Below are 57,671 nucleotides of genomic sequence, written 5' to 3'. Positions count from 1 at the left end.
TTTCTATTCGCCAGATCCGTTCGAACGCAACCTCTCCGTCGGGCGCAATATCCCTAATGAAGGGACGCTGTTCTACGGCCCGATTCAACAGGGCAATGACAACTGGAACGCCACGTTCTTCTGCGGCTCCTGTGCGGTTATCCGCCGTAGCGCATTGGAAGAGATTGGCGGCTTCGCCGTGGAAACCGTCACCGAAGATGCACACACCGCGTTGAAAATGCAGCGCCTCGGCTGGAAATCTGCCTTCCTCGATATGCCCCTGGCCGCCGGTCTTGCCACCGAACGCCTGGTTCTGCACGTCATCCAGCGTACCCGCTGGGCGCGCGGCATGACGCAAATTTTCCGCCTGGATAACCCGCTGTTAGGACGTGGGCTAACGATTCAGCAGCGTCTGTGCTACCTCAGCGCCATGCTCTATTATCAGTTCGCACTGCCGCGCATCGCGTTCTTAACCGCGCCGCTGGCCTATCTGTTGTTCAACCTCAACATCATTCACTCGTCGGCGGGCCTGGTGTTTGCCTATGCGCTGCCGCACCTGTTCCTGGCGATTTACCTCAACTCGCGAATGAACGGCCGCTATCGCTACAGCTTCTGGGGTGAAATCTACGATCTGGTGCTGGCATTCCACCTGGTATTGCCAACCGCCGTGACCATGATTTTCCCGAAGCGCGGCAAGTTCAACGTGACGGATAAAGGGGCGCTGCTTAACGTCGGCTACTTCGATTTCCGGGTTGTACGCCCGCATCTGGTGATTGCCATTCTGCTGGCCATCGGCGTTATCGCTGGTATTGTTCGCGCATGTGCCCACGACTACTACGGCGTCGATCCCAGCGTTATCGCGCTCAATGTCGGTTGGGGGCTTTACAGCCTGATCTTCCTGCTGGCGGCGATTGCCGTCGCCCGTGAAACGCGCCAGACGCGCAAAACTATTCGTATCGACGTCAAAATCCCGGTGCTGATCCATTACGCCAGCGGGATCTCTTCCCGCAGCCAGACGGCGGATTTATCGATGGGCGGTTGCCGCATCGAATTACCGGATGAACGCCATCTGACGGATGAAATCGAAGAAGTGGAACTCCTGCTGCAATCGGGTGCGATCAGTATTCCGGTGAAAGTGGTCGCCACAGACGAAGAGTATATCCGCCTGATGTTTGAAGATATTCCGCTGGCGCGCCGCCGTGAACTGGTGCGCGTAGTGTTGGCTCGCGCTGATGCGTGGATCCAGCCGCCAAAACCGCAGGACAATCCGTTCCGTTCGTTGCTGACCATCGTGCGCTGCGTATTTGATCTCTTCTGGCTGACGTGGAAAACGCGCCGGGAGAACCGCCGTGCGCAAGCGCAGGTGCAGGAGGACGGCAACGCATGAAGCATCTGACAAAACTGACTTTGCTGGCGGCGTCGTTATTTGCGCTGCCGCTGCATGGCGAAGAAACCTCTGTTGAGGCGCTCTTGCCGGTAGAAATGCCCGCACCGACCGCGCCAGTGCTGGCGAATTTTGTGCCGTCCACGGTTAACAGTATCAGCGTGGCGCAGATGGGCCAGCCGCAGGGCCTGGTGCTCAGCGGCGGCCAGTTACAGGGCGGGATGAACTTCACTCTGCCGGTCGATCAGGTCATCACCAACGCGCAGTTGTCGCTAAACCTGAAAGTCTCTCCGGCAATGGCAACGCGCAACGCCACCATGCAGCTGATGCTCAACGGTCAGCCACTCGGTACCGTGCCGCTGGGAGCGGCGGACAGCGACGTGTCTCGCTTCCAGCTTGATATCCCCGCTGCGCTGTTGGTATCCAGCAACAGCCTGAGCTTTAAGATTAACGATGGCGATGCGATGCAGTGCCAGCGCGACCTGTCGGAAAAATACCGCGTCACCATCCTGCCTGATTCACGCTTTGATTTGGAAGGCCAGCAGCTTGATATCGGCGCGGATCTCAGCCATTTCCCGCGCCCGTTCTTTGATTCGATGCAGATGACGCCCGCCACCATTGCCTTCGCCTTTGGGCCCACGCTCAGCAGCGATACGCTCGGTGCAGCGGCATCGATCTCCTCCTGGCTCGGCATTCAGGCGGATTATCGCGGCGTCTCATTTGCCGCGCTGCACGACACGCTGCCCGAGAAAAATGGCATTCTAATCGGTCATCCGGGCGAGAAAATCGGCGGCCTGACGCTGCCGCAGTCTTCTCAGCCGATGCTGCAGATTATCGATAACCCGGCGAACCCGGTTTATAAACTGCTGCTGATCGTCGGTAATGACGAAGCCGCGCTGCGCACCGCCGCATGGCGACTGACGCGGGGCAATTTCACGCAGCAAACCGCCAGCATGGCGATCCCCACCCAGACGATCCCGGCCAGCAAACCTTACGACGCGCCGCGCTGGATCCCAACCGATCGTCCGGTGAAGCTCTCAGAGCTGATCCGCAAGGATCAAAGCCTGACCGTCACCGGGATCTGGCATGCGCCGCTGCGCGTGGCATTCCGCGCGGCCCCGGATCTATTCCTGTGGGACGGCGAAACCATTCCGCTGCATATCGGCTACCGTTTCCCGACCGAAAGTTGGATCGACGAGAACAAGTCCTGGCTTAGCATGACCCTGAACGACACATTCCTGCACAACCTGCCGGTCAACAAACAGGGCGCGCTGGAAACGCTGTGGCATAAAGTGGGTGGCGACGCGCGGCAGGAGAAATTCGACATGCCGCTGGAGCCGTACATGATTTACGGTGACAACCAGTTGTCGCTCTATTTCAACATCACAGCGAAAGAGAACGCGCCGTGTAGCGTACTGATGAATAACAACATCAAGAGCCGCATCGACGAAGATTCGTGGATCGATCTGAGCCACACGCGCCACTTCTCGCTCTTGCCGAATCTTTCCTATTTTGTCGGCGCATCCTTCCCGTTCACGCGTCTGGCCGATTATTCGCAAACCGTTCTGCTGCTGCCTGAGCAGCCGACCGAAACGCAAATCGCCACACTGCTGAATATGGCGGCGCGTTCCGGCAATGCCACCGGCACGGCGCTGTACAACAACCGCGTAGTGCTCGGCGTACCGACGGCGGGTGGCAACCTGGAACTGCTGCGCACGCGCGATGTTCTGGCGGTCAGCGGCATGGCGCAGCACGACTTCAACCAGGCGCTGTTGAGCGGTTCACCGTTTACTTCCCATGACAACACGCTGGGTGTTCGCACCCCGTCAACGTGGCAGAAACTGCAACGCTGGCTGGCGGGCGACTGGACCTCCGATGGCGTCGAAGCCGACCGTTATTTCTCCTCGAACGAAGCGTGGCGCGGGTTTGTCAGCTTCCGTTCCCCGTGGAGCAGCGATCGTCTGGTGGTGATGGCGCTCGGCAGTAACGACGAGCAGTTAGCTCGTCTGCATGACGATTTAACTTCTGCGCGCATCAACGCCGGGATTCGCGGTGACGCGGCCATTATCACCAACGAAAACGGCGTACGCAGCTTCCGCGTGGGGTCGCAGTTCCCGAGCGGCGAAATGCCGACCCAGATGATGATTGTCTGGTACGCCAACCAGCACTCGGCGCTGCTGGCGATTCTGGGGCTTATCATGAGTACGCTTTGCGGTCTGGGGCTGTATGCCTGGCTGAAAAAGCGCGCGCGTAAGCGTTTGAATCCGGAGACAGGAAAGTGAAAAAAATAACCATTAAATCGGCAATCTGTCTCTCCGGCGTGCTGGCGTTTGGATCGTCGGCTTATGCGGCGCAAAACGATGCGGCGCTGAAAGCGTTGTTCGACCAGGCTAACTACTGGCACGAAAAATCCCACGATGACCTGGCGAGCGAATCGCTCAAAAAGGTGTTGATGGTTGATGCCAACAACACCCAAGCGCTCTATCTGATGGCGCTGTGGGCGCAGCAAAACGGTGATTTGCAGGGTGCGGCGCAGTGGCGTGCGCGGCTGGCAAAAGTCTCGCCGGGCGATGCGGGGTTGCAATCGCTGGATAATGCCAAACAGATGACGCAAGTCCCGCAGGGCACGCTGACGCTGGCTCGTCAGCAGGCGCGGAGCGGCAATATTCCCGCCGCGCTGGCGACCTGGAAAACGCTGTTCAGCGGTGACACGCCGCCTGCAAGTCTGGCGCCCGAGTATTACCAGACCATGGGTAGCGATAAATCGCTCTATCCGCAGGCGCTCGCGGAATTACAGCGCTTTGCGGCGCAAAACCCGCAGGATAACGCCGCGCGCGTGGCGTTGGGCAAAATGCTGACCTGGCAGGAAAGCACGCGCCGCGACGGGATTATCCAGTTACAACAAATGGCGAGTGGCAGCAAAGATGCGGATGCCGGTTTACGTCAGGCGCTGCTGTGGCTGGGACCCAAAGCGGGTGACGAGCAGTTCTACGACACCTGGCTGCAGCGCCATCCGCAGGACAGCGAAGTGCAGGCGTACTATCGCAAAAATGTTGGCGGTGCCGCGAAAGGCGAAGGCTATACCGCGCTGAACAGCGGCAATACCGACGCGGCAAAACGTCAGTTTGAGCAGGTGCTGCAAACCAACCCGCAGGACGCCGACGCGCTGGCGGGAATGGGGTATATCGCGCAGCGCAGCGGTGACTATCAGGCAGCCGCGCAATATCTCGGTCGCGCCGCCAGTCAGGGCGGGGACGCGTCAACGGCGCGCCAAACGCAGGCCGACGACGCTGCATTTTACGGGCAACTCGCTCAGGCGCAGCAGGCACTGAAAGAGGGCAACGTCAGCCAGGCGCTGGCGCTCTCTGCACCGCTGGTGCAGCAAAGTGGCGAACGTGGAACGGCAGCCAAACTGTTCCGCGCCGACGTGCTGCGCCACAACAAAGACTATCCGCAGGCCGAACAGACGCTGCGTGAGTTGATTAACCAGCAGCCGCAAAACGGCGCGGCGCGGGAAAATCTCTATTACGTTCTGAAAGAGCAGAACAAAACGGAAGACGCACAGGCGATGCTGCGCACGTTGCCAGCGAGTTTGCAGGCGAAGCTCCAGCCGCGTGTGGTGGCGGGGTTGCCGGGCGATCCGATTCGTCGTCAGGCGCAGCAGGCGGCGGCCAACGGCAATACTGAACAGGCCATCGGCATTCTGCGTCAGGGCATTACGCGTTTACCGGATGACCCATGGTTGCGTCTCGATCTGGCGCGTTTGCTGCAAAAATCAGGCGCGGATGGCGAAGCTGCGGCGGTGATGCAGCCCGCGTCCCGGCCGGGTGCGGGCGCAAGCTCTCTGTACGCGGCAGCGTTATTCGCCAGCGAAAGCGGGGCATGGCAGCAATCTCAAACCCTGCTGTCGCGCGTTTCTCCTGCCAGCCAGACGCCGCAAATGCGCGAGCTGGCGCAGCGCGTGAACACCAATCTACAGATGGCGACAGCTGAACGCTATCTGGCGCAGGGTAACTCAGTGGCAGCGGCGAACACGCTTAAAACGCTGTCGGCGCGTCCGCCGGAAAGCCCGGCAGATGCGGGCAAACTGGCGCGAATGCTGGCGCAAAGTGGTGACCTCACGACCGCGGTGTCGGTGGTGCGCAGCAATATGCGTGAAGGCGTGAAGGGGAACGCGGGTGATTATGCCGATCAGGTGGCGGTGCTGAATCAGGCCGGGCTGAACGGCGAAGCGCAGAGTTTCCTCTCGAATCCAGAACTGTTGTCGCGCAGCACCCCAACGCAGCTTGCGGGCGTGCGAAACGGCTATGTGATCAACGAAGCGGATCAGCTCCGCGAGCAGGGCAACTATGCGGCAGCGTATGACAAGCTGATTCGCGCCCTGCAAAGCGATCCGCAAAATACCGATCTGATGTTTGCGATGGCGCGTCTGTATCAGACCGGCAAAATGAACAAAGAAGCGGGCGTGGTTTACGACTACCTGATGACCCGTGACACGCCAACTCAGGATGCTCGCGTGGGCGCAATCGACGTGGCGCTGGCAGAAGATAATGTGGTTAAAGCGAAACAGCTCGCCCACGGCCTGCAAAGCGATACTTCGCCGCAGCGTCTGATTTTGCTGGCACGCCTGGAAGAGGCGCAGGGCAATCATCAGCAGGCGATGACATATCTGCGCAGCGCGCGCGGCAAGCTACTGGGTCTGCAGTCGACCAACAGCTCTGCCACGCCGACCATGGGTGGTTTATTGCTGGCGGATAACCCGTTCATGACCACCAGTCGTTCGTCACAGGCGGTAGGCGCGACAACGTCCAGCGACAGCGCATTGCCGTGGCAACTGGCGCAAACCGCACGCGAGCCGGGCACCACGCTGCCGGGCACGATGCGTACCGATTTGCCGCAGGAGACGGCCCAAAGCCGCACGCTGCGCCAGGTTGATGACATGATGCAGCGGATGGATGAGCAGACCGGCATGTGGCTGCAGGGCGGGATCGAGGTGCGCGGTCGCGACGGTGAATCGGGCACCAGCAAACTGACCGAAGCCAAAGCGCCGCTGACCTGGTCCAGCTCGCCGTTTGGTGAATCGCGCTTCGAGTTTACCGCTACACCGGTGACGTTGAGTTCGGGTAGCGCCAGCGGTGACGCGTGGCGTCGTTCCGGATCGAACCCGCTGGCCAACGTGTCGTCAAACGTCATCTCGACGGTGACCAACGAGCAAAAAACACTGGCCGCGATGAGTGCTGCGGACAGGGCGACCTATCTGGCCACGCATCCCGAAGCACAAACCATTGCCGATCTCGGCACACTGGATGCCAGTGACTACAACCTTACCAGCTCTGACGGTCAGCTAAATCTGGCGAAATTGGGCAGTTACGATAGTGGAAAGGTCGGTGATTATCTCGAAGCATCCAATCTGAAGCCAAACGTGAATCAGCCCGGCGATGTCTCTACGGATTCCCAAAAGGCGAACGGCGTTGAACTGAACATGGCGCTCAGCGGTAAGGATTATCGTCTGGATGTCGGCAGCACGCCGTTAGGGCAGGATTTAAGTACGCTGGTGGGCGGCGTGAAATGGTCGCCAAAACTGACAAATTACCTGTCGTTGATCCTGACCGGTGAACGCCGTGCGGTGACCGATAGCCTGCTTTCGTATGTCGGACTGGAAGATAAATACTCCGGTAAGCGCTGGGGTCGCGTGACCAAAAACGGCGGAAGCCTGCAGCTGAGCTATGACGATGGCGACGCAGGTTTCTACGTGGGGGGCGGGGGCTACAGCTATCTCGGCGAAAACGTCGCGAGCAATACGAGTATGAACACCAATGCGGGCGTCTACCTGCGGCCTTATCACGACGATCTGCGTGAGGTTAAGGCCGGGCTGAGCATGAGCTGGATGGACTTCTCGAAAAACCTGAGCCAGTTTACCTTTGGCCAGGGGGGCTATTTCAGCCCACAAAACTACGTGAGCGTCGCGCTGCCGATTGATTACTCGCAAAAAATCGACAACTGGAAAGTCAAACTCGGTGGCTCCGTGGGGTATCAATCCTATACCCAGGACAGCAGCGATTACTTCCCAACGAACAATGAATGGCAGCAATTACTTGAGGGGGCCGTCGATTCTGGTTTCGCCAAGGAAGCGCATTACAAAGGCACTTCTGAGAGCGGCATAGGTTATACGATGCGCGCTGGCGTGGATTACAACCTCAACAAAGACATGACCATCGGCGGCAAAGTGGGTTATGACACCTTTGGCAGCTATAACGAAAGTACGGCGGGGCTCTATTTCCGCTACATGCTGGGAGACAAATAATGACAACGACACTGGAAAACCCCGCGCTACTGAGTTGGTTTCGCGGACAGCAAACGCCGGAAGGCTGGTTTGATCTGCTGGCGCTGATCGTGGACGGCATGGTACGCAACGTGGGCGAGCTGGAAAGCCAGCCGTTCCTGCGCCAGATGGGCATCGCGCTGGCCGATCAATATCCACTCCCGGCCTCCGAAACCGTGGGTGAACTTGAAGCGAATATCAATGCGCAACTGGCGCGTTTTGGCTGGGGATGCGTGGAGATCGACACCAGCGATACCGATCTTACGCTGCGTCATCAGGCGCTGCCGGTGAGCCGGGTTGAGGATCAGCAAAGCCGCTGGTGTCATGCCTTCTGTGCAATACTGGAAGGGCTCTATGTCCGCTGGATGCAGGGACAGGGCGGAAAATCGCACGTGACGGTGAGTCGCGAGCGCCTTTTTTCCCTTTCAGACGTGCAATTCCGTTACCACAACCCACAATGAGCTAATTATGCGTAAGCCCGCATGTGCCGCACTGGCGGTCATGATGACTGTGATGTTTTCCCCGTTCTCTCAGGCCGGTCAGGCCTGGGAGAGTTATAAAGCGCGCTTTTTGATGCCGGATGGCCGGGTTGTCGACACTGGCAACGGCAACGTTTCGCACACCGAAGGGCAAGGCTTTGCCATGCTGATGGCAGTGGCGAGCGACGACAAAACGGCGTTCGACAAGCTTTGGCACTGGACTGACAGTACGTTGAAAAACAAAAGCAACGGCCTGTTTTACTGGCGCTACAATCCGGTCCTGCCGGACCCGATTCCTGACAAAAATAATGCCTCCGATGGCGACGCGCTGATCGCCTGGGCGTTGTTAAAAGCGGACGCGCGCTGGCATGACGCGCGTTACAGCCAGGCATCCGATGCGATAACCAAATCGCTGGTGGCGCGCACGGTCATTCGCTATGCGGGTTACCGTGTGATGTTGCCGGGCGCGCAGGGGTTTAATCTCAACAGCGAAGTGATTTTGAATCCGTCGTACTTTATTTTCCCTGCCTGGCAGGCCTTTGCCGATCGCAGTCATTTGCAGGTGTGGCGCGAGCTGATTCAGGATGGGCACAAGGTGCTGGGCAAAATGGGCACGGGTACGGCGAATTTGCCGACTGACTGGATGTCACTGGCGGCGGGCGGCAAGCTGACACCTGCCAACGCCTGGCCGCCGCGCATGAGCTATGACGCGATCCGTATTCCGCTGTATATCCTCTGGTCGAGTCCGCAAAGTCCGTCACTGACGCCATGGCGCAGCTGGTTTGGACAATTCAGCCGTGAGAAAACGCCCGCCTGGGTGAACGTCACGACCAATGAATACGCGCCTTACATGATGGAAGGTGGGTTGCTGGCAGTGCGTGATTTAACGATGGGGCAATCCTCCGGCGAACCGGATATCACCGCGAAGGATGATTATTATTCGGCGAGTCTGAAGATGTTGGTGTGGTTGGCGGAGCAATGATTGATCTCCTCTCCTCGTGAGTGGAGGGATCCCCACACATTGATGATGTACTCCCTCTCCATTTAGGGAGAGGGCTGGGGTGAGAGGGAGTATGCGGCTCTGTGGATTATTCCGTTCACTTCCAGCTCGTGCTTATCTATCATTTCGGAACCGGTGAACGTGCCAGGGCGGCTCAATCGCCGCCGCCCTGGCAACCCGGGCTCCCGGCAAGAAAATCGTCGCTACGCGATACCTTCGTCTTATTCTCTACGGCTTTCGGGTCGGGCGCGATCCTGCATCCATGCAGGTCACGCCCTCTCCGCGCATCCCTGCGCGTCGCCCCGGCCTTCGGTCAACGACTCAGCGATTTACAGCCGGACCAGGTCATCGTTGAAAGCCCGATATTTTGATGGCGCAATCTCATGGCTTTGAACAAAAAAATTCCTGACGAGTCCTCTCCCCTGTCAGGATATATGGAAAACGCTTACTGCGGATACGGCACCCAATCCCCGCCATTCAACCGCACGTACGGTTTATCCTGATACTGAATCACTACCGCGTTGGCGTTCTCGGAGACTTCCGCTGTCTGCGGCAGGCCGCTGGTGAGCTGATTCCAGTTCACGCTGTCCTCCACAAACAATTTCCCGTCCACCGCACGCGCCACCAGTTCTGAAATCGCCAGATAGCTGCTTGGCTGGGTAATTTCAATTGGCGCACCCTGATGCGGCGCTTTCATGCCAAAGAATTTAATCCCGGCAGGCACGTTAGTGATCGACGGGCTTGGAATATCGCGCAGCCCGGACACCTGCATTCTGTCGCCTTTCAGCGCGCCGCCATGTTCTGGCACGACCACAACCATCACCTTACGACCAGATTTTTCCAGCTCGTTAAAGAACGCATCCAGCTCATCAAAGAGTTTCTGCGCGCGCACTTTGTAATCCGCCGTTTTGCTCACACCCGGATAGTGGTTCCCGTCATGCAGCGGCAACGTGTTGTAGAACGTGGCGCTACGCGCGTTATCGTCCTTGCCGACCGTTTGCAGCCAGCGTTGCAGCACGGCGGTGTCGTCATACACTGGCGAACCGTCAAAGCCCAGCAGTGGAACCGGCAGACCCGTTTGATCCATCAGCGGGGCATGCATGCCGCCGTTTTCGCGCACTTCTTTCAGGAAGCCGCCAAAAATACCGTTATGATCCAGCATCAGGTGCTGAGAGAAGCCCAGTTTTTCGAGGTTATCGAACAGATAACACTGGTTGCCTGCGGGCTGATACAAATTCTTATGTGATGGCTGACCGCAGCTTGCGCGCAGCAGGCGAATCGCCGCCGGACCGCTGTACGAGGTGGCCGAGTTGAAGTCTTTGAACTGAATATCGAAATGCGACCACAGCGGATGCGACATCAAACCGGCAGCTTCCACGTCCGCCCACGAAAGGGAGCAGATGTTAATCACCAGCAGTTCAAACGGCTGTGCATCGGCGGGCAACGCATCCGGGAATTTAGTCTGGCGCTTGGCTTCTGCGTTATAAAAACTGGAAAGCCAGGCGTTGAGATTGGTGTTGGTCGGTGGCGCGGTTTGTGACGGGATATCACCAATGACCGGCGTAGCGCCGGCAGTGGCGACCGTAGGCGCAGCCGTACCGCCCGTGGTGGTGACCGTGTTCGTCGGTTGACCAGCAGGCCACAAAGAGAAGCTCGGACCGGCCAGGGTTAACACATTCAGCCAGATCAGGATGGCCACCACGAACACCGTGATGCGAAGCCATTGCGACAGGAAAAGCCACGCAATGAACAGCACGAAAATCGCGCCGATCATTTGCCAGTTAATAAACCGCTCGACCAGATCCTGAATATAGCCCGCGCTAAAGCCCGCGACCTGCGAACCCTGGCTCATGATACTTTCCGGGCCGGGCAGCCAGGTGTCGTGCCAGAACAGCGCAAAACCAATCGGGATGGCTATCCAGTGACGCAGGCGGTGTAGCTTCAGGTTGGGGATTGGCATCAGCAAAAATGCCATAAACACCAGGTTTAACAGCGGATGGAAATTCAGATAGCCCGCCCACAGCAAACCAAATTTCACCAGAAAGTAGAAGTTCCAGCCGGAAAGGCCGCGCCAGTATTGCCAAAGCGGCGAAGGTGCCGAAGCAGTATAAGTAGAATTAGTCATGTTTTCGGTTTGCCTTGACGTGTGTAGCCCGTTTCAGTGTTCCTGCTGGTTTGACGTAGCGGGGTTTTGCAAACAGCAATCTTGTCGTATCACGAATACGGCGCAGCGAATGGCGTGCAAGGTAGCCAAGCGGGAAGAAAATGATCGCACAAACGATCACCAACTGAATGATATCGCTGGTATTCATGATGAAGCTCTCTCTTCCGCATCGCTCAGTAAACGAAGCGGTTCAGGGGTACGGCGCCAGGCGTGCCCGTCATGCGTAGCATTCAGAACGGGTTTCGCATCGCTCGCCATCAGCAGCGGTTTGCCCCACTGCTCAGGCTCCAGCGTTTGCATCTGTACGATTTCGGCGCTGATCAAGTTGTCTTCAAACCAAATCATGCGGTTAGAGAAGATATCGCCGGTCGGCAGCGGGAATATGTGGTTCAGCGCGGTATCCAGGTCGTTAACCCGACAGAAGGATAAAAACAGCACCAGACGATTATCGCCAATGGTCATGATATCGCCGGTACGGTTTGGACGACACAGCGTCAGCGCCTGCTCAATACGAATGCCCGGAACCGGGCGCAGCGCGACCATCACGCCTTTACCATTTTCTGGCAACAGCGTGTTGCTCATCATATTGCTGACCGCTTCGCAGAAGGTGTCCCACTTCTGATAGCCGCGCAGTTTCATCGGCTGGGTCATCGAAAGCAGCGTCGAAATATCCTCCGGGACGTAGCGATTAAACTGCTGGCCCTGAATGCTTTCGATCAATGTTAAGCACCGCGAAAGCGGCGCGTTCCACGGAATCACCATGTTTGCCCCACACCCCAGGAGCAGACGCTCATCGGTGGCGCGCAGGCTGGTGGTATTCTCACGCACGACGATTTTCAACGCGCTTCCGCGCTGACGGCGCAAGGTATGGATCTGCCGCGCAATCGCCTCAATTTGATTATTCTGGGTGAGCGAAAAAACAATCGTGGCGGCCTGAGTCGTGCGGGCCTCGTTAAACAAACCTTCGTTGGTTTCAAACAGCGACCAATATTCAGAAAGCGCAGGCGCACCTTCTAATACTGCAATGTGACTCAAAATGCGTTTTTCATCATTACGCGGCTGAACGACCGTTTCTTCCTGCCGCGCAACATGCCACTCGCCATTATTATGCATAAGGGTGAGTTGTTGCCGCGCGCTTACGCCTTTTTCATTAAACCAGAAAGCAATATCGTAAAGATGGCTGTCGGCCTGATGGCAGATGCTGGCAAGACCAAAAAGGGATCGATATTCACTCATTAAAAATGAGAACTGCTTATCATTATTACTACCTGGGCTGATTACCAGCAGCGTGCAATTTTGAACCCGCGCCCATTTATTGATCTTTTCCAGCCACAGACGCAGTTTTTCTGAAGATATATTTTGCCAAAAATTATTTGTGCATTTGAGGATCACTAAATAATGTTCAGGGTCGATACTGCATTGAATATCGCGGGGCAAAAAGTATAGACCATCTTCTTCAAGGGGCATGGAAAACAAACGCACTTTATCGGGACCGAGCGTTTCATTGAGTCTGATGATTTTTTTAGGGTCTTCACCCATAGTGACAACGGCGACTTTTGCGCCCTTATCTTGCGCTGCAATTGTTTGATTCACCAGACTTATAGCATCGTCATTGCGATCCGTGCTAATCCACCAGACTCCGCCGGCTGGCATGTGGCGCAATTCATCCCACAATGACTGGATACCAACTGAAAATATGGGGTTCACAGTGTCCCTCTTGGCGTTTAATTTACCTGTATCTCAGTTTACTAGCGAAAGCGCAGAAATAAACCTAACATTGAAATTAAAGAGCATCAGATTTAGCATGTAAATGAATTTTCGCTGGCAGGAAGCCTTTCTACGTCTGTAGTTCGTTTGGTTTTAATAAAGGGATGAAACTAAAATGCATAATAATGAGCCTGCAACGCCGGTTGATTCTAGCCTGGGGTACACATTCCAAAACGATTTTTTGGCGCTTAGCCAGGCATTTTCATTGCCAGAAATAGATTACACCGATATTTCCCAACGGGAACAGTTGGCGGCGGCGATTAAACGCTGGCCTTTATTAGCTGAATTTGCCCGTCAACAATAAGGGAGCCATTGATGGCCATACTCGGATTACAGGGCATTCGTGGCGGTGTGGGCACGACGTCTATCGCAGCGGCGCTGGGATGGTCATTACAGGTATTAGGTGAATCTGTCCTGGTTATTGATGCCTGCCCTGATAATTTGCTGCGCATGTCTTTTAACGTCGATTATGACGTCTCCGACGGCTGGGCGCGTGCGCTGCTTGATGGCCGCGACTGGCGTGATACCGCGCAACGTTATACCTCGCAGCTTGATATTTTGCCGTTTGGTCAATTGACCGTGAGCGAGATGGAATCGCTGCACACCCGTTTTGGTACGCTGGGATATTTTGCGGATGCCCTGCAATTGTTGCAGGAAAAAAGTCACTACCAGTGGATTTTGCTGGATCTGCCAAACGGCTTTTCTCCGCTGACTCGTCAGTTAATCGAACACTGCGACCACATGCTGACCATCGTCAATGCCGATGCCAATTGCCATATTCGCCTGCATCAACAGGCACTGCCCGCGGGTGCACATATTCTGATCAATGATTTACGTATCGGCAGCCAAATTCAGGATGATTTGTATCAGGTGTGGCTGCAAAGCCAGCGCCGTCTGCTGCCGATGATCGTCCATCGTGACGAAGCAATTGCAGAATGCCTGGCATCAAAACAACCGCTGGGTGAATATCGCGGCGACTCGCTGGCAGCCGAAGAGATCCTTACGCTGGCCAACTGGTGTCTGCTGCACTATACCGGACGTCCGGAACCGGGCAGGAGCCACCCATGAGCCGCGCGTCCGCCTGGTTACTCATCCCGCCGGTCAGCGCCCGTTTAAGCGAGCGTTACCGGAATTACCGCCGTCATGGCGCGTCGCCATTTAGCGCCGCGCTCGGCTGTTTCTGGATGGTCCTGGCCTGGATTTTTATCCCGCTCGAACACCCACGCTGGCAGCGTATTCGCGCACGCCATCACGAACTGTATCCGCATCTGAATCCTGACAGGCCAAGGCCGTTAGATCCTGCGCGTTACGCGATTCAGGCCCTGTGGCTGATTGCCACGTCTGCTAAGAAAGAAAAAACCGAACCGCGCTGGCGCGGCATGGGCGGCTTTAAAAACCTGCGTGGCCGCTACCATCAGTGGCTCGAAAACCTGCCCGACCGCGTCAGAAATCAGACTCGCCATCTTGAGAGCGAGAAAGAGCTGGGGCATCTGCATCCCGGATTACGCCGCTTTATTCTGGGCATTATCGTCGTTTTCTCGCTGATTCTGGCGCTGGTGTGCATTACTCAGCCCTTTAACCCGCTCGCGCAGTTTATCTTCCTGATGTTGCTCTGGGGCGTAGCGCTGCTGGTGCGCCGTATTCCGGGGCGTTTCTCGGCGATGATGCTGATTGTCCTGTCACTGACCGTCTCCTGCCGCTACATCTGGTGGCGCTACACTTCCACGCTGAACTGGGACGACCCGGTGAGTCTGGTGTGTGGCCTGGTCCTGCTGTTTGCCGAAACTTACGCGTGGATTGTCCTGATTCTGGGGTATTTCCAGGTTGTGTGGCCGCTGAATCGCCAGCCGGTTCCGCTGCCGAAAGACACGCGTGTGTGGCCGACAGTCGACATTTTTGTTCCGACGTATAACGAAGAACTGAGCGTGGTGAAAAACACCATCTATGCTTCGCTGGGCATCGACTGGCCGAAAGACAAGCTTAAGATTTGGCTCCTCGACGACGGCGGTCGCGAAGAGTTTCGCGAGTTTGCGCAGAGCGTCGGGGTGGAATATATCGCCCGTACCACGCACGAGCACGCCAAAGCCGGGAACATTAACAACGCACTGAAATACGCCACGGGCGAATTTGTTTCTATCTTCGACTGCGACCACGTCCCGACGCGCTCGTTCCTGCAAATGACGATGGGCTGGTTCCTGAAAGAGAAACAGCTGGCGATGATGCAGACGCCGCACCACTTCTTCTCGCCCGATCCGTTTGAACGCAATCTGGGTCGGTTCCGCAAAACACCGAACGAAGGGACGCTGTTCTACGGGCTGGTGCAGGACGGTAACGACATGTGGGATGCGACCTTCTTCTGCGGCTCCTGCGCGGTGATTCGACGTGCTCCGCTGGACGAAATCGGCGGCATCGCGGTCGAAACCGTCACCGAGGATGCGCACACTTCGCTGCGTCTGCACCGTCGCGGTTATACCTCCGCCTACATGCGTATTCCGCAGGCGGCGGGGCTGGCGACCGAATCGCTGTCGGCGCACATTGGTCAACGTATTCGCTGGGCGCGCGGGATGGTGCAGATTTTCCGTCTCGATAATCCGCTGTTTGGCAAAGGGCTGAAGATGGCGCAGCGCCTCTGTTATCTCAACGCCATGTTCCACTTCTTGTCCGGTATTCCGCGGCTGATCTTCCTGACCGCGCCGCTGGCTTTCCTGCTGCTGCATGCTTACATCATCTTCGCCCCGGCGTTGATGATCGCGCTGTTCGTGTTGCCGCACATGATTCACGCCAGCCTGACGAACTCAAAAATTCAGGGCAAATATCGCCATTCGTTCTGGAGTGAAATCTACGAAACGGTGCTGGCGTGGTACATCGCGCCGCCGACGCTGGTGGCGCTGATCAACCCGCACAAAGGCAAATTTAACGTTACCGCCAAAGGTGGCCTGGTGGAGGAAGAGTATGTCGACTGGGTGATTTCCCGTCCGTACATTTTCCTCGTGCTGCTGAATATTGTCGGCGTGCTGGTGGGGATCTGGCGCTACTTCTACGGGCCGGAAAGCGAAATGCTGACCGTGATCGTGAGCCTCGCGTGGGTCTTCTACAACCTGATTATCCTCGGCGGCGCAGTGGCGGTGTCGGTGGAGAGTAAACAGGTGCGCCGCGCGCATCGCGTCGAAATCTCCATGCCTGCAGCGATTGCCCGCGAAGATGGGCATCTTTTCTCCTGCACCGTTCAGGACTTCTCGGACGGCGGTCTGGGCATCAAGATCAACGGCCAGGCAAAAGTGCTGGAGGGGCAAAAAGTGAAATTGCTGCTCAAGCGCGGCCAGCAGGAGTATGTCTTCCCGACGCAGGTGGTCCGCGTTTTGGGGGATGAAGTTGGGCTGCAATTGATGCCGCTCACTAAGAAGCAACATATCGATTTTGTGCAGTGTACGTTTGCCCGCGCGGATACCTGGGCGCTCTGGCAGGACAGCTTCCCGGAAGATAAACCACTGGAAAGTCTGCTGGATATTCTGAAGTTGGGGTTCCGTGGTTATCGCCACCTTGCAGCATTTGCTCCGCCGTCAGTGAAAATAATTTTCCGGTCACTTACCTCGCTGGTTTCCTGGGTGGTGTCGTTTATCCCTCGTCGTCCTGAGCGAGATGAGGCGATACAGCAACCGGACCCGGTTATGGCTCAACAATGATGATAACGCGATGAAAAGAAAACTTTCCTGGATATGTGCTGTGGCGGTTGGGATGAGTGCGCTGCCCGCGATGATGGCTCAAGCGGCGCCTGAAAATACGGCGGCAACGCCTGCACCGACCGTGCCTGTCGTCGCGCAAGCGACCGATCCGGTGGTCACCGCAGCGCCAACGCAAACTGAAAACGTGGTGCCAAATCAGCCAACCGAGGGCAACACCCTTCCGGCGACGCCGACAGGTGCGCAGGCGGTTGGGCAGGTGATGCCGGGCGTTAACGGGGCGAATGCACCTATCGTGGCTGAAAATACGCCGTCACGTGACGTGAAGCTGACGTTTGCGCAGATCGCACCGCCGCCGGGCAGCATGATTTTGCGCGGTATCAACCCGAATGGCGGCGTTGAGTTTGGGATGCGCAGCGATGAGGTGGTGTCGAATGCCCTGCTGAATCTCGAATACACGCCATCGCCATCTCTGCTGCCGGTTCAGTCCCAGCTCAAGGTCTATCTCAATGATGAACTGATGGGCGTGTTGCCTGTCACCAAAGAGCAACTGGGCAAAAAAACGCTGGCGCAGGTGCCGATCAATCCGCTGTTTATCACCGATTTTAACCGCGTACGTCTGGAGTTTGTCGGTCACTATCGCGACGTGTGCGAAAACCCGGCCAGCAGCACGCTGTGGATGGATGTGAGCCGCAATTCCTCGCTGAGCATGACTTACCAGACGCTGGCGGTGAAAAACGATCTCTCTGCCTTCCCGGTGCCGTTCTTCGATCCGCGTGACAACCGCGAGCTGAATCTGCCGGTGGTCTTTGCCGGTTCGCCGGATATTACCCAGCAACAGGCGGCCACCATCGTCACCTCGTGGTTTGGCTCCCGTTCAGGCTGGCGCGGGCAAAGCTTCCCGGTCCTGTTCGACAAACTGCCCGACCGCAACGCCATTGTGTTTGCCACCAATGAGAAGCGTCCCTCGTTCCTGCGCGACCATCCTGATGTGAAAGGGCCAATGGTCGAAATGGTGAATCATCCGGATAAACCGTATGTGAAGCTGTTGGTGGTCTTTGGTCGCGACGATAAAGATTTGGTGCAAGCCGCGAAAGGCATTGCGCAGGGCAACGTCCTGTTCCGTGGCAATAGCGTTGCCATTGGCGAAGTCAAACCGCTGCTGGCGCGTAAACCGTACGATGCGCCGAACTGGATCCGCACCGACCGCGCGGTCACCTTTGGCGAGCTGAAAACCTATGAAGAGCAGCTTCAGTCAACGGGGCTTGAGCCGTCAGCGATTAACGTCCCGCTGAATCTGCCGCCGGATATGTACCTGCTGCGCAGTAACGGGATTGATATTGCGCTGAACTATCGTTACACCGCGCCGCCAACCAAAGACAGCTCGCGGATGGATATCAGCCTGAACAACCAGTTCCTGCAATCCTTCCCGCTCACCAGCAGCCAGGACACCAACAAGCTGCTGCTGCGTCTGCCGGTACTGCAAGGCCTGCTGGATGGTAAAACGGACGTTTCGATTCCGGCGCTGAAACTCGGCGCGGTCAACCAGTTGCGCTTCGATTTCCAGTACATGAACCCGATGCCGGGTGGCTCGGTGGATAACTGTATTACCTTCCAGCCGGTGCAGAATCATGTGGTTATCGGCGATGATTCGACTATCGACTTCTCGAAGTACTATCACTTCATTGCGCTGCCGGATCTGCGTGCGTTCGCGAACGCCAGCTTCCCGTTCAGCCGGATGGCCGATCTGTCAGAATCCATTGTGGTGATGCCTAAAACGCCAAACGAAGGGCAGATCGCTACGCTGCTGGACGCCATGGCCGCCGTGGGCGCGCAAACGGGTTTACCCGCTATTAACGTCACGTTGACCGATGATGGCAGCCAGATCCAGAACAAAGACGCCGATATTATGGTGATCGGCAACATTCCGGAAAAACTGAAAGACGACAAACGTATCGACTTGCTGGTTCAGGCGACAGAATCCTGGGTCAACACGCCGCTGCGTCAGACAACATTCCCAAGCATCATGCCGGATAACGCAGACCGTGAAGCCAGCGTGCAGACCAATGTGAGCTCGGAAGGCCCAATGGCGGCGATTGTCGGGTTCCAGTCTCCGTACAACGAACAGCGCAGCGTCATCGCCCTGCTGGCGGACAGCCCACGCGGGTATGAACTGCTGAACATGGCGATGAATGACAGCGGCAAGCGCGCGGCGATGTTCGGTTCCGTGGCGGTGATTCGTGAGTCTGGCGTCAACAGCCTGCGCGTGGGGGATGTTTACTATGTCGGCCACTTGCCGTGGTTTGAGCGCGTCTGGTATGCGCTGTCCAATCACCCGGTTCTGCTGGCGGTGTTTGCGGCCATCAGCGTGGTGTTGCTGGCGTGGGTGATGTGGCGTCTGCTGCGAATCATCAGCCGTCGTCGTCTCCATTCGGATCACGAGTAACGGACGATGAACGCGCTTCGCGGGTGGATGATGGTCGCGCTGGTTCTGGCGGCAGCGAATGCGCGTGCGGCCTGTAGCTGGCCTGCGTGGGAGCAGTTTAAACAGGACTACATCAGCGATGGCGGTCGCGTGATTGATCCCATTGACGCGCGGAAAATCAGCACTTCGGAAGGGCAAAGCTATGCGCTGTTCTTTGCCCTTGCCGCCAACGACCGCAAGGCCTTTGATTTGCTGCTGAACTGGACGAGCGATAATCTCGCCCAGGGGGCTCTCAGTCAGCATCTGCCTGCCTGGTTGTGGGGAAAAAAGGATGCGGATACCTGGGCGGTGATCGACAAAAACTCTGCCTCTGATGCGGATATCTGGATTGCCTGGACGTTGCTGGAGGCGGGGCGTTTGTGGAAAGCGCCGCAATACACCGCCACCGGCAAAGCGCTGCTAAAACGCATCGCCAGCGAAGAAGTCATTAAAGTGCCGGGTTTAGGGCTGATGCTCCTGCCCGGCAACGTCGGTTTTACCGAGGAGAAAGCCTGGCGCTTTAACCCCAGCTATCTCCCGCCGCAGCTGGCGAACTATTTCACCCGCTTTGGCGCGCCGTGGACCACGCTTCGCGAGACGAATCTGCGTTTACTGCTGGAAACCGCGCCAAAAGGATTTGTGCCCAACTGGGTGCAGTATCAGCAAAATAAAGGCTGGCAACTGCAGCCAGAAAAAACCTTTATCGGCAGTTACGACGCGATTCGCGTGTATCTCTGGACGGGCATGATGCACGACCGCGATCCGCAAAAAGCCCGACTGCTGGCACGTTTTAAACCGATGGCGACGCTCACAACAAAAAATGGCGTCCCGCCGGAGAAGGTCGATGTCGCAAGCGGTAAACCCACGGGCGATGGCCCGGTCGGTTTCTCCGCCTCGCTGCTGCCGTTTTTACAGGACCGCGATGCACAAGCGGTGCAACGCCAGCGCGTCGCCGATCATTTTCCCGGCAATGACGCCTATTACAGCTACGTGTTGACCCTGTTCGGACAAGGATGGGATCAGCATCGTTTTCGCTTCACCGCAAAGGGTGAATTACACCCTGACTGGGGCCAGGAATGCGCAAGTTCTCATTAAGTTTACTCAGTTTATCGCTTGGCTTAACGCTGATGCCGCTGGCGCAGGCCGCCAACTCTCCCCAGCAAAAACAGTTGCTGGAACAGGTTCGACTCGGTGAAGCGACGCAACGCGAAGATCTGGTCCGCCAGTCGCTCTATCGTCTGGAGCTGATCGACCCGAATAATCCTGATGTGATCGCCGCGCGATTCCGCTATCTGCTGCGTCAGGGCGATAACGCGGGCGCACAAAAAGAGCTGGATCGCCTGAAGGGTATCGCGCCGAGTTCGAGTGCTTATAAGGCTTCGCAAAACGCCATGTTGCTCTCGACGCCAGAAGGGCGTCAGGAATTACAGCAGGCGCGTTTACTGGCGACCACCGGTCATACGCAGGAAGCCATTGACGCTTATGACAAAATTTTCGCTGGTAATCCGCCAAACGATGCACTGGCGACGGAATACTGGACCGTTGTCGCTAAGAATCCTGCGCGTCGCGTGGAGGCCATCAACCAGCTCAAAAAAATTAATCTCACCAGCCCTGGCGATACGCAACTGCAAAACACGCTGGCGCAGCTTCTGTTCCAGAGCGGGCGCAGCGATGAAGGCTTTGCGGTGCTGCGGCAAATGGCGAAATCCAACGCTGGACGCGATGCGGCTTCCGACCTCTGGTATCAGCAGATCAAAGATGCGCCGGTGAGTGCCGCCAGCGTCAAAGCCTTGCAGGATTATTTGCAGGTGTTCAGCACGGGCGATAACGTCACCGCAGCCCGCTCGCAGTTGGATGACCAGCAAAAACGCTTAGCCGATCCCGCGTTCCGTGCCAAAGCCGAAGGGCTGGCAGCGGTTGAAGCAGGCCAGGGCGGCAAAGCCGTTGCCGAGCTACAGCAGGCGGTGAGCGCCAATCATGCCGACAGCGAAGCCGTGGGCGCGCTGGGGCAAGCGTATTCTCAGCGCGGCGATCGTGCGCGAGCGGTCACTCAGTTTGAAAAGGCTATCGCGCTCGATCCGCAAAGCGATAACCGCGGGAAATGGGACAGTCTGCTGAAGGTCAACCGCTACTGGCTGCTGATTCAGCAGGGCGATGCCGCGCTGAAAGCCAATAATATCAGCCAGGCTGAACGTCATTACCAGCAGGCGCGCAACATCGACAATACCGACAGCTACGCGGTGCTTGGTCTGGGTGACGCGGCGGTTGCACGCAAAGATAACGCCGCCGCCGAGCGTTTTTATCGTCAGGCGCTGCGCATGGACAGCGGCAACAGCAACGCGGTACGCGGGCTGGCCAATATTTATCGCGCACAATCACCGGAAAAAGCCGACCAGTTTATCCAGTCACTTACCGCCAGCCAGCGTCGCAGCATCGATGATATCCAGCGCAGTCTGGATAATGACCGGCTCGCGCAGCAGGCGGAACAGCTGGAAAACCAGGGCAGTTTTGCCCAGGCGGCTGAAATTCAGCGCCGTCGGCTGGCGCTCGATCCAGGCAACGTGTGGATAACCTATCGTCTGTCACGCGATCTCTACAGCGCCGGGCAGCGCAGCCAGGCGGATACGCTGATGCGTCAACTGGCGAGCCAAAAACCGGGCGATCCGGAACAGGTTTACGCCTACGGTTTGTATCTGTCGGGCAATAATCAGGATCGTGCCGCGCTGGCGCATCTCAACACGCTTTCACGCGATAAATGGAACGGCAATATTCAGGAGCTGGCTGACCGACTGCAAGGCGATCAGGTGCTGGAAACCGCCAACCGCCTGCGCGATAGCGGCCAGGAACGTGAGGCGGAAACGCTATTACGCCAGCAGCCGCAGTCCACGCGTATCGACTTAACGCTGGCGGACTGGGCGCAGCAGCGGGGCGATCGGGCTTCTGCTAAAGCCGCCTACACCACCGTTTTGCAGCGTGAGCCGCAAAACACTGATGCGATTCTTGGCCTGACGGAAGTCTATCTTTCTGAAGGCGATAAAGACGCTGCACGCGCACAGCTGGCGACACTGCCCGCCGGGCAAAATAGCGAGCCGCCGTCGGTGAATATGCAGCGCCGCGTTGCGCTGGCGCAGGCTGAGCTGGGCGATACAGCTGCCGCAGAGCAGACGTTCAGCAAACTGGTTCCGCAGGCTAAATCGCAGCCGCCGTCAATGGACAGCGCGCTGGTGCTGCGCGATGCAGCACGTTTCCAGGCCAGTAACGGCCAGCCGCAACAGGCGCTCGAAAGCTATAAAGATGCGATGGTCGCGTCCGGTATCACCCCGACGCGCCCTGAAGATAACGACAGTTTTACGCGCCTGACGCGAAATGACGAAAAAGACGATTGGCTTAAGCGCGGCGTGCGCAGCGATGCGGGCGAGCTGTATCAACAGCAGGATCTCAACGTCACGCTGCAGCATGACTACTGGGGTTCCAGCGGGACCGGCGGGTATTCCGATCTGAAAGCACACACCACCATGCTGCATGTCGATGCTCCGCTGTCCGACGGACGGATGTTCTTCCGCAGCGATCTGGTGAATATGAACGCCGGTTCGTTTGAGACCAAAGACGGTACTTACGATCCCAAATGGGGCACGTGCGCCGGTACGCCATGTCACGGCAGTACCAATCAAAGCGCAAACGGCGCGAGCGTGGCGGTGGGCTGGGAAAACAAAACCTGGGCGATGGACATCGGCACCACGCCAATGGGCTTTAACGTCGTCGACGTGGTGGGTGGCCTGAGCTACAGCAATGATTTAGGGCCGATTGGCTATACCGTTAACGCCCATCGCCGTCCGATCTCCAGCTCCATGCTGGCGTTTGCCGGACAAAAAGATCCTAACACCGGCACAACATGGGGCGGCGTGCGTGCCACCGGTGGCGGCGCGAGCATCAGTTATGACAAAGGCGAGGCCAACGGCATCTGGTCGAGTCTGAACATGGACGCGCTCGAGGGCAAAAACGTTGAGGATAACTGGCGCATCCGTTGGATGACCGGCTATTACTACAAGATTATTAACAAAAACAACGAACGCCTGACGGTGGGTCTGTCGAATATGCTCTGGCATTACGACAAAGATTTGAGCTCCTATTCGCTGGGTCAGGGCGGCTATTACAGCCCGCAGGAGTACGTTTCTTTCGCGGTGCCGGTTACCTGGCGTAAACGTACAGAAAATTGGTCCTGGGAACTGGGCGGTTCTGTCTCCTGGTCGCATTCCAAAACCAAAGACGGGATGCGCTACCCGATTCAGGGGCTGATCCCAACCAATGAACCGGGACGATACGGCGACAGAAACGAGCCGGAAGAGGGCAGCAGTTCGTCCGGAACCGGCTATACCGCGCGGGCGATTGTGGAACGTCGCGTAACGTCCAACTGGTTTGTCGGTTTGGGCGTCGATATCCAGCAAGCGAAAGACTATACCCCGAGCCATGCGCTGCTGTATGTGCGCTACTCCGCTGCGGGCTGGCAGGGCGATATGGACTTACCGCCGGAACCGCTCACACCTTACGCAGACTGGTAACCGGAATTATCCTTAATAGAAATCTTAGACTCTCTAAAATTCGTCGCAATCGGGTATACTCTGGCGGCAATAGGGTAACGTTTTGTTACGCTATGCTTCGGGTTTGTGGAGAGTCAATTTGCGTGTCAGCCGTTCTTTAACGATCAAACAAATGGCGATGGTGTCTGCCGTCACTATGGTGTTTGTTTTCATATTTTGCGTTATTTTGCTGTTTCATTCCGTACAGCAGAATCGCTACAACACGGCTTCGCAACTGGAAAGTATCGCCCGTTCGGTTCGTTTACCGCTTTCGGCCGCCATTCTGAAAGGGGATATCCCCGAGGCAGAAACCATTTTACAGCGCATTCAGCCTGCAGGAATTGTCAGCCGGGCGGATGTGGTGTTACCCAATCAATTCCAGGCGCTGCGGATGAGCTTTATTCCCGAGCGTCCGGTTCCGATGATGATCATGCGGATGTTTGAGTTGCCGGTGCAGATTTCGCTCCCGCTTTACTCCCTTGAACGCCCTGCCAATCCGCAGCCGTTAGCCTATTTGGTATTACAGGCGGATGCGTATCGGATGCACAAGTTCGTGATGAGCTGGGTCTCGACATTAGTAACTACTTACTTACTTTTAACGCTGATCCTGAGCGTGGCGCTGACCTGGTGTATCAACCGTTTGATTGTCCATCCGCTGCGCAAAATTGCCCGTGAGCTGGATAATCTCTCGCCGCAGGACCAGGTGGGACATCAGCTTTCTCTGCCGCGCCTGCATCATGACGACGAAATCGGCATGCTGGTACGCAGTTACAACATTAACCAGCAGCGCTTGCTGCGCCACCAGGATGAGCTGAACAGCAACGCCACGCGTTTCCCGGTCTCTGAGCTGCCAAACAAAGCCTTCCTGATGGCGTTACTGGAACAAACCGTCGCGCGTCAGCAGACCACGGCGCTCATGGTTATCGCCTGTGAAACCTTGCAGGATACTGCTGGTGTGCTGAAAGAGAGTCAGCGCGAAATGCTGCTCCTGACGCTGGTGGAAAAAATCAAATCGGTGCTCGCGCCACGAATGGTCCTCACTCAGGTAAGCGGCTACGATTTTGTGATTCTCGCCCACGGAGTGAAAGAACCGTGGCACGCCATTACGTTAGGTCAGCAAGTGCTCACTGTCATAAACGAACGTCTGCCGGTGCAAGGCATTCAGCTGCGTCCGAGCGCCAGTATCGGTCTGGCGATGTATTACGGCGATCTGACGGCCGAACAGCTGTATCGACGTGCGTTCTCCGCGGCCTTTACCGCCCGTCGCAAAGGCAAAAATCAGATTCAGTTCTTCGAACCGGAGCAGATGGAAAAGGCGCAGCGGCGGTTGACGGAAGAGAGCGATATTCTCACCGCGCTGGATAATAATCAGTTCGCGCTTTGGCTGCAGCCGCAGGTCAATCTTGAAACGGGCGAAGTGAAAAGCGCCGAAGCGCTGTTACGCGTGCAACAGCCGGATGGTTCGTGGGAGCTGCCCGAAGGGCTGATTGAGCGGATTGAATCCTGTGGGCTGATGGTGACAGTGGGTTATTGGGTGCTGGAAGAGTCGTGCCGTCAGCTTTCTGCCTGGCAGGAACGCGGCATCGAGATGCCGCTGTCGGTCAACCTTTCTGCTTTACAGCTGATGCACCCGACGATGGTGTCGGAGATGCTGGAGCTGATCAATCGCTACCGGATCAAGCCCGACACGTTGACCCTCGAAGTCACAGAAAGCCGTCGTATTGACGACCCAAATGAAGCGGTGGCGATTCTGAAACCGCTGCGTAATGCCGGGATTCGCATTGCGCTGGATGATTTTGGCATGGGCTACGCGGGGCTGCGCCAGCTCCAGCACATGAAAACGCTGCCCGTTGACGTACTGAAGATCGACAAGACTTTTGTTGACGGCCTGCCAGGCGACAGCAGCATGGTTGAAGCCATTATTCAGATGGCGCGCAGCCTTGATTTGCATGTGATTGCTGAAGGTGTCGAAACGGAAGCCCAGCGCGACTGGCTGGCGAAGGCGGGTGTCGAAAGTGGTCAGGGCTTCTTATTTGCTCGCGCCGTGCCGTCTGATGAATTTGAAAAACGTTATCTCACAGCCGAAAACACGCCCGCAAAAGTGTAAGTTTGTTGCTGGCTTGTTCGAGTCAGCTCTAATTTCTTAACATTTTTGTTTCAATTTTGATGTGTGTTCATTTCTGTCCTGTTTTACGGGTGTTATTTTAAAGCCGCAGGTGAGTCTTACCCATAAAAAACCTGTGGTTTTTCTTTCCAAGGACACCCTATGAAAACCTCACTCTTTAAAAGTCTCTACTTTCAGGTTCTGACAGCGATTGCCATTGGTATTCTCCTTGGCCATTTCTATCCTGAACTGGGCGCACAAATGAAACCGCTTGGCGACGCGTTCGTTAAGCTCATCAAAATGATCATCGCGCCCGTTATCTTCTGTACCGTAGTGACCGGAATCGCTGGCATGGAAAGCATGAAGGCGGTCGGTCGTACCGGTGCAGTTGCCCTACTGTATTTCGAAGTCGTTAGTACTATTGCGCTGATTATCGGCCTGATTATCGTGAACGTGATGCAGCCGGGTGCGGGGATGAACGTTGATCCTTCCACGCTGGATGCCAAAGCGGTCGCGATTTATGCCGAGCAGGCCAAAGATCAGGGTATCGTCGCGTTCCTGCTGGATGTGATTCCCGGCAGCGTGATTGGTGCCTTTGCCAGCGGCAACATTTTGCAGGTGCTGCTGTTCGCCGTGCTGTTTGGTTTTGCCCTGCATCGCCTGGGCAGCAAAGGCCAGCTGATTTTCAACGTGATTGAAAGCTTCTCGCAGGTCATTTTCGGCATCATCAATATGATCATGCGCCTGGCACCAATTGGGGCGTTCGGGGCGATGGCCTTTACGATTGGTAAATATGGCGTGGGTACGTTGATTCAGCTCGGCCAACTGATCATCTGCTTCTATATCACCTGTATTCTGTTTGTGGTGGTGGTGCTGGGTTCGATTGCACGCGCGACCGGTTTCAACATCTTCAAATTTATCCGCTACATCCGCGAAGAGCTGCTGATCGTGCTGGGTACCTCCTCTTCTGAATCGGCGCTGCCGCGCATGCTCGATAAGATGGAGAAACTAGGCTGTCGTAAATCGGTCGTGGGGCTGGTGATACCGACCGGGTACTCCTTCAACCTCGACGGTACATCGATTTATCTGACCATGGCTGCCGTGTTTATCGCCCAGGCGACAAACACCCATATGGATATTTTCCATCAGATAACCCTGCTGGTGGTGCTCCTGCTTTCATCAAAAGGGGCGGCGGGCGTTACGGGCAGTGGGTTTATCGTCCTGGCCGCCACGATTTCGGCCGTCGGACACCTGCCGATTGCGGGTCTGGCGTTGATTCTCGGTATCGACCGCTTCATGTCTGAAGCCCGCGCCCTGACCAACCTGATCGGTAACGGCGTTGCCACCGTGGTGGTAGCGAAATGGGTGAAAGAGCTGGACCATAAAAAACTCGACGATACGCTGAATAATCGCGTGCCTGATAGCAAAACCCAAGGTTTATCCTCATAAAATCAGCACTTATGCCCGCTTACCCTTGTAGGGGGGCGGGCTCCTGCGCATAATACCGACTCATATCTGTCATAATTCGACAAGATTTTTTTCAGGTATATTTCACTTCATGCCGTGACGTTTCACCCTTCACGCGGTCTAATCGAAGTGTTTGAACGTTTATTACAGAGTGCTCGAGGCAGTGAGACACTCTTTTTAACCAGGAATGTTGATCAGGGGTTTACATGCAGGGCACAAAAATTCGACTCTTAGCCGGCGGTTTGCTGATGATGGCAGCAGCCAGTTATGTGCAGGCAGATACACTCCAGCCCGACCCGGCCTGGCAACAGGGAACACTGGCGAATGGTTTTCAGTGGCAAGTTTTAGCCACGCCGCAGCGTCCCAGCGATCGCATCGAAATTCGCCTTTCTGTTAATACCGGTTCACTAACTGAAAACTCGCAGCAGAGCGGGTTTAGCCATTTTATTCCTCGACTGGCGCTGACTCAAAGCGGCAGTTTGCAAGCCGTGCAGGTGCGTTCACTGTGGCAGCAGGGCATTGACCCGAAGCGTCCACTTCCGCCTGCTGTTGTCTCTTACGACTACACCATGTTTAACCTCAGCCTGCCAAATAACCGTAACGATCTGCTGAAAGAATCGCTGACCTGGCTGGGTGATACCGCGGGTAAAGTGGCGATCACGCCGGATACGGTTAACTATGCGCTGAGCAACAGCGACATGGTGGCGACCTGGCCTGTGGACACCAAAGACAGCTGGTGGCGCTATCGCCTGAAAGGCTCCACGCTGCTGGGGCATGACCCGGCAGAGCCGGTGAAACAGCCGGTCGATATCGAGCAAGTTAAGTCGTTTTATCAGAAATGGTACACCCCGGATGCGATGACGCTGATCGTGGTGGGTAACGTAGATAGCCGTTCAGTGATCGAGCAGATCGGCAAAGCATTTGGCGATCTCAAAGGCAAACGTGATGTACCTGCACCGGTTCCGACGCTGTCGGCGCTGCGCCCAGAGCCAGTGAGCATTATGACTGACGCCGTGCGCCAGGATCGTCTGGCGTTGATGTGGGACACGCCGTGGCAGCCGATTCGTGAATCTGCGGCGCTGCTGCGTTACTGGCGCGCTGATTTAGCGCGTGAAGCACTGTTCTGGCATGTTCAGCAAACGCTCAGCAAAAACAATGCGAAAGATATCGGCATTGGATTCGACTGCCGCGTGCTTTTCCAGCGTGCCCAGTGTGCGATTAACGTTGAATCCCCGAGCGATAAGCTGAACGCCAATCTCAGCGTGGTCGCGAAAGAGCTGGCAAAAGTGCGTAAAGACGGTCTGTCGAAAGAGGAGTTTGATGCGCTGGTGGCACAGAAAGGCCTCGAGCTGCAAAAACTGTTCGCCACTTATGCCCGCACGGATACTGACGTCCTCATCAGTCAGCGTATTCGTTCCCTGCAAAACCAGGTGGTGGATATCGCGCCAGAGCAGTATCAGAAGCTTCGCCAGGATTTCCTGAATAGCCTGACCGTTGAGATGATTAATCAGGATCTTCGTCAGCAATTGTCTCAGGACATGGCGCTGGTGCTGTTACAGCCGAAAGGCGAACCGGAATTTAACATGAAGGATTTGCAGGCCACCTGGAATGAGATCATGACGCCGGAAGCCGCGCTTGCTGCACAGCCAGCGGTAGATGATTTACATCAGGATGCGTCAGATATTCCGCGCACGCAGTAATGTGCGGGCAGATGCCCTGATTCTGGCCCTCTCCTGCGGGAGGGGGCAAGGCCATCATCAAAACCCTCACAGAAAACAGGATTGTTCCGTCTACTCTCCATTTATCGGGTTTGTTGTTCCTGCTTTTTCTTCATCCATGCGTCATCATATTTAATATTGCCCCTGACATAATTCCATTCAATCGCCCGGAATCTCAGCCCCACAACCTCATGCATATTTGGCGCGGTACTGCCCGGATAATAAACATGAGTAAAATCTAAGGACGAGATAACCACGCTTTCCAGCGTGATGCGGTAGATCTCAACTTCAATTCCCGCCTCGACAATCTCATAATATTTAATGACAGCTTTCTGTAATCGTCGTGATTCACTAATTACATTAGCAAGATACGGACTGACTTTATCGAGTTGTTTATGAATAATGACGGGATCGTGCTGTCGGGTTCCTGTCAGGTTTCCGGTATGGCTATCGACACCTGTTCGTATGCCATAGCTACTGTTCATCACCTCTATGGCACCCTCTCGGCCTGGCGCCATACAATCCCCGGTGACTTGCATTCCGTTTTCATCGTATAAAAATAAATAGGCGGGCAGTGACATTCTTATTACCTCAATTCCCTTAGTTGTCCGTTGTTATTAATAAAGAACTCATGAATATAATTTTTACCATTTAAACCGTATGAAACAGCATAGCTATAACCATATTTCCATTTTATGTTAATGCAGTCATCAGGATAAGAGAGTTTTAGATTTGTATCATGTTTTATTGTTGTATATCCTTTCTCCTGATCAGATTCTATACGGTAGTAATTCAAAACGTCTTTTTTATCTACGCTGAAACAAAGTCTTTCATTACTGATGTAAGTGTATCTGTTTTCAGGAGCAGGCATCCCTCCTGGACAACCAGACAGCAGGAATATTAGAGGAATCATAACGAGTTTTTTCATCCAGGAAATCCTTTTAACACGGCTTTATATTTTTGAATCAAAGAGTAAACAGATTCACTAGAATTATAATCACGATATACATGTAGATCACAATAATCTGTTAAATTATTATTAAGTAATAGCCAGTAATCACTAGCAATGGATGCTTGTTGTTCTAATCCATAATGCAGAAAATCTGCTTTATCTAAGCTGTAACTGTAATCAGCGAAACGAGAAAATAAGCCCCGTGTTCTGACAAACATACCCTTTTGTGCTTGCCAGGCGTGAACCATCTCATGCATAAATCTGTGTTTTTTTCCTACGAGCTCTAAAGAGAAATCGTGTGAATAGGTTTCTTCTCTAAACCACAGTTCACCGTTGGGCGTCATCGCAACATCGATAGGCTGTAGGTTAAAGGGGAGATAGCTTTCTCGGTGTACCCATATTTTACTGTAAATGAGACTTCCCCCGAACAGTGTTTTAGCAAGAGCGATTTCTCCTGTAGTAAGGAGTCTCAATCCATCGGGCTTTATCCGGGTTCCTGATGTTGGATCAATATTTTCGTTAACGGGCATTCAATAACCCTCTCATCCTTGTTGGTATTGAGCACTCATCCTACAACCAGAAAATAGATGAAAGAAACGATATTTTCCGAGTTATTTATTGAACAATAATTTTCACGAATAAATTAAATCAACGCATTGCTTTAACTAATTAATGGAATTCGACACCATGCAATTACATTCGAAAATTAGATACTCCTTCCAGTAATAACCATTTTAAAAAATAACGTTCTCACCGTATTATTTTTACGCACCTGCAATAACAGGTGTCGGGATTAGCCTCCTGAAACCTTCACTGACGACACCGCTATTTTGTGTCGTTCGCACGGCTACGCTAATATGGCGGGCCGGGCGGGGGCGTCGAAAGACGCGCCGGTGTCAGTGAGGCCGGTAAGGCTAACCCCGCTCGGATCCGCCACCCGTGAGATTAGCCTCTCTCTGGCGGTCATTAAAATCTCTCACTGGAGTTTTCTCTATGACATCAATCTTTACTCCCGAGCATGACTTATTCACTGTCCCCTTCAGCGCCGCGACCGATTTCACCGATCTCGCCGACTGCTGCGATCGCTTTGCCGAAACGCTGATGGAATGCCATGAACCTGTCGAGAAAATGGCGCTGCTTGGCCGCATCGGCGCTTGTCTCGCGCTGCTACGCCCGACGCTTAGCGAGCCGATCCCGCCGCACCTGATCGGGCGTTTTACCGTCGATACGCTGCCCGAAACGGCTCCGTATTTTGAGCCGGATGCCGAAGCCCTGTGCGATTACTGCCAGTCGCTGACGCTGGTGCTCTGCGGATAATCGCTACTGCCGGAAACGGAAAAAACGCTGAAAGCGCTGCTGTGTGAGCTGATGTGGATGTTTGCAGGAGATCTCAAAGCGCCGCGCTGGTCTTGAGACCAGACCGCGAACTGATGAAGGGCGTTTAGCGCAGATTGAGCAGGCAACGGGAAAGACGGGGCAATCGCATCAGCAGATTGCCCCATAGCCTTCCCGGCTAAGACAGTTGTTTGCTACGTTTACTCAGGCATCGCATCGCGGGGAATAATCGCCCCGCGATACTGAATCACGGTGCTTGCCGTCAGATGGCCGCGTTTGGCGGCGTCTTCAGGCGTTCCGCCCGTCAAACGCACGGCCAGATAGCCCGCGCTGAATGAATCGCCTGCCGCCGTGGTATCGACCACTTTGTCTTTGGCTAATTTCACCGCCGGGACGTCAATCACGGCTTCACCCGCTACCGACACCAGACAAGAATCCGCGCCGCGCTTAATCACAACTTCAGAAACCCCCGTCGCATGCGTACGCGCAATCACCTCTTCAACCGGCTTTTCGCCCCATAACGCATCTTCGTCATCGAGGGTTAAAAACGCGATATCGGTGCATTGCAGCATCTGCGAATAAACCTGCTGCGTCTCTTCGCGGCTGGCCCACAAACGTGGACGGTAGTTGTTATCGAAAATCACTTTGCCACCATTTGCACGGCACTCGTGCATCAGGGACAGTAATTTTTCACGGCTGGACGGGCTTAAAATGGCCAGGCTAATGCCGCTCAGATAGAGATAATCAAACGTCGCCAGTTCTTCACAAATGGCTGCAGAATCTTCGCTCTCCAGCCAGAATTTGGCGGCAGCTTCGTTGCGCCAGTAATAGAAAGTACGTTCGCCAGTGCTGTCGGTTTCGATGTAATACAGCCCTGGCAGACGGTTTTCCATACGCTGAATCAGCGAGGTTTGCACGTTTTCACTCTGCCAGGCTTCCAGCATCTGCTGGCTAAAGCTGTCGGTACCCAGCGCAGTGACGTAATTGACGGCCAGCGCTTCAGGAGCGACCTGGCGTGCAATGTAAACCGAAGTATTCAACGTGTCGCCACCAAAGCCGCGGCTAACTTCTGCGCCTTTCTGTGACAACTCAATCATGCATTCGCCAATCACGGCAATTTTTTTAGACATAGTCGTGAACCTGAACAGATAAATTAAAGTGAGTGTGCGCTGTGAGGAATTTATGGTCAACTATATTAAAACGTCGTTCCATAATTTTTTTTGAGCCAGCGCGTGTTCCGGAAAGTTTCTGTCATCTTAATTTCATTTTCCCGGCCAATTGAACATAAAGTTCTCACCCCATAAGCCGATAACTCTTTGACGAGTCCAGACAGGTCATCTCTTTTCAACAGGACATCTGAAATGAAGTCAGAGCAGGTTATCCAGCGGCTATGCACCACTCCAGAAGCTAGTATCGAAAGCTTGCAGGAGCATCGCTATTGGCTGCAATGTGAGCGTGCTTATACTTATCAGCCTATCTACCGTATTAACGGCAGACTCATGGCAGTTGAGATTTTAACCGTTGTAACGCATCCATCCGATCCCACGCAACGCATCGCCCCTGACCGCTATTTTGCGGAGGTCAGCGTGCGCCAGCGTCTTGATGTTCTGGAAGAGCAGCTGGAAATGCTGGCGACGAAAGAAGCCTTTTTCATGCGCAATGACATCCTGGCTTCGGTCAACGTGGATGGCCCAACGCTTATCGCCTTGCGACAGAATCCTGGGCTGCAAAAACTCGTCGCTTCGCTGCCATGGATGCGCTTTGAACTGGTTGAACATGTGCAGTTGCCGCAGGACTCTTCGTTTGCTTCGATGTGCGAATTTGGCCCGCTGTGGCTGGATGACTTCGGCACGGGCATGGCGAACTTCTCGGCGCTGAGCGAAGTCCGTTACGACTACATCAAAGTCGCACGCGACCTGTTCATCATGCTGCGCCAAACCCCGGAAGGCCGAAACCTCTTCACTTTGCTACTGCAACTGATGAACCGCTATTGCCAGGGCGTGATTGTCGAAGGCGTAGAAACGCTCGAAGAGTGGCGCGATGTGCAGAATTCGCCAGCGGCAGCGGCTCAGGGCTATTACCTGTCTCGCCCCGTACCCATGGATACCCTCGAAAACGTGATTATCACCCTGTAAAACTTGCTGTTTCCCACAATAGCGCGTCAGTAAAACGCGCTATTCCCGGAAGCAGCAAATCCCCATTTCGCTTTGCCTGAACTATATTCATGAGAGGTAAAGTCACAATGAAAGGGGACAGTGATGACAAAAACGACCAGGATCGTCACCTGGGTGGCAGGGATTTTCTTGTTGTTGATTGTGGTAGCAATCATCATTATTGCGACGTTCGACTGGAATCGTCTCAAGCCGACCATCAACCAGAAAGTCTCAACCGAACTTAACCGACCCTTCGCCATTCGCGGCGATCTTGGCGTGGTGTGGGAGCGTCAGAAAGACGAAACCGGCTGGCGCAGCTGGGTTCCCTGGCCGCACGTACACGCCAACGATATTATTCTCGGCAACCCGCCGGACATTCCTGAAGTCACCATGGTTCATCTGCCACGCGTAGAAGCCACGCTTGCGCCATTAGCGCTGCTGACGAAAACGGTTTATCTGCCATGGATCAAACTGCAACAGCCTGATGCGCGGCTGATTCGTCTGTCCGAGAAAAACGACAACTGGACGTTTAATCTGGCCAGCAGCGATGAAAAAGATCCCAACGCACCGCCATCGGCCTGGTCATTCCGTCTGGATAATATTCTGTTCGATCGCGGTCGGATCGCGATTGATGACAAAGTCAGCAAAGCGGATGTGGAGATCTTTGTCGATCCGCTGGGCAAACCGCTGCCGTTCAGCGAAGTCACCGGTAGCAAAGGCAAAGACGATACCCAAAAAGTGGGCGATTACGTTTTTGGTCTGAAAGCAACAGGGCGCTACAACGGCCAGCCGTTAACCGGCTCAGGTAAAATTGGCGGCGTGCTGGCGCTACGCAGCGAAGGCACACCGTTCCCGGTGCAGGCGGATTTCCGCTCCGGCAACTCCCGCGTGGCGTTTGTTGGTACGGTCAACGACCCGATGAAAATGGGCGGCGTCGATGTGCAGCTTAAATTCTCCGGCGATTCGCTGGGTGAACTTTATGATTTAACGGGTGTGCTGCTCCCCGATACCCCACCGTTTGAGACGGACGGGCGTCTGGTGGCAAAAATCGATACCGAAAAATCCTCGGTGTTTGATTATCGCAATTTTAACGGGCGCATCGGCGATAGCGACATTCGCGGCTCGCTCACTTATACGACTGGAAAACCGCGCCCAAAACTGGAAGGCGATCTCGAATCCCGACAGCTGCGGCTGGCCGATCTCGGCCCGCTGATCGGCGTCGATTCCGGGAAAGGTGCGCAGAAGGCAAAAAGCGCCGAGCAGAAAAAGGGTGAGAAAGATATTCAGCCGGCGGACAAAGTGCTGCCCTACGATCGCTTTGAAACCGACAAATGGGATGTGATGGACGCCGATGTGCGCTTCAAAGGGCGCAAAATCGAGCACGGCAGCACGTTACCTATCAGCGACCTCTCAACGCACATCATCCTGAAAAATTCAGACTTACACCTGCAGCCGCTGAAATTCGGTCTGGCGGGAGGCACCATCTCGTCAAATATTCATCTCGACGGCGACAAAAAACCGATGCAGGGGCGGGCGGATATTCAGGCGCGCAGGCTGAAGCTGAAAGAGCTGATGCCAAACGTTGAGCTGATGCAGAAAACCCTCGGTGAGATGAACGGCGATGCGGAAATCCGTGGCGTGGGCAACTCGATTGCTGCGCTACTGGGCAGCAGTAACGGGAATCTTAAACTGCTGATGAATGACGGTCTGATCAGCCGTAACCTGATGGAGATTCTGGGGCTGAATGTCGGTAACTTCATCATTGGGCAGATTTTTGGTGATGACGAAGTGCGCGTGAACTGTGCGGCGGCAAATCTGGATCTGGTCAACGGTGTCGCGCGTCCGCAGATTTTTGCCTTCGATACGGAAAACGCGGTGATTAACGTGACGGGCACTGCGAGCATGGCTTCGGAACAGCTGGATTTGACGATTAATCCGGAGAGTAAGGGTTTCCGCATCATTACGCTGCGTTCCCCTCTCTACGTGCGTGGTTCGTTTAAAAATCCGCAAGCCGGTGTCAAACCCGGTCCGCTGATTGCGCGCGGTGCGGTGGCTGCGGCGCTTGCAACATTAGTGACGCCTGCGGCCGCGCTGCTGGCGCTGATTTCGCCATCAGAGGGTGACGCGAATCAGTGCCGCAATATTCTGTCGCAGATGAAGAAATAACATTGGGGGGCTGGAGGGCGTGATCTCCTCAGCGTGAGGATTTGCGCGATTTCCCCCTCTCAATTTAGGGAGAGGGGAGAGGGCCTATTATGCAAATCATCACGAAATCACAACGACTGATCGCGCGTCTCGTGCGTTAACAGCAAGGCAATCAGCGTCAGCGCGGCCATCGATGCCAGATACACGCCCACATAGAACAGGCCGTAATTTGCCTGTAACCAGGTGGCGATGTACGGCGCAACGGACGCACCCAAAATCGATGAAACGTTATAGGAGAACGACGCGCCGGTGTAGCGCACTTCCGTTGGGAACAACTCCGGGAGCAGCGCGCCCATCGGGCCAAACGTTAGCCCCATCAGGCTCAAACCAATCAGCAGATATGCCATCACCAGCGCCGGGCTGCCGGAACCCAACAGCGGCGGGAAGACGAACAGCGCGAACAGAATGATAAGCGTAGTAATCACGATCATGCTGGAGCGACGGCCAAATTTATCCGCCAGCAGGCCCGCAATTGGCACCATCACGCCAAAGCCAATCACCGCCATCATCAGCATCCAAAGCACTTCATTACGCGGCAGGCCCAGCCCAACCGGCGCAGCAGCGGTGCTGAAGGTCATGGAATACACGGTCATGATGTAAAACAGCGTGTAGGTCGCCAGCATGATGAACGTGCCCAGCACCGTTACGCGGACGTGTTTGGTCAGCAGCGTTCCCAGCGGGATTTTGACTTGTTTTTTCGCCGCTGCGACTTTGGCGAAAACTGGCGTTTCGTGCAGAGAAACGCGCACGTACAGGCCAATCAATACCAGCACAGCAGAGAAGATAAACGGAATACGCCAGCCCCAGCTCATGAACTGCTCGTCGGTCAGCAGCCACGACAGCAGCAGGAACGTGCCGTTAGCGAAGAAGAAGCCAATCGGTGCGCCTAACTGCGGGAACGAGCCGTACAGCGCGCGTTTACGCGGCGGGGCATTTTCAGTCGCCAGTAATGCGGCGCCACCCCACTCACCGCCCAGTCCCAAACCCTGACCAAAGCGCGCCAGCGCCAGCAGAATCGGGGCTAAAATGCCGATCGTTTCGTAGGTTGGCAGCAAGCCAATCGCCACGGTGGAAATCCCCATGGTCAGCAACGAAGCCACCAGGGTGACTTTGCGGCCAACGCGATCGCCAAAGTGGCCGAAGACTGCCGAACCAATCGGGCGCGCGATAAAGGCGATGGCGAACGTTGCCAGCGATTGCAGCGTTGCAGCCGTAGGATCGCCCTGCGGGAAGAAAATATGCGGAAAGACGATGACCGCAGCGGTGGCGTAAATGTAGAAATCGAAGAATTCGATGGCGGTGCCAATCAGTGAGGCAACGACGACTTTATTACGCGAGTTGACCGGTGTGCTTTCCGGTTCGGAATCGATTGTAGTGGCTGTGGCTTGCATAAAATTTTCTTATTTTTTGGCGAACGAACGGCCATATTACGCATAGCAAAAGCGACATTTCAATCTGTAACAAAGTGGTGAGGTGGTGATAAAAGCAGCAAAAAGCGGATAATATTCAGGCCAGCGAAATATCTTCTATGAAATGCTTCACAGTTTTTATATATCAGAGGATAAAACTGGTTTTTGGTTAAATAAAAGTTACAGGCTGGATTTATATGCTGAAATGCCGAATCGGGCTGAAATTATGCATGCTTATTCAGCCCGATAGCGGATTTACCGGTGCGTTTTACCCGGCATTCTTGGGTCGTCTTTGTACTGCGCGGTGGCGATCCACGCGGCGCAGAAGAGCGTCAGACGGGCAAAGAAGTAGAAGAACGCCATCAGGCCTAACACCGAGCCAAACGCTGCACCAGACGGCGATTTCACCAGCGTCGGAAGGGTGTAGGTCATGACGATTTTGATCACTTCAAAACCAATCGCCGCGATAAACGTCCCCCGAATCAACGCTTTTTTGCGCGGGCGGTGGCGCGGGAGTCGCCAGAAGATCCAGAAGAAAAGCAGATAGTTGGCAAAAATAGAAATGGCCAGGCCGATGACCCGCCAGGCCGGTTTGAGCCACTCAATGTAATCGAGATACAGCGCGGAGATAATCATCTGTTGCGCTGACCCGGCGACGGAAGTAATCGACAGCGTCACGATCAACGCAATCAGCAGGCCAATCAGCGAGACGAAATCGCGGAGATATTTAATCCAGATTTTTTCTTCGTCTTGCGGCGTGCGCTCCCATACATCACGCGACTGCGCGCGGATGGCTTCACGCAGGTTTCCCATCCAGTTAATGCCTGAATAGAGCGCAATCAGCAGCCCGACAATTCCGACGGTAGTACGTTGCTGTACCGCTGTGCTGATGGTGTTTTTGAGGGTGGCGGCGAGCGTGGGGTCGCTGACGTTGACCAGAATTTTATTGAAGATGTCCTGTAACAGCGTGGGATGCGAGGCGAGGATAAAACCGGCCGCTGCAAACGACACCATCATAATCGGGATCATGGATAAGAAAGAGAAATAGGTGATCGCCGCACCAAACTGGTTGCCCATGCGATCGTTAAAGCGCTCGGTGGCGCGTATCAGGTGCGCAATCATCGGGCGGCGCTGAATTTTCTGCGCCGTGTCGGTCACCGTTTCCAGTGCCTTATTCGCTTTACCTGGAGAGGGCTTTTTTTCTGGCTCCGTTTCCATTTTTTTAATGGGATCGTATTCCAGTTCCTGAGTCGGTCGTTGCTGGTTGTTTTCCGGCGTCACGCGTATTTTCCTTATTCGTTTGACTGGAGGTTAGTGAATTATAGCTTGCGACTAGTCAACGTAGGCTTTCATTATGCCGGTGAGCCACTCCATGAACAGGTGAACACGCCGGGAGAGGTTGCGGCGATGGGGATAAATCAGTGATACGGGCATCGGTTCGGCGCGATATTGCGGCAGGATCTCCACCATTTTTTTCGCCCGCAGCGCCTCGCGCACGCCGACGCGCGGCACCTGAATAATCCCCAGACCGGCCAGGCACGCCGCGTGATACGTCTCGGTGCTGTTGACCGTTAAAATGCCTCCGGTTTTTACCCACAGCGTTGTATCACCGTTAAAAAATTCAAAACCCTGCGGGCGCGTGCCCAGATTAACGGCGTAATGAATGACGGCGTGAGACGCGAGATCGTCCAGATTTTCCGGATAGCCAAAACGCGCCAGATAATCGGGGCTGGCGCAGTTAATAATCGACAATTTGCCCAGCGTGCGCGCGATTAAGCCAGAATCCTTGAGCGTGCCAACGCGGACCACGCAGTCGAACCCTTCACGAATCACATCCACCAGCCGATCGCTGCTGCTCAGTTCCAGCTCAATGCCGGGATATTGCTGTAAAAAGGTGGGCAGTTTCGGGATGACTAAATTTCGTGCAACGGCAACCGGCATATCGACGCGCAATCGTCCGCTGATGCTGGTGGGGTCGCTCTGGAAAAGCCCATCCAGTTCGTCGAGGTTGGCGAGCAGATCTTTTGCCCGCTCGTAATAGACCATGCCGTCTTGCGTAAGGCTGACGCGGCGCGTGGTGCGGTGTAAAAGCTGGGTGCCCAGCAGGTTTTCCAGCGCCTGAATCTGGCGCGATACGCTACCTTTAGGAAGACCTAACGTGTCCGCGGCGCGAGAAAAACTCTCCAGTTCCGCCACGCGGATAAAGAGCTGCATTGCGTGAATTTTATCCATAGGCTGCGCTCATTATTGTTGTCATTGAAACAGTGAAGCGTTTATTGCCATCTTTATTGATTTTCTATCACCTAATAAGCTCTTACTCAATCTCCATAACAGCCGAAACGAGGTTTTCCATGAGTGAACGTATTGCATTAGTGACGGGTGGGAGTCGCGGACTGGGTAAAAACGCGGCGTTGAAGCTGGCAGCAAAGGGGACGGGAATCATCCTGACTTACCACAGCAGCCAGAAAGAAGCGCGTGATGTGGCCCATCAGATTGAAGAGAAAGGCGTGAAGGCCGTGGCTTTGCCGCTCAATGTGGGTGACGTCGCGAGCTTTGAGCGTTTTGTGAGCGAGGTGCGCTCACAGTTAAAACATGTCTGGCAGCGTGATTCGTTCGATTATTTATTGAACAATGCTGGAACGGGTTTATACGCCCCGTACGCAGAGACCACGGAAGCGCAATTTGATGACGCGATGAATATCCATTTTAAAGGACCTTTCTTCCTGACGCAGGGTCTGTTGCCTGTTATTAAAGACGGTGGGCGCATTTTGAACGTCTCGAGCGGGTTGGCGCGTTTTGCCCAGCCGGGTTCCAGTGCCTATGCGGCGATGAAAGGCGCAATGGAAGTGCTCACGCGCTACCAGGCAAAAGAGCTGGGCGCACGCGGCATATCAGTCAATATCATCGCTCCAGGCGCTATCGAAACTGATTTTGGCGGCGGTCGCGTGCGGGACAACGAGCAGCTGAATCAGATGATTGCTTCGCAAACGGCGCTGGGCCGCGTCGGTCTGCCGGATGATATTGGTGACGCGATCGCGGCATTACTGAGCGATGAGTTGGGCTGGATGAATGCGCAGCGCATTGAGGTGTCAGGGGGGATGTTCCTGTAATCCTCAGCGCGTTTGAGCCACATGCTCGTGCTTGAGCAAGCCAAATACCCAGTCATTATGCCAGCCCCCAGACAGCCAGAAGCTTTCTCGCAGCTCGCCTTCCAGTACAAAGCCTGCTTTTTCCAGCAGGCGCCGGGAGGCGATGTTGCCTGCCGTGACCGTTGCGGTCAGACGACGGATCCCGCCCTGCTCAAACGCAAAATCACACAGCGCGCGTAACGACTCATATCCATAGCCTTGACCCTGAGCTTCCGGCGCGAATAAGAACCCGACTTCTGCGCAATCATTTTCTCTATGAATGTATCCAGTCGCTCCCAGCGGTTTTTGGCTGGCGGCGTCACGCACAACTAAACACAGCCAGTGATCGCTGCCAGGCGTCCAGTGTTGAAGACGCGGTTCAAATGCCGCGCGGATCACCGCAATTGGTCGCTGATTTGCAACAAATTTCATCACATCGGGATCCTGCTGGAGCGACAGATAAAACGGCCAGTCTTGCTCCTCGACAGGTGAGCAAATCAGGCGGGGCGTTGTTATCACCGGCATGCACTTTCTCCTATAACAATTTTCAATGATTATAGGATTGTCACTTTATTTCTCCATATTCTCGGTTATGTTTAACGGCATATAAATTAAAAAAAATTAGCCCTTTGCGGCCGACTTCTCCTTTTTGCTGTACTTAAGGTAAATGATGACATCAAGCACATCACATCACATTCGTGGGCAATTTGAACAATGCATCGGCATCATTCGGCTCGCCTCCGTGGAGATCTTGCTGTTACTTGATCTACGCGTCTCTGAAGGGAAAGATCCCCGCTGGTTCCTGGAACAACTCGACACGGCCCGCCTGGCTCTGGGCGGATGGGGACCAGTGGCGAAGCGCCTGAATCTCAATGATGCCGAAATGTCCGATTTCACTCTGCAATTGCGGCTATTACAGCAGCGCGTGCCGCAGTATGAAAGCGGCCAGGATGTGAGTGAAAATCAGCTGATCGCTGCTGTGCGTTTTGTCACTTCGCTGGAACATCTGCGTTTGCAGCAGCCGCTGCTGAGCTACAACACGGACCTCGCGCCGGGAAATGAGTCTCAGCAATTGCAGGCGCATAAGCAGGTGCGTGCCATTGAGCTGATCATCAGATCGTTAATTATGCAGGCGTGGCCCGATCAGGTTCGGCTGAATAACCATTTAAAAACTTTATTTAATGCCGACCGCGTCAGACGCTGGCTGAAACTCGGTGAGCGTAACGATGTCCTTAGCGGCATGATGTTCAGCGAAATGGCGCAGATGCTGGTCGATAAAAAAGAGTTCAGCCGCTATTACTCGCGTCTGTTTAACGATGGCACCAACCTCACCCTGCTGGTTGAGCCGCGTAAAACGCTGCAGATTTTCCTGGATGATATTCGCCAGATCCGTAATGCCCTGACCGTTCAGCAAACCTTAACCTCCGCGCAACTCCTGATGCTGGATAATTACTATGGGCAGATCTCCCGGCCTATCCAGCGCGCTTTCGAAGAGGGGCGCACGCGCATAAATCCGACCGGGCTGATGGCGGTCGATGCCAGTGAGCTGCACACCTTCTGGGAAAACGCGCAAAAAATGGACAGGCAGATCGGGGGAGATCTCTTTGAGGTGCGCGACAGCATCGAAAAGCCGACCCAGCGCGCGCCGCGCACTCCAGAGCAACGCGATCAGTTGATCTCCGGTACGCTGTGGGGGGCGGTGGGTGTGATGGTTCTCGCGATTATTGCGGGCGGCGTGTGGCTGGTGGTGAGTGAAATGCCTTCTGCTCCGGCGGCCACCGTGACAGCACAGGTGCAGGCCCCGTTGCCAGAGACGCGTGACAAGCCGTCACCGCGAGAAAAACTGACGCGTATGGGCGTGACATGGGACGAAAACAGCCTCCGCTCCGCCATCGATCGCAACGATACGCGTATGACACTGCTGTTCCTGCAAAGTGGTATGGACTGGAAGCTGTCGTGGACCGAGCAGGCGATGGCGTCTAAAAACGACGAGGTGCTGGAAGTGCTGATGCGCTATCCGCAGAAAATGGTGGAGGAAAAACCGTGCCGCCGTTTCATCAGCACCCTGAGCCATGCGATGTCGAATGGGGAACCGCTCACGTCGGTGCGTAAACAGTTCCTGGCGGCTTTTTGTACCGTGCCTGCGGTCGTGAAGCGCCAGAAACGTGAAGTCGAGCAAGCGACGCTGCGAGCACAAGCGCAGCCGGATGAAATCAACAAACGTTGGCAGTCAATCCAGGTGGATATTTACGATGTGATTCGCTAAATAGATACCTTTAACAGAGGGGAACTAGGGTTCCCCGTACAGCCCAATCAAACGCCGAACCACGCCGTTCGTCCAGCCAAAGCCATCCTGCAATGGATATTCACCCCCACCCCCTTCGCGCGGTGTACTGCTGGCAATGTGATATTTTTCAATCAGCTTGTGATGCGCTTTGTAAAAGTGATTCACCGTTTGTAGCCAGCTCCAGGCGATCTCATCCCCCAGCGAATCATTGCCGTACTGTTTGAATCCCTGGATGGCCATCCATTGCAGCGGTGCCCAGCCGTTCGGTTTATCCCACTGCTCGCCGGTTTCGTATTCGGTCGCCAGAATTCCGCCCGGTGTGAGCAAGCGGGCTTTGATCGTATCCGCCAGGCGGTCGGCCTGTTCATGCGTTGCCATTCCCACATACAACGGGACGATGCTGGCGGCAGAAAAGAGCGCCATCTCTTCGCGACGCCAGTCGTAATCTCGATAACAGCCGCCCTCGTCATCCCACAGGAAACGGTTTACGGCGGCACGGCGGTCATTGGCTTTCTGACGGAATAGCTCAGACGTCTCTTTATCGCCTTTCGATGCCGAAATATTGGCTATTGCACTTTCGAGTTTGAACAAGAACGCGTTCAAATCGATCGGGATAAATTGCGTGGTGCGGATGCTGGCGAGCCGTCCGGCATCGCGCAGCCAGCGAGAGGAGTAATCCCAGCCGGACGCCGCGCCTGCGCGCAGATCGCGATACACTTCGTTTGGCGGACGACTTGAGTGTTTGGCGGTTTCAACGTCTTCTATCCACGACTCATCGCGCGGGGTATCGCGGTCGTCCCAATAGCGGTTGAGCAATGAGCCGTCCGGCATGCGCACCGTGTGACGGTAGGCCTGGTTCGGAATCAGCGAGTCAGCGCCGTCCATCCAGAACGCATACTCCATCATCAGATGATCCAGATAACGCTTCGCCCCGCGTACGCCGTCCTCTTCAAACAGCTCGACCATCAGCGCAAATACCGGCGGCTGTGAGCGGCTGAGATAATAGGTACGGTTGCCGTTCGGGATATGGCCGTAGCGCTCAATCATCCACGCGAAGTTATCCGCCATGCACTTGAGCAGATCGTTGCGCCCACTTTCCGCCAGGCCCAGCATGGTGAAATACGAATCCCAGTAGTAGGTTTCGCTGAATCGACCGCCCGGCACGATATACGCCTGCGGCAGCGCCAGCAGCGATGACCATGGGATGTGATCCTGCGGCTCGCGCGTCAGCACCGGCCACAGATTATCAATATGTTCTTTGAGCGACAGACTCGGGTCCGAGACATATTCGGTTGTCAGGTTTTCCGGCATCCAGAAGTGATTCTCAACGAAGCGTTGCAAATCAAAGTCGCGATGACGCCGAACCTTACGGTAACGAATCAGAATATCCAACGGATCCATCTTCGGCGCGCAGTCAGGGAACGTTTTGCTGTCCGCAAACAGGCGCGTCGATTGTACGTGCTCAAAAAGTTCCAGATAACGATCGGCAGGGGTGAGCGCATCGGATGCGGGCAGCCCCTCAATCATCTCCGGTTCCGGCTCCGCCTCGATCATCTCATCCAGTTTCAATTCGCAGGGATCGGTCTCATAACGCAGCTCTTCTGCGATTTCGAACTCGATAATGTCTGCAGCATGTAATTTCTGGTTGAACATGGTGGTTAGGACCTCCGGTTTTGCATTGTCACAAAGACGGGTATTGCTTGGGTATTGACTAAGCTTAGACACTCGCTTCGATGTCTGGGGTACGAAGTGTGCGGTTGATCACGTTTCGACAATATCCCCTTAGCACAGAAAAATGACGTAATAATTTGAATTTACGTGGGTTATTGATGGTTTTTGCAGAATGGCGGACGCGTGAAATTCAGAGCATTCGTTTTGCAACGATTTATGTATGTTAAAACAAAATGCCCCTCCGGAGAGGGGCATTGGGGTTAGCGCATGGTAACAAATTCTTCTGCGGCGGTTGGGTGAATCGCCACGGTATTGTCGAAGTCTTTCTTCGTCGCACCCATTTTCAGTGCTACCGCAAAGCCTTGCAGGATCTCATCCATACCAAAGCCAATGCCGTGAATGCCGACGATTTTCTCTTCCGGCCCCACGCAAACCAGCTTCATACGGCACGGCTGGCGATGCGACGTGACGGCGGTGTACATCGCGGTGAACGACGATTTGTACACTTTCACCTGGTCGTCGCCATACTGCTCGCGCGCCTGTGGTTCGGTTAAACCGACGGTGCCGATTGGCGGATGGCTGAAGACCACGGTCGGAATGTTGCTGTAATCCAGATGCTCGTCCGGCTTGTTATTGAACAAACGTTCGGACAGACGACGACCCGCCGCCACGGCAACAGGCGTCAGCTCAACGGCACCGGTGTTATCGCCGACCGCATAAATACCCGGAACGCTGGTGTTCTGGAATTTATCGACGTCGATATAACCTTTCTCGTTTGTTTTAACGCCGGTCACCGCCAGGTTGAAGTTGTCGTTAGCCGGTTCACGTCCAATCGCCCAAATCAGGCAATCGACGGTCTGGCTACGGCCATCCTCCAGGGACAGCGTCAGGCTGCCGTCGGCGTTTTTCTCGATGGCTTTTGGCACCGCATGAGTGTGCAACGTTGGGCCTTCGGCGTTCATCACTTCAACCAGCGTCTCGACGATCAGCGGATCAAAGCTGCGCAGAGGCGCATGTTTACGCACAAACAGATGCGTTTCCGCGCCCAGACCGTTAATCACGCCCGCCAGTTCTACGGCGATATAACCCGCGCCAACCACGGCAACGCGTTTTGGCAGCGCTGGCAATTCGAAGAAACCGTCAGAGTCGATACCGAATTCCACGCCCGGAATGTTCGGGTGGCTCGGACGGCCACCGGTGGCGATCAGGATGTGATCGGCGGTGATCGTCTCACCATTCACTTCGATCGTTTTGGCATCGACAAAGCGCGCAAAGCCTTTGATCACATCGACGTTATTTTTACCCAGCACGTTGTCGTACGAGGTGTGAATACGGTCGATATAGGCGGTACGGCTGGCAATCAGCTTGTCCCAGTCGAAGTGATTAATGGTGGTGTCAAAACCGTAATCCGGGCCGTACATGTGGATGGCTTCGCGGATTTGCGCAGCATGCCACATCACTTTTTTCGGTACACAACCGACGTTAACGCAGGTGCCGCCCAGCTCTTTGGCTTCAATCAGCGCACATTTCTGGCCGTACATGGCTGCACGGTTAATCGAGGCGATACCGCCGCTGCCGCCGCCAATGGCGATGTAGTCATAATGCTTGCTCATGGGTCATGTCCTTAATTTCTGATTGCCGCGATTGTATACCTGAAATCAATAGTTTCCACCGATGACTGCGATTACTCAGGCACGATCCAGCTGACTGTCGCATGGCCAATTCCGGCTGGCACCAGCGTTTTGTGCAGCCATGGCAGCACGTTGTTCATTTGTGCTTCGAGCTTCCACGGCGGGTTAACCACGATCATGCCGGAACCGGTCATGCCGCGCTGATCGCTGTCAGGACGCACGGCCAGTTCAATTTGCATAATTTTACGGATGCCGGTCGCTTCCAGCTCTTTGATCATGCGTTTGATTTGCGCGCGCAACACCACCGGATACCACAGCGCGTAAGTCCCGGTCGCGAAGCGTTTGTAGCCTTCGTTAATGCCGGTCACTACCGCCTGATAATCGGTTTTAATTTCGTATGGCGGGTCGATCAGCACCAGACCGCGACGGGATACCGGCGGCAGTTTGGATTTGAGCTGCTGATAACCGTCGGCCTTTTCCACGCGTGCGCGGGCGTCTTTTTGGAATTCGGAGCGCAGCAGCGGGAAATCGCTTGGGTGAAGTTCGGTCAGTTGCAGACTGTCATGTTCGCGCAACAGCTGGCGAGCAATCAGCGGGGAACCCGGGTAGTAGCGCAACTGGCCGCTGCGGTTGTAATGATTCACCACGGTGATGTATGGCTCCAGCTCGGCAGGCAGATCGTCCTGTTGCCAGATGCGAGCGATCCCTTCCAGGTATTCACCGGTACGCTCCGCGTGCTGACTGCTTAACTGGTAGCGGCCTGCGCCAGCGTGGGTGTCCAGATAGAGAAAGGGTTTATCTTTCTCTTTCAGAGACTCGATAATCAGGCTCTGAACGGTATGTTTGAGGACATCGGCGTGGTTGCCCGCGTGGTAGCTGTGGCGATAACTGAGCATGGGTAAAGGTGTTCCAGTAAGTAAACGTAGGCCCGGATCGCGGTGCGCGGTCAGGCAAAAAAAAGCATATCGCCACAGTATACAGAAAAGTCACCCTCGCCGCGAAAGCGCAACGTTTGGCATTGAAATTCACTACACTTAACCCCATTCTACAAACAATATGCACAGCGCCGGATGCGCGCTTCATTCATCTTTTCTACAGGACAGCGCTTATGACCAATCCATTACTGACGCCTTTCTCGTTACCGCCATTTTCTAAAATCCAGCCAGAGCATGTGGTTCCAGCCGTCACCAAAGCGTTGGACGATTGCCGCACGGCGGTAGAAAGCGTGGTCGCGAAGGGCGGACCGTACACCTGGGAGAATTTGTGCCAGACGCTGGCCGAAGTGGATGACGTGTTGGGCCGCCTTTTTTCACCGGTCAGCCATCTGAACTCTGTAAAAAACAGCCCGGAACTGCGCGAAGCCTACGAACAAACCCTGCCGCTGCTGTCGGAATACAGCACCTGGGTGGGTCAGCACGAAGGGTTGTACAACGCCTATCGCGATCTGCGCGACGGTGAAAATTACGCCAAACTGGATATCGCGCAGAAAAAAGCGGTCGATAACGCGCTGCGTGACTTTGAACTGTCCGGGATTGGCCTGCCGAAAGAGAAACAAACGCGCTACGGCGAAATCGCGGCGCGCCTGTCAGAGCTGGGCAATCAGTACAGCAACAACGTGCTTGATGCCACCATGGGCTGGTCGAAGCTGATCACCGACGAATCCGAGCTGGCCGGTATGCCGGAGAGCGCGCTGGCGGCTGCTAAAGCGCAGGCCGAAGCGAAAGAGCAGGAAGGTTTCCTGTTAACGCTCGATATCCCGAGCTATCTGCCGGTTATGACCTATTGCGACAATCAGGCGCTGCGCGAGGAGCTGTACCGCGCGTACAGCACGCGTGCGTCAGACCAGGGCCCAAATGCCGGGAAATGGGACAACAGCCCGGTGATGGCAGAAATCCTCGCGCTGCGCCACGAGCTGGCACAGCTGCTGGGGTTCGACAGCTACGCGGATAAATCTCTCGCCACCAAAATGGCAGAAAACCCGCAGCAGGTTCTGGAGTTCTTAACCGATCTGGCAAAACGTGCGCGTCCTCAGGGCGAGAAAGAGCTGGCACAGCTGCGCGCCTTTGCGAACGCTGAATTTGGCGTTGACGACCTGCAACCGTGGGACATCGCGTACTACAGCGAAAAACAGAAACAGCATTTGTACAGCATCAGCGATGAACAGCTACGCCCGTACTTCCCAGAAAACAAAGCCGTTAACGGCCTGTTTGAAGTGGTAAAACGCATTTACGGCATCACTGCCAAAGAACGTACTGATGTGGATGTCTGGCATCCGGAAGTGCGTTTCTTCGAGCTGTATGACGAGAAAAACGAACTGCGCGGCAGTTTCTATCTGGATCTGTATGCGCGAGAAAACAAACGTGGCGGCGCATGGATGGACGACTGCGTCGGCCAGATGCGTAAAGCCGACGGCTCGCTGCAAAAACCGGTCGCTTACCTGACCTGTAACTTCAACCGTCCGGTCAGCGGTAAACCTGCGCTTTTCACGCACGATGAAGTGATCACCCTGTTCCACGAATTCGGTCACGGTCTGCATCATATGCTGACGCGTATTGAAGCGGCGGGCGTGTCGGGTATCAGCGGTGTACCGTGGGATGCCGTTGAACTGCCAAGTCAGTTTATGGAAAACTGGTGCTGGGAGCCGGACGCGCTGGCGTTTATCTCCGGTCACTTTGAGACAGGCGAACCCCTGCCAAAAGCGTTGCTGGATAAAATGCTGGCCGCGAAAAACTACCAGGCGGCGATGTTTATCCTGCGCCAGCTGGAGTTCGGCTTGTTCGATTTCCGTCTGCATGCTGAATTCAGCCCAGAGCAGGGGGCGAAAATCCTCGAAACCCTGGCTGAAATTAAAAAGCAGGTCGCGCTTATCCCAGGTCCTACGTGGGGCCGATTCCCGCACGCGTTCAGCCATATCTTTGCTGGCGGATACGCTGCGGGCTATTACAGCTACCTGTGGGCAGACGTGCTGGCAGCAGATGCCTACTCTCGCTTCGAAGAGGAAGGGATCTTCAACCGCGAAACCGGTCAGTCGTTCCTGGATAACATCCTGACGCGCGGGGGATCTGAAGAGCCAATGGAGCTGTTCAAACGCTTCCGTGGCCGCGAGCCGCAGCTGGATGCGATGCTTGAGCATTACGGAATCAAAGGCTAATCGCAGCGTGAAAATCTGCTTAGTAGATGAAACAGGCGCCGGAGACGGCGCCTTATCTGTTCTTGCGGCCCGCTGGGGGCTTGAACACGATGAACAAAATTTGATGGCGCTGGTGATGACGCCGGAGCATCTTGAACTGCGCAAGCGTGATGAGCCCAGGCTCGGCGGCATCTTTGTTGATTTCGTTGACGGCGCGATGGCGCATCGGCGTAAGTTTGGCGGCGGTCGCGGTGAAGCAGTAGCGAAAGCGGTGGGTGTCAAAGGGAGTTATCTGCCCGACGTGGTGGATGCCACTGCAGGGCTGGGGCGCGATGCGTTTGTGCTGGCGTCCGTGGGTTGTCGCGTTCGAATGCTGGAACGCAATCCTGTGGTGGCGGCGCTGCTCGACGATGGTCTGGCGCGCGGCTATGCCGATCCAGAGATTGGCGCGTGGTTACAGGAGCGTTTACAACTGATTCACGCGTCGAGCCTGACGGCACTGACGGATATCACGCCGCGCCCGCAGGTGGTGTATCTCGATCCGATGTTCCCGCACAAGCAGAAAAGCGCGCTGGTTAAAAAAGAGATGCGCGTGTTTCAGTCGCTGGTGGGACCAGATTTAGATGCGGATGGTTTGCTGGAACCTGCGCGATTGCTGGCCACAAAACGGGTGGTGGTGAAGCGTCCTGATTACGCGCCGCCGCTGGCGGATGTGGCGACGACGAATGCGGTGACGACCAAAGGGCACCGGTTTGATATTTATTCGGGAACGGCTGAGGTGAGTGCGGACTGATGCCCTCACCTCAGCCCTCTCCCACAGGGAGAGGGAAAAAACAAGAAAACGGCAACCGACGTTGCCGTTTTCTTTTACCTTGTGCGGTCTAACGCCTTAACCCTCTCCCAAAAGGGGACAGGGAATAAACCGACGCTGTTTTTACTCCCTAACCCCTATGGGGTGAGGGGATATAGAATTACTCTTCTTCTTCGTCACGCAGTGGAACAATCAGCATATCAACGTGAACGGTGTTGATCAGTTGACGCGCTGAAGACATCAGTTTGCTCCAGAAATCCTGGTGATGACCGCAAACCACCAAATCCATATCGTATTTCTTGATTGCATCAACCAGCACCTGGCCGAGATCGCCGCTACCGCTCAAGGTTTCGGTAATAGGGTATCCTGCGTTTGTGGATAATTCAGTTAGCGCGTGGTGAGTTTCTTCAGAAATGCGCTTCTGCATGTCGCCGAGATTGACGTCGATGAGGCCGGTGTAGAGATCGGAGTAATTCACATCAACGTGAATCAAAGAAACTTTCGCGTTATAGGGACGTGCCATGGATACCGCTTTATCAACCAGCACTTTACTCTCAGGAGAGAGGTCTACCGCGATAAGAATGTGTTTGTAAGCCATAGTGTTACTCCTTCCTTAAGTTATCGATGACCCATGAGTTAAGCCGTCGTCTATCTGTCTTTATTACGGCCCAGTTAACGAAAATTTTCAAGCTTTGGTGTTGATAACGATTAACCTTGTGGCAAAAAAAGTAGCGGATCTCCTACACTATTTAATGAGCCGTTCGGATAATTAAACGTGAACCCGATCGACTTTCGTCATTCTTTCACTGAACTGTCTGTCAGGGCATTGGGGTGCGGTTGTCCAGAAGCCTTGCTTCGTGGGCGGACGCCGGGGAGGAAGTATGATTAGCACCGTCGCATTGTTTTGGGCGTTATGTGTGGTTTGCATAGTGAATATGGCGCGTTATTTCTCATCGTTACGCGCGCTATTAGTGGTACTTCGTGGTTGCGATCCGTTGCTTTATCAGTATGTGGATGGTGGAGGATTCTTCACGTCGCATGGACAGCCCAGCAAACAGATGCGTCTGGTGTGGTACATCTACGCCCAACGCTATCGCGATCATCATGATGACGAATTTATCCGTCGTTGCGAGCGTCTACGTTGTCAGTTCATTTTGACCAGTGCCCTGTGCGGACTGGTTGTGGTGAGCATGGTGGCGCTCCTGATCTGGCATTGAGTATGAAAATGAGTATAAAAAAAGCGGGTCAGTTTCCTGACCCGCTTTTTTATGCACTCTGATGGTTAAATCAGCTTCAGGGAGATCCAGTACAGACCGCCTGACAGCAGAATTGACGCCGGAAGGGTAAACACCCAGGCCATCAGAATATTGGTCACGGTTTTGCGTTGCAGACCGCCACCGTCAACAATCATCGTACCCGCAACGGACGAAGACAGTACGTGCGTGGTGGAGACCGGCATACCGGTGTAACTCGCCAGACCGATAGACACGGCAGCCGTCATCTGCGCGGACATGCCTTGCGCATACGTCATGCCTTTCTTGCCGATCTTCTCACCGATAGTGGTGGCAACACGACGCCAGCCAATCATCGTACCGATACCCAGCGCCAGCGCGACCGCCATGATTATCCAGATTGGCGCGTACTCAATGGTATTGAGCATATCGCCTTTCAGTTTCTTCAGCAGGCGCTTATCGTCTGCGTTCACTTCTGGCAACTTCGCGACTTTATCGGTCACATCAGAGATGCAGAGCATGATACGACGCAGCTGACCCCGTTGATCGACGGACAGTTTGTCATAGCTTTCGATATCACCCAGCATAACCTTCACGCGTTCCAGCGCGTTGATCGCGTTTGCCGGATGGCAATGGAACTCGCCTGGCGCGGTTGCTGCACCCGGTTCAGGTGACGGAATCAACTGGTCAACGCCGGTGGCTTTCTTCAACAGCGCAGGATGCTGCTGGAAGTAAACTTCGACGTTATTGATGGCATCGCGGGTACGGGTGATTTCGTAGCCGGACGCATTCATGTTAACCACGAAACCTGCTGGTGCCACACCAATCAGTACCAGCATCACCAGACCAATGCCTTTCTGGCCGTCGTTCGCGCCATGAGAGAAGGCCACGCCGATGGCTGAAATGATCAGTGCGATACGGGTCCAGAATGGCGGCTTTTTCTTGCCGTCTTTCTTTTCACGCTCAGCTGGCGTCAGGTGAATACGGGCGCGTTTTTTGGTTCCGCTCCAGTAACGACGCAGGATGAAAATCAATCCACCCGCAACGACCAGACCCACGATCGGGGAAATGATAAGCGAACCAAAAATACCAATAACTTTCGGGATATTCAGCGCATCAACGACTGACGTACCGGTCATCAGGGCGTTCGTTAACCCAATACCGATAATCGCGCCGATCAGCGTGTGAGAACTGGATGCAGGCAGACCGAAATACCAGGTTCCGAGGTTCCAGATAATTGCGGCAAGCAGCATTGAAAATACCATCGCCAGACCATGGGCTGAACTCATATTCAGAAGGAGGTCTGTAGGCAGCATATGAACGATGGCGTAGGCTACGCTTAGACCACCAAGGAGAACACCAAAGAAGTTAAATACAGCCGCCATCACAACCGCAACTTGCGATCGTAAAGCACGAGTATAGATAACGGTAGCTACTGCGTTCGCCGTATCGTGGAAGCCATTGATAGCTTCGTAGAACAAGACAAATGCCAGAGCAAGCAATAATAAAAGTCCGGTATGTAAATCCAGACCAGCAAACAAATGTAGCATAGGACGTTACGCCATTTTGGAGGACATGAACGCGGCGCATTATCCAGGACAAACGCGCAACGGGCAAAGTGAAATATAGCTTTTTTTTGATATACCTTCTGCTTTGGATGTGTCCGGTAAAGAAATATATTTTATATTTCAAGTAAATGACTGAGATATCGGATTTTTGCGCTGGTGCGACCACATAGGAAACTTTACAATTCGCGCCGGTAAAACAAGAGGATTTTGATGTGGAAAGGTTTGATGCCGTTGTAATTGGCGCCGGTGCGGCGGGAATGTTCTGTGCGGCAATGGCCGGACAGGCGGGTCGTCGCGTGCTGCTGCTGGATAATGGCAAGAGGCCTGGACGCAAGATCCTGATGTCTGGCGGGGGGCGCTGCAATTTTACTAACTTATATGTTGAACCCGCCGCGTATTTGAGCCAAAACCGACATTTTTGCAAATCTGCCCTGGCGCGTTATACCCAGTGGGATTTCATTGAACTGGTGGGAAAACACGGCATCGCCTGGCATGAGAAAACGCTGGGACAGCTATTCTGCGACGACTCCGCGCAGCAGATTGTCGATATGCTGGTGGCCGAATGCGAGAAAGGCGGCGTTATCACGCGCCTGCGCACTGAAGTCCTGAACGTGAGCCGCGACGACGGCGGCTATACCCTGGAGCTGAACGGTGACAGCGTGCGTGCAGATAATCTGGTGATTGCCAGCGGCGGTCTGTCGATGCCTGGATTAGGTGCCACGCCGTTTGGCTACAAAATCGCGGAGCAGTTTGGCCTGAAGGTATTGCCAACACGCGCCGGGCTGGTGCCCTTTACGCTGCACAAGCCGCTGCTGGAACAGCTCCAGACGCTCTCCGGCGTGTCGGTTTCGTCCACCATCACCGCGGAAGACGGGACGCTTTTCCGCGAAAATCTGCTCTTCACCCATCGCGGTCTCTCTGGTCCGGCGGTATTGCAAATTTCCAGCTACTGGCAGCCGGGTGAGTTTGTGACGGTGAATTTAGTGCCGGAATGCGATCTGGACAGCTTTATCAACGAGCAACGCGCTGAACATCCGAATCAAAGTTTGAAAAATACGCTGGCGATGCAACTGCCGAAGCGTTTGATTGAGTGCCTGCAGCTGCTGGGGCAAATTCCGGATGTGACGCTCAAGCAGCTCAATAGCCGCGAGCAGCAAGCGCTGGTCGACACGCTGACAAACTGGCGCGTTCAGCCAAACGGCACCGAAGGGTATCGCACGGCGGAAGTAACGCTCGGCGGTGTCGATACCGATGAACTCTCCTCACGCACCATGGAGGCCCGCAACGTGCCGGGGTTGTACTTTATTGGTGAAGTGATGGATGTGACCGGCTGGCTGGGTGGGTACAACTTCCAGTGGGCGTGGGCGAGCGCATGGGCATGTGCGCAGGCGCTGGCACAAAAATAATAACCTATCGCAATTATTGCGCACTTTTTCTTTCGCCGTTCCGCTAAGCTTTGATGAAGATCTATACCATTCGCCGCATCCTTTCCCGTTGAAAGCATGCGGCAATCTAGCCTCTCACTCAGAGCTTCCCATGCAGCTAATTAGCATCATTATCTTGCTTACCCTGACGGTGGTCATTCACTCCGTGTGGATGTTTATCGTTCTGAAATTCATCAACCTGAACGTTGACGCGGTGTTTCGTATCGTCTTTCGCAACGTCGCGATCGTCATTTCCATGCTGTTTGCGCATCTGATAGAAGCCAGCCTGTTTGCGGGTTTTTACTATTTTGTCGATGCTTTCAAAGACTGGAATACCAGTTTTTACTTCTCGCTGGTGAGCTATGCCACGGTGGGATACGGCGACGTCACGCTACCCGAACACTGGCGTTTGATAGGCGGTGTTGAAGGGCTCGTCGGCGCCTTAATGGTTGGCTGGTCGGTCGCGGTATTGGTTGCGGTGTTGCAGAGATTGCGCGGGATGAGTGCCTAATCGGCAGATGCAAGGCACCCTTCTCTGAGGTAAAGTAGGCCGCTTGCGCGAGCTTCGCTGTCGCGGCTTTGAGGGCGTAGAAACTGGTCAACAGTCCGTCCTTTTCAATTGCTGGTTAACCCCAGTCTGCATGGTTTGTGTTTTGTCCTCAAAAAGGGTTGTTTATGGCTTCTGCTCATCTCGGTTTCCCGACGGAAACCGTCGTTGTCTTTGTTGTGATGGCCGTGGGGGCGATGTTTATCGACCTCTTCATGCACCGTCACGACAAACCTATTTCGTTAAAAAGCGCGGCGATGTGGTCCATTTTTTGGGTCATGATGGCAATGGCGTTTGCGGGATTCCTGTACGTTCACCACGGCGCAGAGGTGGCGAGTTTATTCCTCACCGGTTATGCGCTGGAAGAGGTGCTCTCGGTTGATAACTTGTTCGTGATGATGGCGATTTTCGCCTGGTTCGGGGTGCCGGATAAATATCGTCACCGGGTGCTGTACTGGGGCATTCTGGGGGCGATTGTGTTCCGCGGGATTTTTGTCGCCATCGGCACCAGCCTGTTGAGCCTTGGGCCGTACGTGGAAGTGGTCTTCGCGCTGGTGGTGGGCTGGACGGCGCTGATGATGCTCAGACGCAACGAAGAGAGCGACGAAGTCGAGGATTACTCGCATCATCTTGCCTATCGGCTGGTGAAACGCTTTTATCCTGTCTGGCCGAAGATCAGCAGTAACGCATTTCTTCTGACGCAAAAAGAGGTGGATGCGGAGCTTGAGAAACCCGAAAACCAGGACGTGATGGTTGGGCGTGTGAAGAAAGCGAAACGCTACGCCACGCCGCTGCTGCTGTGCGTCGCGGTGGTTGAACTGTCTGACGTGATGTTTGCGTTCGACTCTGTGCCCGCGATTATCGCCGTTAGCCGTGAACCGCTGATTATTTATAGCGCCATGATGTTCGCGATTCTCGGATTGCGTACGCTCTATTTTGTGCTCGAAGCGCTGAAGCAGTATCTGGTGCATCTGGAGAAATCAGTGGTTCTGCTGCTGTTCTTCGTGGCCTTTAAGCTGGGGCTGAACGCGACGGATCACTTCTGGCATCACGGCTATAGCATTTCCGCCACGGCAAGCCTGTTTGTGGTGTTGGGCGTACTGGCGCTGGGAATTATCGCGAGCGTGATGTTCCCTGGGAAACGAGCCGAAAGGTAAATGCAAAACGGCAACTGAGGTTGCCGTTTTTAGTGTCTGCTCCCTCTCCCCGTGGGAGAGGACTGGGGTAAGGGCACCAGACCGCACAAGGTAAAAACAAAACGGCAATTCTGTTGCCGTTGGAGTTTTCCCCTCTCCCTGTGGGAGAGGGTTAGGGTGAGGGCATCAGATCGCAGCTAGTTTTTAATCGGCGAACGACGACGCGCTTTAGGCGGATGGAAATGCCGCCAGTGCGGATCTTGTGCCGCGGCTAGCAACTCATGATCTCCACGGGTGTCGCCCCAGGCGCGCAGGTGGTAATCGTTCAGATTGCCATACACGCGCTCAAGCCGCGCCACCTTCTGCGCGCAGCGGCAGTTGTGCCCGGTAATACGCCCGGTCAGTTTGCCGTCTGCCACTTCCAACTGCGTGCCAATCAGCTTAATGCCGAGCTTATCGGCCCACGGCTGAAGAACCAGCGCGGGCGACGCTGAACAGATCGTCACTTCCGCACCTGAATTCACTTCAGCCGCAACCGCCAGAACCCCCGCCGGACGCATCAGTTTGTTCCAGTATTTCTCGCAAAACAGTTCCGCTTGCTGGCGCATCCAGTGCTCATCCACGCCCGTCAGGAACGTTTTAATCAGCACTTCCTTGAGCTCATCGCGCGTCAGTTTGCGACGCACGCAGTGAAGCGTTGGCAGCGCCATACGCACCAAACGCCCAGCAAAATAACGTTTACCAAAGGCAAAACGCAGGAAAGGGATAAAACTGTCGTGATGCGTCAACGTTCCATCAAAATCAAAAACGGACAGCACTCTGGATTTGGCCACTGCCTCATCGGCAATCATATTGGTCATAAATACGTCTTAGCTGAAATACACATTCTGTTCATTAGTTTACCTGCTTTACTTCTCCAGTCCTTATACCACGCCGATTTTTTTCTCATTCTTGCGACCTGCTAGTGAGTCCGATAATGGATCCCTCAGGCTTTGTTCAAAAAACGATCTGTCTATATTATCGCCGTCTCGAAAGGTGATTCGGGGGAGCGCTGTCTCCTCACTGGTAAGGAAAAATTCACTCAATTTAAGTTATCGTTATGATTTTTAGACTTCTTATTTCAATACTCACGTTAAGTTTTGCCTCTGCTGCATTGAGTTTTCAACTGCCTGCATCGATGTTATCGCAACATCATCCGCTTTCTGCGTCTACCGCCAAGACCGCGCTGGAGCAAAAGGAAACCAGCCCGCTTCGTGGACGGATCCTGACGCAATACCAAAAATGGAAAGGGACGGACTACAAATGGGGCGGCACCAGCCATCACGGCGTGGATTGCTCCGCGCTGATGCAGCATTTATTTAGCGACGCGGCGCATCTTTCGCTGCCACGTACTACGGGGGAGCAGATCCACCGAGGCGTTCAGGTGGCGGAATACCGCCTTAAAGCTGGGGATCTGATTTTCTTCCAGACCGGGCCAAACCGCCGCCACGTTGGAGTGTATATCGGCAATCGCCAGTTTATCCACGCCTCCACCAGCCAGGGTGTCACGGTCTCAACGCTGGCGAACGATTACTGGCATTCGCACTTTATTACCGCTCGCCGGATCACCGGTTGAGCCATTAGATAATATCATCCACCACACCCCCGTCGACGCGCAGTGCCGCGCCGGAGGTGGCGGAAGCCTGAGTTGAGCAAACATAAACCACCATGTTTGCCACTTCTTCCACCGTGGCGGCGCGCTGGATAACCGAACTTGGGCGATGGGCCATCACGAACTCTTTCGCCAGCGTTTCCAGTGATTTCCCGGTTTTCTCCATCTCGTCTTTCATCATCTCGGCAAAACCGTCTGACATTGTCGGGCCCGGCAAGACGCTGTTCACCGTGACGCCGCTTCCGGCGACGAATTTCGCCAGACCACGCGAGAGCGAGAGCTGCGCCGTTTTCGTC

The 57,671-nt window shown here is 54.8% G+C and carries 43 protein-coding genes and 1 pseudogene (2 of these 44 cut by a window edge); 26 read left to right on the top strand and 18 right to left on the bottom strand.

All coding sequences use genetic code 11. The features are described from left to right. The 5 genes in view from bcsA (ACKI5T_RS17670) to ACKI5T_RS17650 are tightly spaced (at most 7 nt apart) and all read left to right on the top strand, a layout consistent with a single transcriptional unit that may run on beyond the window. Positions 1-1,366, top strand: partial view of a UDP-forming cellulose synthase catalytic subunit gene (gene bcsA, locus ACKI5T_RS17670; RefSeq protein WP_133632552.1) — the 3' portion only. Its footprint begins 734 nt before the window's first position; 1,366 of the gene's 2,100 nt are visible here — the last part of the coding sequence; its start codon lies off the left edge, out of view; the stop codon is at positions 1,364-1,366. Next, entirely contained in the window at positions 1,363-3,645 is a 2,283-nt protein-coding gene (gene bcsB / locus ACKI5T_RS17665; protein WP_407439130.1) for a cellulose biosynthesis cyclic di-GMP-binding regulatory protein BcsB, read from the top strand. Before bcsA (ACKI5T_RS17670) ends, bcsB (ACKI5T_RS17665) begins: the two co-directional genes overlap by 4 nt. Continuing rightward, positions 3,642-7,667: a cellulose synthase subunit BcsC-related outer membrane protein gene (locus tag ACKI5T_RS17660; RefSeq protein ID WP_407439128.1), complete on the top strand. Its 4,026-nt coding sequence runs from the start codon at positions 3,642-3,644 to the stop codon at positions 7,665-7,667. Before bcsB (ACKI5T_RS17665) ends, ACKI5T_RS17660 begins: the two co-directional genes overlap by 4 nt. Then, on the top strand, positions 7,667-8,146 hold the full coding sequence (gene bcsD / locus ACKI5T_RS17655; protein ID WP_407439126.1) for a cellulose biosynthesis protein BcsD: 480 nt from the start codon (positions 7,667-7,669) through the stop codon (positions 8,144-8,146). Before ACKI5T_RS17660 ends, bcsD begins: the two co-directional genes overlap by 1 nt. Positions 8,147-8,153: 7 nt before the next feature. Continuing rightward, positions 8,154-9,146 carry a glycosyl hydrolase family 8 gene (locus ACKI5T_RS17650; RefSeq protein ID WP_407439124.1) on the top strand — a complete coding sequence of 331 codons (993 nt, stop codon included), beginning with the start codon at positions 8,154-8,156 and terminating at the stop codon, positions 9,144-9,146. A 463-nt stretch (positions 9,147-9,609) separates the two neighbouring features. Here ACKI5T_RS17650 and bcsG read toward each other — a convergent pair whose 3' ends face one another. The 3 genes from bcsG to bcsE are packed head-to-tail and all read right to left on the bottom strand — an operon-like array spanning position 9,610 to position 13,035. Beyond that, positions 9,610-11,289 carry a cellulose biosynthesis protein BcsG gene (bcsG, locus tag ACKI5T_RS17645; protein ID WP_407439122.1) on the bottom strand — a complete coding sequence of 560 codons (1,680 nt, stop codon included), beginning with the start codon at positions 11,287-11,289 and terminating at the stop codon, positions 9,610-9,612. Further along, entirely contained in the window at positions 11,282-11,479 is a 198-nt protein-coding gene (bcsF, locus tag ACKI5T_RS17640; protein ID WP_041689557.1) for a cellulose biosynthesis protein BcsF, read from the bottom strand. Before bcsF ends, bcsG begins: the two co-directional genes overlap by 8 nt. Next, positions 11,473-13,035 carry a cellulose biosynthesis c-di-GMP-binding protein BcsE gene (gene bcsE / locus ACKI5T_RS17635; RefSeq protein ID WP_407439120.1) on the bottom strand — a complete coding sequence of 521 codons (1,563 nt, stop codon included), beginning with the start codon at positions 13,033-13,035 and terminating at the stop codon, positions 11,473-11,475. Before bcsE ends, bcsF begins: the two co-directional genes overlap by 7 nt. A 175-nt stretch (positions 13,036-13,210) precedes the next feature. On the opposite strand from bcsE, the gene bcsR reads away from it, so the two are divergent. The 9 genes from bcsR to ACKI5T_RS17590 all read left to right on the top strand — a co-directional run bounded on the left by bcsR (position 13,211) and on the right by ACKI5T_RS17590 (position 29,087). Then, positions 13,211-13,399 carry a cellulose biosynthesis protein BcsR gene (bcsR, locus tag ACKI5T_RS17630; RefSeq protein WP_015960892.1) on the top strand — a complete coding sequence of 63 codons (189 nt, stop codon included), beginning with the start codon at positions 13,211-13,213 and terminating at the stop codon, positions 13,397-13,399. Positions 13,400-13,410: 11 nt separating this feature from the next. Continuing rightward, on the top strand, positions 13,411-14,163 hold the full coding sequence (gene bcsQ / locus ACKI5T_RS17625) for a cellulose biosynthesis protein BcsQ (RefSeq protein ID WP_015960891.1): 753 nt from the start codon (positions 13,411-13,413) through the stop codon (positions 14,161-14,163). Further along, on the top strand, positions 14,160-16,778 hold the full coding sequence (gene bcsA / locus ACKI5T_RS17620; RefSeq protein WP_407439118.1) for a UDP-forming cellulose synthase catalytic subunit: 2,619 nt from the start codon (positions 14,160-14,162) through the stop codon (positions 16,776-16,778). The genes bcsQ and bcsA (ACKI5T_RS17620) overlap by 4 nt, the downstream gene beginning before the upstream one ends. Before the next feature lie 10 nt (positions 16,779-16,788). Beyond that, complete coding sequence (bcsB, locus tag ACKI5T_RS17615; RefSeq protein ID WP_407439116.1) at positions 16,789-19,221, top strand: cellulose biosynthesis cyclic di-GMP-binding regulatory protein BcsB; 2,433 nt, start codon at positions 16,789-16,791, stop codon at positions 19,219-19,221. A gap of 6 nt (positions 19,222-19,227) precedes the next feature. Next, positions 19,228-20,334, top strand: a complete 1,107-nt coding sequence (gene bcsZ / locus ACKI5T_RS17610; protein WP_407439114.1) for a cellulose synthase complex periplasmic endoglucanase BcsZ — start codon at positions 19,228-19,230, stop codon at positions 20,332-20,334. Beyond that, positions 20,316-23,798 carry a cellulose synthase complex outer membrane protein BcsC gene (bcsC, locus tag ACKI5T_RS17605; protein ID WP_407439113.1) on the top strand — a complete coding sequence of 1,161 codons (3,483 nt, stop codon included), beginning with the start codon at positions 20,316-20,318 and terminating at the stop codon, positions 23,796-23,798. Before bcsZ ends, bcsC begins: the two co-directional genes overlap by 19 nt. Before the next feature lie 118 nt (positions 23,799-23,916). Then, positions 23,917-25,923, top strand: a complete 2,007-nt coding sequence (hmsP, locus tag ACKI5T_RS17600) for a biofilm formation regulator HmsP (protein ID WP_407439111.1) — start codon at positions 23,917-23,919, stop codon at positions 25,921-25,923. 159 nt (positions 25,924-26,082) lie between these two features. Further along, entirely contained in the window at positions 26,083-27,369 is a 1,287-nt protein-coding gene (locus ACKI5T_RS17595) for a dicarboxylate/amino acid:cation symporter (RefSeq protein WP_015960885.1), read from the top strand. A gap of 224 nt (positions 27,370-27,593) precedes the next feature. Then, complete coding sequence (locus tag ACKI5T_RS17590) at positions 27,594-29,087, top strand: M16 family metallopeptidase (RefSeq protein ID WP_407439109.1); 1,494 nt, start codon at positions 27,594-27,596, stop codon at positions 29,085-29,087. A gap of 101 nt (positions 29,088-29,188) precedes the next feature. Here the strand turns inward: ACKI5T_RS17590 and ACKI5T_RS17585 are convergent, their stop codons facing one another. Genes ACKI5T_RS17585 through ACKI5T_RS17575 form a run of 3 tightly spaced genes read right to left on the bottom strand, consistent with a single transcriptional unit; the run spans position 29,189 to position 30,587 of the window. After that, positions 29,189-29,686: an Hcp family type VI secretion system effector gene (locus ACKI5T_RS17585; RefSeq protein ID WP_407439107.1), complete on the bottom strand. Its 498-nt coding sequence runs from the start codon at positions 29,684-29,686 to the stop codon at positions 29,189-29,191. A 5-nt stretch (positions 29,687-29,691) separates the two neighbouring features. Then, positions 29,692-30,033, bottom strand: a complete 342-nt coding sequence (locus tag ACKI5T_RS17580; RefSeq protein ID WP_407439105.1) for a putative T6SS immunity periplasmic lipoprotein — start codon at positions 30,031-30,033, stop codon at positions 29,692-29,694. Next, positions 30,030-30,587, bottom strand: coding sequence for a type IV secretion protein Rhs (locus ACKI5T_RS17575; protein WP_407439103.1), 558 nt, complete (start codon positions 30,585-30,587; stop codon positions 30,030-30,032). The genes ACKI5T_RS17580 and ACKI5T_RS17575 overlap by 4 nt, the downstream gene beginning before the upstream one ends. Before the next feature lie 463 nt (positions 30,588-31,050). On the opposite strand from ACKI5T_RS17575, the pseudogene ACKI5T_RS17570 reads away from it, so the two are divergent. After that, positions 31,051-31,470 (top strand): annotated as a pseudogene (locus tag ACKI5T_RS17570) (hypothetical protein). 122 nt (positions 31,471-31,592) lie between these two features. On the opposite strand, the gene ACKI5T_RS17565 reads toward ACKI5T_RS17570, so the two are convergent. Further along, entirely contained in the window at positions 31,593-32,522 is a 930-nt protein-coding gene (locus ACKI5T_RS17565) for a sugar kinase (RefSeq protein WP_407439101.1), read from the bottom strand. A 231-nt stretch (positions 32,523-32,753) separates the two neighbouring features. On the opposite strand from ACKI5T_RS17565, the gene pdeH reads away from it, so the two are divergent. Both pdeH and ACKI5T_RS17555 read left to right on the top strand, forming a co-directional pair. Then, positions 32,754-33,527 carry a cyclic-guanylate-specific phosphodiesterase gene (gene pdeH, locus ACKI5T_RS17560; protein ID WP_015960882.1) on the top strand — a complete coding sequence of 258 codons (774 nt, stop codon included), beginning with the start codon at positions 32,754-32,756 and terminating at the stop codon, positions 33,525-33,527. A gap of 123 nt (positions 33,528-33,650) precedes the next feature. After that, positions 33,651-35,711, top strand: coding sequence for an AsmA family protein (locus ACKI5T_RS17555; RefSeq protein WP_407439099.1), 2,061 nt, complete (start codon positions 33,651-33,653; stop codon positions 35,709-35,711). 107 nt (positions 35,712-35,818) lie between these two features. Here ACKI5T_RS17555 and ACKI5T_RS17550 read toward each other — a convergent pair whose 3' ends face one another. From ACKI5T_RS17550 to ACKI5T_RS17540, 3 genes are all read right to left on the bottom strand, one after another. Next, the gene (locus ACKI5T_RS17550) at positions 35,819-37,141 is read right to left on the bottom strand and encodes an MFS transporter (protein WP_407439097.1); all 1,323 of its coding nucleotides are present in this window, start codon (positions 37,139-37,141) and stop codon (positions 35,819-35,821) included. 273 nt (positions 37,142-37,414) lie between these two features. Beyond that, a complete protein-coding gene (yhjD, locus tag ACKI5T_RS17545) occupies positions 37,415-38,440 on the bottom strand; it encodes an inner membrane protein YhjD (protein WP_407439095.1) in 1,026 nt (341 codons plus the stop codon). A gap of 51 nt (positions 38,441-38,491) precedes the next feature. Further along, the gene (locus ACKI5T_RS17540) at positions 38,492-39,391 is read right to left on the bottom strand and encodes a LysR family transcriptional regulator (protein WP_407439093.1); all 900 of its coding nucleotides are present in this window, start codon (positions 39,389-39,391) and stop codon (positions 38,492-38,494) included. A gap of 119 nt (positions 39,392-39,510) precedes the next feature. Here ACKI5T_RS17540 and ACKI5T_RS17535 point away from each other — a divergent pair, with 119 nt between their 5' ends. After that, on the top strand, positions 39,511-40,269 hold the full coding sequence (locus ACKI5T_RS17535; RefSeq protein ID WP_407439091.1) for an SDR family NAD(P)-dependent oxidoreductase: 759 nt from the start codon (positions 39,511-39,513) through the stop codon (positions 40,267-40,269). A 3-nt stretch (positions 40,270-40,272) separates the two neighbouring features. Here ACKI5T_RS17535 and ACKI5T_RS17530 read toward each other — a convergent pair whose 3' ends face one another. Beyond that, a complete protein-coding gene (locus ACKI5T_RS17530; RefSeq protein ID WP_407439089.1) occupies positions 40,273-40,812 on the bottom strand; it encodes a GNAT family N-acetyltransferase in 540 nt (179 codons plus the stop codon). Positions 40,813-40,957: 145 nt separating this feature from the next. On the opposite strand from ACKI5T_RS17530, the gene ACKI5T_RS17525 reads away from it, so the two are divergent. Further along, the gene (locus ACKI5T_RS17525; RefSeq protein WP_407439141.1) at positions 40,958-42,553 is read left to right on the top strand and encodes an STY4199 family HEPN domain-containing protein; all 1,596 of its coding nucleotides are present in this window, start codon (positions 40,958-40,960) and stop codon (positions 42,551-42,553) included. 24 nt (positions 42,554-42,577) lie between these two features. Here ACKI5T_RS17525 and ACKI5T_RS17520 read toward each other — a convergent pair whose 3' ends face one another. The 3 genes from ACKI5T_RS17520 to ACKI5T_RS17510 form a co-directional block, all read right to left on the bottom strand. Continuing rightward, complete coding sequence (locus tag ACKI5T_RS17520) at positions 42,578-44,227, bottom strand: alpha,alpha-trehalase (RefSeq protein ID WP_407439088.1); 1,650 nt, start codon at positions 44,225-44,227, stop codon at positions 42,578-42,580. A gap of 278 nt (positions 44,228-44,505) precedes the next feature. Continuing rightward, on the bottom strand, positions 44,506-45,858 hold the full coding sequence (gorA, locus tag ACKI5T_RS17515; protein ID WP_235134257.1) for a glutathione-disulfide reductase: 1,353 nt from the start codon (positions 45,856-45,858) through the stop codon (positions 44,506-44,508). A gap of 71 nt (positions 45,859-45,929) precedes the next feature. Next, positions 45,930-46,772, bottom strand: a complete 843-nt coding sequence (locus tag ACKI5T_RS17510; protein ID WP_407439086.1) for a 23S rRNA (adenine(2030)-N(6))-methyltransferase RlmJ — start codon at positions 46,770-46,772, stop codon at positions 45,930-45,932. A 212-nt stretch (positions 46,773-46,984) separates the two neighbouring features. Between ACKI5T_RS17510 and prlC the strand changes: the two genes are divergently transcribed. Both prlC and rsmJ read left to right on the top strand, forming a co-directional pair. Then, positions 46,985-49,027, top strand: coding sequence for an oligopeptidase A (gene prlC / locus ACKI5T_RS17505; protein ID WP_407439085.1), 2,043 nt, complete (start codon positions 46,985-46,987; stop codon positions 49,025-49,027). Positions 49,028-49,034: 7 nt separating this feature from the next. After that, positions 49,035-49,799 (top strand): 16S rRNA (guanine(1516)-N(2))-methyltransferase RsmJ, encoded by a 765-nt coding sequence (gene rsmJ, locus ACKI5T_RS17500; RefSeq protein ID WP_407439083.1) that lies wholly within the window; start codon positions 49,035-49,037, stop codon positions 49,797-49,799. Positions 49,800-49,977: 178 nt separating this feature from the next. Here the strand turns inward: rsmJ and uspA are convergent, their stop codons facing one another. Further along, on the bottom strand, positions 49,978-50,415 hold the full coding sequence (gene uspA / locus ACKI5T_RS17495; protein ID WP_015960869.1) for a universal stress protein UspA: 438 nt from the start codon (positions 50,413-50,415) through the stop codon (positions 49,978-49,980). A 283-nt stretch (positions 50,416-50,698) separates the two neighbouring features. Between uspA and uspB the strand changes: the two genes are divergently transcribed. After that, positions 50,699-51,034 (top strand): universal stress protein UspB, encoded by a 336-nt coding sequence (gene uspB / locus ACKI5T_RS17490; RefSeq protein WP_015960868.1) that lies wholly within the window; start codon positions 50,699-50,701, stop codon positions 51,032-51,034. Positions 51,035-51,099: 65 nt separating this feature from the next. On the opposite strand, the gene pitA is transcribed toward uspB, so the two are convergent. Further along, on the bottom strand, positions 51,100-52,599 hold the full coding sequence (pitA, locus tag ACKI5T_RS17485; protein ID WP_015960867.1) for an inorganic phosphate transporter PitA: 1,500 nt from the start codon (positions 52,597-52,599) through the stop codon (positions 51,100-51,102). 230 nt (positions 52,600-52,829) lie between these two features. Between pitA and ACKI5T_RS17480 the strand changes: the two genes are divergently transcribed. The 3 genes from ACKI5T_RS17480 to ACKI5T_RS17470 all read left to right on the top strand — a co-directional run bounded on the left by ACKI5T_RS17480 (position 52,830) and on the right by ACKI5T_RS17470 (position 55,745). Continuing rightward, positions 52,830-54,023: an NAD(P)/FAD-dependent oxidoreductase gene (locus ACKI5T_RS17480; RefSeq protein ID WP_407439081.1), complete on the top strand. Its 1,194-nt coding sequence runs from the start codon at positions 52,830-52,832 to the stop codon at positions 54,021-54,023. Positions 54,024-54,153: 130 nt separating this feature from the next. After that, positions 54,154-54,552, top strand: coding sequence for a potassium channel family protein (locus ACKI5T_RS17475; protein ID WP_015960865.1), 399 nt, complete (start codon positions 54,154-54,156; stop codon positions 54,550-54,552). A gap of 164 nt (positions 54,553-54,716) precedes the next feature. Continuing rightward, the gene (locus ACKI5T_RS17470) at positions 54,717-55,745 is read left to right on the top strand and encodes a TerC/Alx family metal homeostasis membrane protein (RefSeq protein ID WP_407439079.1); all 1,029 of its coding nucleotides are present in this window, start codon (positions 54,717-54,719) and stop codon (positions 55,743-55,745) included. A 176-nt stretch (positions 55,746-55,921) separates the two neighbouring features. Here ACKI5T_RS17470 and ACKI5T_RS17465 read toward each other — a convergent pair whose 3' ends face one another. Continuing rightward, a complete protein-coding gene (locus ACKI5T_RS17465) occupies positions 55,922-56,584 on the bottom strand; it encodes an HAD family hydrolase (protein ID WP_235134253.1) in 663 nt (220 codons plus the stop codon). Positions 56,585-56,823: 239 nt separating this feature from the next. Here ACKI5T_RS17465 and ACKI5T_RS17460 point away from each other — a divergent pair, with 239 nt between their 5' ends. Then, complete coding sequence (locus tag ACKI5T_RS17460; RefSeq protein WP_407439078.1) at positions 56,824-57,339, top strand: C40 family peptidase; 516 nt, start codon at positions 56,824-56,826, stop codon at positions 57,337-57,339. 4 nt (positions 57,340-57,343) lie between these two features. Here ACKI5T_RS17460 and ACKI5T_RS17455 read toward each other — a convergent pair whose 3' ends face one another. Continuing rightward, positions 57,344-57,671, bottom strand: the final stretch of a protein-coding gene (locus tag ACKI5T_RS17455) for an SDR family NAD(P)-dependent oxidoreductase (protein ID WP_407439076.1). Its footprint extends 467 nt past the window's final position; 328 of the gene's 795 nt are visible here — the last part of the coding sequence; the start codon falls outside the window, past its right edge; the stop codon is at positions 57,344-57,346.

Source organism: Lelliottia sp., assembly GCF_045627565.1.
Classification (GTDB): Bacteria; Pseudomonadota; Gammaproteobacteria; order Enterobacterales; family Enterobacteriaceae; genus Enterobacter.
The sequence above is the reverse complement of the archived record's forward strand: the minus strand, read 5'-3'. Positions and strand labels throughout refer to the sequence as shown.

Bases quoted from the DNA above. Each gene is read 5' to 3' on its own strand.
- bcsG (WP_407439122.1), bottom strand. From the start codon at position 11,289: ATGACTAATTCTACTTATACTGCTTCGGCACCTTCGCCGCTTTGGCAA.
- ACKI5T_RS17595 (WP_015960885.1), top strand. From the start codon at position 26,083: ATGAAAACCTCACTCTTTAAAAGTCTCTACTTTCAGGTTCTGACAGCG.
- bcsC (WP_407439113.1), top strand. From the start codon at position 20,316: ATGCGCAAGTTCTCATTAAGTTTACTCAGTTTATCGCTTGGCTTAACG.
- ACKI5T_RS17475 (WP_015960865.1), top strand. From the start codon at position 54,154: ATGCAGCTAATTAGCATCATTATCTTGCTTACCCTGACGGTGGTCATT.
- ACKI5T_RS17580 (WP_407439105.1), bottom strand. From the start codon at position 30,033: ATGAAAAAACTCGTTATGATTCCTCTAATATTCCTGCTGTCTGGTTGT.
- bcsD (WP_407439126.1), top strand. From the start codon at position 7,667: ATGACAACGACACTGGAAAACCCCGCGCTACTGAGTTGGTTTCGCGGA.
- pdeH (WP_015960882.1), top strand. From the start codon at position 32,754: ATGAAGTCAGAGCAGGTTATCCAGCGGCTATGCACCACTCCAGAAGCT.
- ACKI5T_RS17650 (WP_407439124.1), top strand. From the start codon at position 8,154: ATGCGTAAGCCCGCATGTGCCGCACTGGCGGTCATGATGACTGTGATG.
- bcsB (WP_407439130.1), top strand. From the start codon at position 1,363: ATGAAGCATCTGACAAAACTGACTTTGCTGGCGGCGTCGTTATTTGCG.
- ACKI5T_RS17585 (WP_407439107.1), bottom strand. From the start codon at position 29,686: ATGTCACTGCCCGCCTATTTATTTTTATACGATGAAAACGGAATGCAA.
- ACKI5T_RS17470 (WP_407439079.1), top strand. From the start codon at position 54,717: ATGGCTTCTGCTCATCTCGGTTTCCCGACGGAAACCGTCGTTGTCTTT.
- bcsR (WP_015960892.1), top strand. From the start codon at position 13,211: ATGCATAATAATGAGCCTGCAACGCCGGTTGATTCTAGCCTGGGGTAC.
- ACKI5T_RS17465 (WP_235134253.1), bottom strand. From the start codon at position 56,584: ATGACCAATATGATTGCCGATGAGGCAGTGGCCAAATCCAGAGTGCTG.
- ACKI5T_RS17555 (WP_407439099.1), top strand. From the start codon at position 33,651: ATGACAAAAACGACCAGGATCGTCACCTGGGTGGCAGGGATTTTCTTG.
- ACKI5T_RS17535 (WP_407439091.1), top strand. From the start codon at position 39,511: ATGAGTGAACGTATTGCATTAGTGACGGGTGGGAGTCGCGGACTGGGT.
- pitA (WP_015960867.1), bottom strand. From the start codon at position 52,599: ATGCTACATTTGTTTGCTGGTCTGGATTTACATACCGGACTTTTATTA.
- ACKI5T_RS17530 (WP_407439089.1), bottom strand. From the start codon at position 40,812: ATGCCGGTGATAACAACGCCCCGCCTGATTTGCTCACCTGTCGAGGAG.
- ACKI5T_RS17565 (WP_407439101.1), bottom strand. From the start codon at position 32,522: ATGTCTAAAAAAATTGCCGTGATTGGCGAATGCATGATTGAGTTGTCA.
- ACKI5T_RS17550 (WP_407439097.1), bottom strand. From the start codon at position 37,141: ATGCAAGCCACAGCCACTACAATCGATTCCGAACCGGAAAGCACACCG.
- ACKI5T_RS17520 (WP_407439088.1), bottom strand. From the start codon at position 44,227: ATGTTCAACCAGAAATTACATGCTGCAGACATTATCGAGTTCGAAATC.
- prlC (WP_407439085.1), top strand. From the start codon at position 46,985: ATGACCAATCCATTACTGACGCCTTTCTCGTTACCGCCATTTTCTAAA.
- ACKI5T_RS17540 (WP_407439093.1), bottom strand. From the start codon at position 39,391: ATGGATAAAATTCACGCAATGCAGCTCTTTATCCGCGTGGCGGAACTG.
- bcsZ (WP_407439114.1), top strand. From the start codon at position 19,228: ATGAACGCGCTTCGCGGGTGGATGATGGTCGCGCTGGTTCTGGCGGCA.
- ACKI5T_RS17525 (WP_407439141.1), top strand. From the start codon at position 40,958: ATGACATCAAGCACATCACATCACATTCGTGGGCAATTTGAACAATGC.
- gorA (WP_235134257.1), bottom strand. From the start codon at position 45,858: ATGAGCAAGCATTATGACTACATCGCCATTGGCGGCGGCAGCGGCGGT.
- bcsB (WP_407439116.1), top strand. From the start codon at position 16,789: ATGAAAAGAAAACTTTCCTGGATATGTGCTGTGGCGGTTGGGATGAGT.
- ACKI5T_RS17575 (WP_407439103.1), bottom strand. From the start codon at position 30,587: ATGCCCGTTAACGAAAATATTGATCCAACATCAGGAACCCGGATAAAG.
- ACKI5T_RS17460 (WP_407439078.1), top strand. From the start codon at position 56,824: ATGATTTTTAGACTTCTTATTTCAATACTCACGTTAAGTTTTGCCTCT.
- ACKI5T_RS17510 (WP_407439086.1), bottom strand. From the start codon at position 46,772: ATGCTCAGTTATCGCCACAGCTACCACGCGGGCAACCACGCCGATGTC.
- bcsQ (WP_015960891.1), top strand. From the start codon at position 13,411: ATGGCCATACTCGGATTACAGGGCATTCGTGGCGGTGTGGGCACGACG.
- uspB (WP_015960868.1), top strand. From the start codon at position 50,699: ATGATTAGCACCGTCGCATTGTTTTGGGCGTTATGTGTGGTTTGCATA.
- ACKI5T_RS17590 (WP_407439109.1), top strand. From the start codon at position 27,594: ATGCAGGGCACAAAAATTCGACTCTTAGCCGGCGGTTTGCTGATGATG.
- bcsA (WP_407439118.1), top strand. From the start codon at position 14,160: ATGAGCCGCGCGTCCGCCTGGTTACTCATCCCGCCGGTCAGCGCCCGT.
- uspA (WP_015960869.1), bottom strand. From the start codon at position 50,415: ATGGCTTACAAACACATTCTTATCGCGGTAGACCTCTCTCCTGAGAGT.